The organism is Sphingomonas faeni (assembly GCF_040407495.1).
In the GTDB taxonomy this organism is placed as follows: Bacteria; Pseudomonadota; Alphaproteobacteria; order Sphingomonadales; family Sphingomonadaceae; genus Sphingomonas; species Sphingomonas faeni_D.
Genome location: NZ_JAPZPP010000007.1, coordinates 1 through 57,671 on the forward strand (window position 1 = coordinate 1; position 57,671 = coordinate 57,671).

Sequence of the window (57,671 nt, forward strand, 5' to 3'; positions counted from 1 at the left end):
TCTTCGCGGCCAGCATGGCCGCTGTTAGATCGGCAATCCACTTATCCCCGCTGTTCAGATTCCTAGAACCACCTCTGGCGGGGCCGACTGAACGACGCCCGCTATCCCACCGGCCCTTCGTTTAAGGGAAAGACCGTGTTCCGGCGGGGAGCCGGCTAGGCATGAATGATGCCGCGCTTAGACGCCACAAACATTAAATCGCTGACGTTCACCCAGCGACCGGAGGAACGACACTAGCGCCGCATCGAACGCATCGGGAGCCTCTAGCTGCGGCCAGTGCCCTACGCCGTCCAGCGCGACGAAACCGCGCAACCCCGGCAGGGTTGGCCGAAGCGACTCCTCGGTCGGGCTGCGTACCGCATTCAGGCCATCTGCGGCACCTGTCAGGAAGAAGCTCGGTTGCTTGATCACGCAGCCGGCAAACGCACGATTGGCGACCGCGAAGAAGGCGTCGATCGCCCGGTAGTAGTTCAGCGGCGCATGGAATCCCGTCCGGCCGAACACCCGCACCATCTCTTGGACATAGGCGGGGTCGATGGTCGTGGGCGCACTCGGCGCCAACCGCAGCATGTGCCGGTCGGGGTCAAACGGGTCCCACCGCAACTCCGCCGGAGCCTCGCCCGACAACCAGTAGAGGCTGGCCGGAATGCTGTGGGTCGCATTAGCCCATTTCACATCGGCCTCGGCAGTCATCTGATCGAACATGTAGAAGCCGTCTGCGCCTGCTGCCCGGAGCTGATCGAGGAAGCTCGGGCCACCGGGCTGGAGAAAGGGTACACTGACGCCGAACACCGCCGCGATCCGGTCCGGGCGCATCATCGCCGCGTTCCACGCGATGTTAGCCCCGAAATCATGCCCGACTAGGATCGTTTGGGCGATTTCGAAGTGGTCGAGAATGGCGATCACGTCGCCTACCGTCTGGAAGGGTGTGTAGAGGTTCGCGTCTCCCGGAGCGTCGCTCTCACCGTAGCCGCGCATGTCGAACGCGATGGCACGGAAACCCGCATCGGCCGTCGTCTGCATAGCATGAGCCCAACTCACCCATGTCGTCGGGAAGCCGTGACAGAAGACGACGGCCGGACCGCTGCCCTGCTCGACGACGTGGAGCCGGATGCCACGGGCATCAATGTGGTGGTGAGTGAGATTGGTCATGATCGGCAAAGCATTCCACGATCGACAGCGATGGTCAATACGATCGTATTGCGTTAAGTCTCCGGCATGTCGTCTCCCTCAGTCTCCTCGCAACGTGACCTTCTGGTCGAAACCGGCGCGCGTCTCTTCCACGAGCGTGGCTATTCCGCGACGGGGGTGCGGCAGGTCGCCGCTGCCGCGGACGTGCCGCTCGGCTCTTTCACCAACCACTTCCGGTCCAAGGAGCGCTTCGCGCTCGTCGTGCTGGATCATTATGTCGCCCGCCTAGACACAATCATGAGGGTGACATTGGGCGATACGTCGCGCCCGCCAGCGCGGCGCCTCGAAGCATATTTTGACGCTATCGAGAGCGCGCTTAACGAACGCGACTGGGGCGTCGGCTGCCTGATCCCCGACCTAGCGACCGAGGCGTCGATCCACACCGAGCCGCTACGCGGTGCGCTCGCTAAGGTGTTGGAGCAGCAGACCGCCGCGTTTGCCGCGGTGCTAAACGACATTGTAGAGACCGATGGCGTCGATGATGTCGCCGCAGTGGTGCTTGCGGCGTGGCACGGGACCCTGCTCCGCATGAAAGTAGAACGATCCGGCGAGCCTGTCGCCCGTTTCAGGCGGGTGCTTCGACGCCTTCTTTCGGCGTAGATCGCTTCGACTTTCCCGTTTTCCGATCGATTTCGAGAACGCGAATGCCTTCTTGCTGTCGTTCCTTGGCGGAAAGCGGGCGGTGGGGCGGGGTCCCGTAGGCGACACCAGCTATTGACTCCAAAATACGATCCATATACGGGACGTATATCCTCAGTATGGGCTTTATTAAGGGAATTGCTTCCGCAACTCAGTTGGTTGCCGCGTCATCGACGGTCTTATAATCAATATATCCAGACGTGCCCCCTTCGTAGAAGGTGTTCGGGTCTGGTTCGGTTAGAGGCACATTTTTCTTTAGCCGATAGACTAGATCCGGATTAGCGATAAAGTCCTTACCGAATGCGACGTAATCAGCGATCCCTTCGCGCAACGCGTACTCGGCAGCGTCGCGTGTCATTGCGCCATTGATAATCAAAGGGCCTGAAAAAAGCGGTCGAAAGCGCCGTGCCATTTCCAGCGTGCGATCTTCTGAATCCAGGCCGGGAACGAACATCAATGCGGTAAGATGAAGGAAAGCAACCTTCCTCGTACTCAATTCTCTTATCAAGTATTCGTAGGTCGCCTCGGCTTCCGGATCAAGGATTATCCCGACTGGCCCGTCCACGCACGGGTTCATCCTGACGCCGACTCTGTCGATACCGATCGCCTCCGCCACAGTATCTACAACCTTCAGTAGGAAGCGTGCCCGGTTCTCGATCGTACTGCCGTACTCGTCCGTTCGTTGATTGGCACTCGGCACCAAGAACTGGTGGAACAGGTAGGTGTTGGCGGCATGGAGCTCGACCCCGTCGAAGCCGGCCGCCATGGCATTGACTGCTGCCTTCCGGAAATCCTCGATCGTGCGATTTATATCCTCCGGCGTCATGGCGCGCGGGGTTACCGTGGGCACCCGGCCGTTTCGCGTATAAGCCTCGAATTCCGGATTGATCGCGGAAGGAGCCAGCGGCAGAGCGCCGTCAAGCAGATCGGGGTGTGACACCCGACCGACGTGCCAGAGCTGGGTGATGATATGGCCACCTTTGGCATGCACGGCGTCCGTTATCGGTCGCCACGAGGCCACCTGCTCAGGCGTGAACAGCCCAGGAACTTTGATATAGCCCGTAGCCTCGCCACTGACGATCGTCCCCTCCGAGATTATGAGCCCGGCGCTGGCGCGCTGTTCGTAATAGGTGACCATCATACCGCTGGGCACCGCATCTTCATTCGCTCGCGAACGCGTCATTGGTGCCATGACAATGCGATTGGACAGGGCCATTGGCCCGATGGCCCCAGGCTCAAACAGGTTTATGATAGAGCTCATTATACGTTATCCAGCCGAAAGGGTTTGGTTGTGCGGCGATTGGCCAGTGATCTTGACAGCCGATCCCGCAGCGGATCCGCCGCTGAATGAGCATCTCATCGTCACTTGCCTGCTACTTCCGGATCACCAAGGCAGCTTCTGATCCAGGTAGAAGAAACCTCCGGTTGGGCCGTCTCGCGGAAGCGTCGCGTACATTACGGCGGTCTTTGCACCGTCCTCAAGCGACAGGTCCGCGTGTTCGCTGCTCATCTGAGTCCGCACCCAGCCTGGATGGATGGCATTCACCTTGATCGGGGTGTCTCGGAGTTCGTCGGCAAGCTGAAGCGAGAAGGCGTTGAGCGCCGTTTTCGAAGCGTCGTAGGCGAGGGCCTTGTTCGGATAGACCGGCGAGGTGGGATCCGCCTGGAGGGTCAAGGAGCCACGGACGGACGACAGGTTCACAATCCGGCCAGCCTCGGAGCGGCGCATCAATGGCAGCACCTGCTGTGTGAGTTGGATCGGTGCAAAGAAGTTTGCATCGAATGTCGTACGCAACAGATGCTCGGGCGTCTCGCTGGCGAGCTTGAAGGCCGGGGTCGCTGCATCCGGGCTATCAAGGTAGACCGCCGCGTTGTTGACCAGGATGTCGAGCCGACCATAGGCGGCATCCAAGAAAGAAGCCGCATCACGACGATCGGCCTCGTTCACGACATCGAGCTTCAGTCCGACGGCGACACCACCTCTGCCGTCGATCCGGCCGGCGGCTTCATCGGCTTTCTCTTTGTCTCGCGCGCCAACGATCACTTCGGCACCCAACATTGCGAGCTGATGTGCGATCTCCCAACCGAGACCGCGGGCAGCGCCAGTAACAAGTGCCACCTGACCGACGAGGGACTGCGGCGAATGGGGGGGCGAGCCGGTCATTGTGCCGCCATTGAAAGCGGCTGTTCCCGGAAGCGATCATCCACGGACAGAAGCTGTCTGATCCCTTCGAGCGCCGCGGTAGGGTTTTCCTCTACGATAAAGTGACCATGGTCGACGCCGTTGCCGAAGGCTTCGGGAGCAAAAGTCTCGCGCCAGATGTCCAGTGGCGTTTTTGGGCTCGCGCCGAAAACGAGTCGGCTCCACAGAATAAGAGTCGGACAGGTGATCCTTTTTCCTGCTGCCATATCCGCGAGGTCGGTTTCTAAGTCCGGACCAGCCCCGGCGCGAAAGTCTTCGCAATAGGCATGCACGTGCGCTTGATCGCTCCAATCGAGCCTGAACTGCTCTAAAGCGGCAGGGTGGAAGCAATCCAGCGTGCCGCTCCCGCTGTAGGGCCGGCACATTTCCTCGATGTATTCAGCTGTCATGCGCTGCTCAGGCGTCGGATAAGGCTCGGCCATCCATGTCCAGTGATCGAGGGAACCCGGGACCGCTTTTATCATCTCCCACACCACGAAGACCGGCAGATTGTCCATGATGCCTAGTCGCTCGATGCGCTCAGGGAAATCCAATGCCAGCTTATAAGCGACCTGCGCACCTCGATCATGTCCGACGACGGTGAACCGCTGATGCCCAAGTTGCCTCATGATCTCCGCCGCCTCTGCAGCCCACGTCGCCTTGGAATAAACGAGATGAGCGGCATCACCTGCAGGAGCCGCAGATCGGCCATAACCCTTTAGGTCGATCACCACCACGCGATGCGTTGTGGCCAGGTCCAGCGCGACCGGATGCCATTCCAAGTGTGATTGGGGAAAACCGTGGATGAGCAGCAAGGGGGGGGCGTCGTCCGGACCACCCACGCGTGCGAACAGCCGATTGCCGTTCACATGGAAAAACTGCTCGGAAAAGCCGGGGAATAAGTCGATCTGCATGTTCTGTCCTCAGCGCGCCCCTTGCGGGGAAGGCGAACTTGGAAGCTTACGACCCGCGGAGCGTTCCGCTCTAACGGGCCGTTGCGCTCTTGGATTGATGGAATTGCTTAGAGGTCGCCGGGACGGGTCATACCCACAGCGTCCCACAGGAAGCGCTCCTCATGCGTGCTGTCGAAGTCGGGATCGACGTAAATGTGGAGTCGTTTGATCTTGAGGCCGTCGAACTGGAAGACGTTGCAATAACGTCCCTCGGACCGGCCCTCGACTGGCCACGGCGAACCGTCGGAACTCACGCCGCCCTCGAAACCTTCCACGATAACATGGTCGCCCGAGACGAGAACATTCATACGCTCGAAGTCATGCTCGATTTTCTGGAGTGTGCTCATCATACCCTGGGCGGCACGGCCCACGGCTTCCTTTCCGTATCCGACGCCGAACTTGGGAAAATACATCTGAATATCGTCGGTCAGGAGGTCCATCATGCTGGGATCTCCGGCGTCGAGCTTGCGAAAATAGTCCATGGTAATTGCGATACGTTGTTGGTCGAGGTCGTTAGCCATGATGGGTCCTTCGTGCGGTGAAACCGGACCGACACGGCTGAAGCTCTCAGCCGAAAGATTCGATACCGGTCGTTACTATATCGCTTGGTATCGAATGTAGACAAAGGACGTCAAGGTCTTTATAACGATCGGTATTGAATTTTTACGAGGCAGGCAAATGGGACGCCACAGAGAATTTAACGAAGAAACCGTCCTGGACGCAGCGCTTGAGGTGTTCTGGGACAAGGGTTTTGAGGGTACCTCCTTCGAGGACCTGACGCGCGCAACCCGCGTAGCGCGCCCAGGACTCTATTCGGCTTTTGGCAACAAGGAGGCCTTGTTTCGCAAGGCGCTCGATCGATACGAAGATCGCTATATGCGTTTTATGTCCGAGGCGCTGGAGGCACCGACGAGCCGGGAGGTCGTTCGTACGATCCTGGAGGGGGCAGTCGCGATCATGACACTGAATGGTGAGAGCCGTGGATGTCTTGGTATCAATGGCGCATTGGCCTGTTCAGGCGACGGCGCAGCCATTCAGCAAGAGTTGATAGCGCGTCGCAAGATGGCGGAATCGGCTCTCCGCGTGCGATTGGAGGTTGCCCGCGATCATGGTGACCTTCTTGGATCGGCGAATTGTGCCATGCTCGCGAGTTACATCATGACAGTGAATCATGGGATGGCAGTTCAGGCAAAAGCGGGCACGTCAAAAATGTCTTTGAACGCGTTAATCGATCATGTTCTTTCTACATGGCCGTCAGTGAATACAGAATCAGGTAATTAGGCTCTTAGAGAAAATATTAGAATACCGTGTCTGCCGCGTCGTCTGGTATACCTCGCCGGGATAAAACATTCCGTAATTAACTGTCTTCGGCTAAGTCCTTGAGCGCGCGCAACCACTCGCCGTGTGCTTTTAGTAGCCTTTTACGAGTGCGTCGGCCGATGATTGACAGTAGCAATCCTTGCTGTGCTTCCTCTGTAACCACATGGCAACCGTTTGGCGTCGGCTCAATGTACCATGCGTGTGCCCCCTTAGTGCCCGCCGGCCCCTTGGCTGACCACACCAACATACGGAATGGTTCGAAGACATCGATCTTCGGATTAAAGAAGAAGCCTAACGTCTTAAAGCGAAACCTAGTATCATATTGTAGTAGCGGCCCTCCACTAATAACGGACACGTCCGAACAATGAAAATACCAATCTGGCCAGCGCTTGCAGTCTAGTAGCAGTGACCAAACGGTTTCAGGAGCGGCAGCGATATCAATTTTGTTTTGGGCAAAGACACGCGCCAAGGCGGGCCCGTGTCCTTCGGGCCAATCAATTCTGGGGTCAGGAACTAAGCCGGCGAGCGAGTTTTCCTCAGATAACATGTCGACTTAACTCCGTTGGAGGGGAACCGCATCGATCAGATCTGGACACCGCCGGCGACCTCGACCCGCTGCGCGTTGACCCAGCCGAACTCGTGAGAGAGCAGGCCTACGATCACCGGACCGACATCCGCCGGGCCCCCGACACGGCCGAGCGCCGTATGCAAGGCCAACGCCTTGTTCACTTCCGGATTATCGCGCACCACCCCACCACTGAAATCCGTCGCGATCGCGCCAGGCGCGACCACGTTGACGGCGATGCCGCGCGGTCCTAATTCTAGCGCCATATAGCGGGTTAATGCTTCCACGGCAGCTTTCATCGGGCCGTAGATTGCACGACCCGAATAGGCGAAGCGGGCAAGTCCGGATGAGATGTTCACTATCCTTCCCCCGTCGTTCATCAAGGGCAGTAGCTTCTGGGTAAGTAGGAACGGCCCCTTGAAATGAACCGCAAATTGCTCGTCTAGTTCGGCTTCTGTCCCATCTACTAGATTTGCCGACGAAGAAATGCCAGCGTTGTTTACCAAATAGTCGAACCGTTCCGCCCCGAGTGCGGTTAGCGCATGGCGAACGTCTTCGACAAAGCGGTCAAAACCGGTTGCCTGGCCGACGTCGAGTTGCAGAGCAACGGCGTTGGCACCGGCCTGTTGTATAGCTGCGACGACGTTGTCTGCTTCGTCGCGCCGGCTGCGGTAGGTTATGATCGACGAAACGCCGCGTTCTGCCAGACGTAGTACCGTGTCCCGACCGATCCCGCGGCTGCTCCCCGTGACGATCGCAAAACGCCTGATTTCTGACATGCCCAGTCTCCTCTGGCAGGAGACATAATGCGGTGGGCTGTATATGATAATGCGGTAATCAACTTACACTGCGTGCGGATTTATGAACAATGGTAGCTGATCTTTCTGCGGCTCGGGCCTTTGTGTCTGTCGCGACCGCTGGTGGCTTTCGCGAAGCCGCAAAGGCAACAGGCATCAGCGCTTCGAGCCTCAGCGGCGCCGTAAGGCGATTGGAGGACAGACTGGGAATCCGTCTACTCAACCGAACAACACGGACCGTTACAACTACGGAGGCTGGCAGCCATGTGCTGGAGCGGTTGCAAGTCGCGATGGCTGATGTGGAAGCCGCACTCGACCGTGCCAACGATTTCCGAGGGATGCCGCGTGGGACGCTGCGTCTCAACGTACCAGTGAATGCGGCTCGGCTGGTGCTACCCCGCATCCTGCCAGGGTTCACACGCGCGTTTCCGGACATCTTAGTGGAGATCGTTGTTGAACACGGGTTTGTAGATATTCTGGCAGCAGGCTGTGATGCCGGCATTCGCTATGACGAGCGGCTGACCAAGAACATGGTCGCGCTACCCATTGGCCCTGCGAAGCAACGTTTCGCAACTGCGGCATCGCCTGCCTATCTGGAAAGGCATGGACGGCCCCAGCATCCCCACGACCTATTCGACCATGCCTGCCTCCCGGCAAGGTACGGCAGCGGGGCCGTCGCCCCTTGGACTTTCGAGCGGGACAATCGAATCGTCGAGATTGAGCCTGCCGGGCCTCTGGCAATCGATGTGAACGCCATGGACCTAGCCGTCTTGGCAGCGATTGATGAATGCGGAATTGTGCATCTTTTCGAAGATTGGCTACGGCCAGCTTTCGAAAATGGCACGCTGGAAGCTGTGCTTGAACCATGGTGGCAGAGCTTCAGCGGACCGCGCCTCTATTACCATGGGCGAGATCATGTACCGGGTCCGCTGAGAGCCTTCATAAATTATGTACAGCAGAACCAATGGTAAGCCCGATTGCGAAAGCCAAGGTACAATACGTACGCCTCCGCTTTGCCCGCTGCCACGCGTTTACCGGTCTGTTGTTGATACGGGGCCATTGGGTCGATAGTTTTGTTATCAGCTTCACACCAACTCGTATGAGTATATAACTACATCGAAAAGCGGGCGTCAAAACTCTGTTGATGCTGTTGGATTTCAGACATGCGCTGTGTAGTCCACGTCAGCAACGCCCCAAGCGGCTCATGCAAGGAGCGGCCAAGCGGGGTTAACGCGTATTCGACCCCTAAAACGCGACCGTCGATCACTGTTCGGGTTATCATACCGTTGCGTTCGAGCTTCCGCAGGGTGTGCGTCAGTACGCGTTGTGTCACGCCTTCGAGCCGTCGCTTGATCGCATTAAAGCGATGCGGCTCGCGAAGCAGGACCGCCACAACCATGATCGACCACTTGTCGGCAATCTGATCAAGGATAGCTCTGCTAGGGCAATCCGAGCGAAAGACAAAATAGGGGTCGGGAAGCGCAGTATCGTTGACCATACTAGGGATACTCTAAGTGCGTAATTGATGCTAGGTATGGAGTGGATACCTTAAGGTGAAGCTATGGGCAAATTGCCTGAAGCATGCCGATAAGGGATCCTATGACCGAACTTAGCTACAAGACCCTGCAGATCTCCCGACGAAAGCGGGTCGTTACCGTCTCCATCAACAATCCTCCGATCAACGTTCTCGATGTAACCCTGATGCGAGAGCTACGAAGCTTTCTTGCCTCTGTACGCGACGATCCAGAGACACGCGTGATCGTATTCGAAAGCGCCGATCGCGAATTCTTTGTTGCTCATGTCGACATGACGTTGGGGGAGCGGCCGGACGATTTGGCGGAGCTGCAGCGCGATGTTCCTACTGGTCTGAACCCGTTTCAGGCGTTCGCAGAGGCGGTACGTGGGCAGCCGCAGGTAACGATCGTCAAGCTGGCTGGTTTTGCTCGCGGTGGCGGTGCGGAGATCGTTGCAGCGGCGGACATGGCGTTTGCCGCGGAAGATATTGGCGGCCTTGCGCAATGCGAGGCTCTGATGGGCATCATACCTGGAGGGGGTGCTACGCAATATCTTAGTCAGCGAATGACACGTGGCAGGGCACTGGAGGTCATTCTTGGCGCGGACATGTTCGATGCGAAAACGGCTGAACGTTACGGCTGGATCAATCGTGCGTTACCTGCTGATGAGCTAGACGGCTTTGTCGCACGCTTGGCGGATAACATTGCAGCGCTCCCGGATGGCGTCATTGCTGCAGCGAAGCGAGCAGTGCCACCTGAGATCGAAGCAAATGGTTTTGCACGCGAAAGCGAGGGGTGGATGAGCCTTGTCTTCCAGCCGTCGGTCGGTCAGCTTATGGCAGGCCAGCTAAAGGCGGGTGCGCAGACTCGCGATGGCGAGCGCGATCTCGAAAGCCTGTTACGCAGTGTGATCGAACGCTCCGCTTGAGACAAACCTAAAAGCGGAGCCTACCCCTCCGCTCGATTATGACAAGCGGACGCGCCAGTTGGGAAGGCCGAGGCTTTCCCAACAGGACCAAGCTCGGGAACGGCTAGCGGCGATGCCCTACAGAGGGCCATGCGTTTGCTGCATTTAGACGTACTCTCCGTCATCCTCGAACGGGCGACTGTCGTTCCTCTGCAACAAAATCGAGCAACGCGCGAAGTGGCGCCGGCACGAAGCGCCGGGAGAAATACAGTCTTGGACCTTCGAACGAAGGCCACCACTCAGGAAGAACGGGATGGAGCGCGCCGTTGTCGATGAATGGATCAAGCCAATTCTTGAAGGTTCCAATGATACCGTGACCAGCACACGCGGCTGCGATTGCCGCCGGTGCGGCGTCGACGCCGATGATTAGCCGACCCGGTGGATCAATCGTCATCGATTCTCGTCCGCGCTCGAACTCCCATGCGACGAGCGCGCCGGTCGAAAAGCGAAGCCGGATCGCGTCCTGGACCAGAAGGTCGCGCGGGCCGACTGGTGCCGCATGTCGTGCCAGATAGGAGGGAGAGGCGGCATAGGCCAAACCCTGAACGGACGGCCCGATCGGCACGGCAATCATATCTTTGGCCAGATGCTCTCCGTAACGGATCCCGGCGTCGCAGCCGGCCTCTACGATATCCACGAGCCGATCTTCCACTTCGATCTCGACCCGGACGTGTGGGTGTGATGACAGAAATCGGTCAATCAGGGGCGGGAGAATATCTACCATGACCGCGCCGGTTACATTAAGTTTCAGGAGGCCGCGCACCTCCGCCTGCGAATTAGCAGCGTCCTGAAGCGCTGCCCGGGTCTCGGCAAAAAGTGGAGTGAGCCGCGAAGCCAGCGCGGTGCCTGCTTCGGTTGGCATGACGCTGCGCGTCGTCCGGGTAAGAAGAGGAACGCCAAGCTGTAACTCGATCTCGGCAATCTTCTCGCTCACCGTTGAGGGGGAAATACCTAATTGCTTCGATGCTGCCCGGAAGCCGCGTGCCTCAACGACCGCAAGAAATACTCTCAGGCTATCGAGGCTTGCCACTTCTGCATTGTTCGCCATACCGATCAGGGTATTCGAGATTGAGAGGATTATCAAACACCGCCGAACATCCGATTGTGCCCGTGAGTGGTGGGGCGCAGGTGACGGGACGTCGCTGGCCACTACTCAGGAGCATAGCATGACCGACAAAACTGTTCTTATCACGGGTGCCAACAAAAGCATCGGCTACGAAACGGCGCGACAATTGGGCGGCCAAGGCTTTCGTATCTGGCTTGGCAGCCGGGACGCGGATCGAGGGCAGGCAGCCGCTGCAAGTCTTGCCGCCGAGGGGATTGCCGTCCGAGCACTGACGCTTGACGTGACCAGTGACGAAAGTGTGCGATGTGCAGTTGCCCGCGTCGAACGTGAGGACGGCAAGCTCGACATCCTGATCAACAATGCCGGTATATCCGGGCTTCAGCCAATCCTCCCGAGCGAGCAGCCGCTCCATGACATCAAGGCCATCTACGAGACGAACGTCTTTGCGCCGATCCGTGTGACGCAGGCCTTCCTTCCACTTCTAAAGGCAACGATCGATGCCAGTGTGATCATGGTTAGTAGCGGGCTCGGTTCGCTGGGCTGGCTGTCGGACCCGAGCAACCAGTTCCACGGCGTCAACATCCTCGGGTATAATAGCTCGAAAACCGCGCTCAATGCGGTGACAGTGGCGTTTGCCAAAGAACTGGCCGGCAGCGGGATCACGGTGAACGCAGCGGATCCCGGCTACACTGCGACCGATTTCAACGGCCATAGCGGATACCGTACTGTGGAGCAGGCTGCGGCGGGCATCGTATGGCTAGCGACCCGGACCGCCAGAGATATGACCGGCGGCTTCTACTTCGAGCAAAACGAGGTACCTTGGTGAGGTAAGCAGGGCAATCGCCACCCTGAGCCTACTTATGACGTCAGCCAGCCGCACGTCCTCATTACCCGACGCTTTCCTGCACCATAGTGCCGATAGTAGCCGGCGTGTCGATACGACGAGTACCAAAGGATAACCCGTCGTATCGACCGCTGGCTCTCTCCTGGCAGCGGGGGCGAAACCCATGCTGCAATCCAAGCTTTCGGCATCAGCGGACGATACTGGTTTGGTTCGAGCGGAAAACAACGCGTTATGAGCCTGGTCGCTCGTTTATGGCCCCGCCATGTTGATGCTCGATGGGCAACCTCTCGCTGAAGACCGGCTTATCGATACGCTTATCCAAGGACGACTACGGCTCGCGGACATTCTCGAAACGCGATCGTTTGTGGGACAGTCGCCAGCTGTGAGCTGCAACGCGCCGACACGGCCGTGCGAGCGCACATAAGACAGAGCTTCAACCCTCAATGGAGCTTCTGCAGTGCCGTTTGGTAGGGTGCCGTTTGGTCTTCCTTTGTTAGGACTCCAGGCGGACCAAAGGGCCAATCCGAGCCAAATTTTTGATGTTCCTTTTTGGCGCAAATCGGACCGGCCAGAGTAGCAAAGCAAAGGGTATACCCTAAGAGCACCGGGCTGTCAGAGGTACGGTTCGCACCGGCTAGAATCTCGAGAAGTGGGCATGCCCGTGATATCGCGTTGGAGTTCGTGCTATCAATGACACCGCCGTCGCAAGGTTGGTCGTCGCGCTGGCGCCGGCGAGATGATCATGCCGTCCGATGCATATCCGTGATCGACGCCGTGACCGCCGTGGCGCTTTGGACTTCCGATGCCTGCGCCGCTGCCGCCATCAGATCGACGTCCGTCAGATCGCGGCGATCGATCCACCATTTGGCGTCAGTGACCTGAAGGCAAGCGTAACAATCGACGCCGCTATTGGAGTTGATTAGGACTGCGAGCCGCTTGGTCCTGATCGTAGACGCCCAACTGACTTGCCGGTCGGTGCCGGTCAGCGGTGGAAGATCAAGATGGGAGATAGCAGCGTTGCTCAACGCTGCTGCAGCGGCTTCCTCTGCTCGCTTTTCCGCAACGAAGCAGTCTCGACAGCTCGTCGTCTTCAGCCATTTGACCTTGCGTTCCTGCTGGCTGTCAAACCCGGTAAGATAATGACCCTGCTCATGACCGCAGGCGTGAATGATCCGCTGTTCCATGGCTAGGATGATGGCCGTTCGTGGTTTGTGCGCAACGGCAATGAGTCAGGTTGAATCAGAATTGCGGCCAGTGACTGACGACTCAGGCGAAGGCATTCCCGACCGGCTAAGCTGGCGCAACGCCGTCAGCGTTCACCAGATCTGGGCCAACCAATGTGCCGATAAGCCGGACGCGTTTTTCTACCAGATCTACGGGGGTGCGATGCAGTTCCAGCTCGTAGCGCCCGCCGACATCGCGGCGAAGATAGAAGGCCCCGCCATCGCGGATCAGCGTGCCTATCTCATCGATCCGGGTGCCAATCGCTACCATCGCTGCGTCGTCGCCTTATAATGATCGTTAAAGTTGCGGGAGATCCTTTGCGTAACCGATGTGCCTCGGTGGGGGCACGTGATTTTGCCACTCCGTTCCCGACGGGCGCTCAGAGACTGATATTCCGCCGCGCCATTTCCGCGAACGCCATATCCCCGATTGGCGGGCGGGGTTCGGCTTTAAAGATGTCAGCCAAATCGAGCAGATCCTCGTTGGAAAGGTTCGCGATCGAGGCTTCGATTTCGGCAAGGCGACGCACCGCGTGATTGCCGCGATCGGCGACCCGCTTCATTCTTGTCTTGAGCATGTGGCCTTCTATCATAAACGCCGTGGCGGAGGCAGGGGCATTAGCGGCCGGTTGGTTGAGGTTATTCGGCAAAGACACCCGCTACCCACAGGCGAAGAAGCTTCTCCAATGGAGGACCGCACCACGTTCTGGCAGCGGATCCTGAAGCGGCAGGAACGCACTGCTTCACAGTATACGGCGTAATAAGGTGCATGCGGACTGTCCGCATTTACAGTCAAACTGGTGGAAAGCGGCCAGGCCGTTATCAGTCTGCGATCGGCGTAAGCAGCCGTTCGTTCATTTGATGGGGCAGGGGCGCAATTGGCCGATCCTGGTGAAAGCGGAATGGCCGCTTTCGAACGCCGCAAGCGGAGCGGTGGACGTACGTTCATATTCAAGAGTAGAGACGGTTTAGGTTACGGGGGGTATCTCGGTAGAAAGGGTAATCTCTTCAACCAGATCATTTGAATTCATGATTATCGACATAATTATCAAGTAGATAAGATTCGGCTTCGTCCGGGAAGCAATAGGCTTCTATGATAGGCGGTAGGTGATCTACTTCGGCTTTGGTCGACGATTGCCAGCCAAGCCAATGCCTCTGCAACGCGAATGCCCGGTTCGAGGGGGATCCGGGCCAGTTCAATGTCGAACGGCGCAAAATAGGCGGGTTGACCTTGCCATTCGGTAAAGCGGTCACGGGCCTGACCGATCGACCAGCCGTGGAGGTGGATACCTAGATCGACGAGCGCACGGGTGACGCGGAACAGAAGCCAGTGGATATGGCCGAGCGCATCGTGGGGGTCGGTATAGGCGCCGGCTTTTTCGGCAAGTTGCTCGGCGTAGATGCCCCAGCCTTCGACGAAGGCCGACGCGTATTCGATGCGGAGCGGGTGGGGCGGGCTGGCACCCTCCAGACCCAACTGGATCATGTGGCCGGGGAGCAGTTCGTGTGCGACGACGCTCGGGAGCGTCCAGCGTGGACGGCGGCGGATGTCCTTGAGGTCGACGACATAGGCGCCGGCCCGGGTTGGAGTCGGGACCTCTCGATAGCCGCCGCGGCCGGCGGCGATCTCCTTTGCGGATAACGCGCGGGCGCTGGCGTTCAGGCACCAGGGAGGGAGCGCGCCGAACGCCGTCGGGATTTTGGCTCGCGCGGTGGCGAGAATACGGTTCATGTCGCCAATTGCTTCGGCGCGGCCAGCAGCGGTGTCGGGATAGAGAAAGCGCTCGTCCTGCCAGAGTTTGGCATAGCGTGCTGCGACCGTCCCGTTGGGTGCGCCGATCCGGTCGAACAGGTGCGCGGCGCGGGCGTGGAGGCGGTTCAGTTCTACGAGAAGCCGGCGTTCGGCATAGGCCGGCGTCATGGTGCCGAGCGAGCGTTGCAGTAGGAGAGCGTACCAGTCCGCGCCGCCCTTGAAGCGTCCGACTCCGGGAGCGGAGGGCGCGGTGTCGCGGAGACTTTCGAGCGCGGCGATCTGTCGATCGATCGCGGGATTTGGGAGCGCCGTCCGCAGAGCGTCGACCGTGCGATCGAGAGACAGGCGGGGGAGGACGATGCCGGTTTCGGCATCGGCGAGGATCGCGGTGGTGTCGGCGTCGATCCTGGCGCGATCGGGGCGTGCCGCCTTCCATGCGCCGGTCGTCGGGGTGACACGATAGGGGCTGCGTCCGGTGCGGCCGAACGCCGACCTTGCGATGGCGGCATCGATCGCGAGACCGGCGCGAGCGGTGATCAGATCGAGGCGGTCACTCGGTTGCAAGGCGTGCGGGTCGAAGGGGGCAAGCAGGAGGAGTGCTTCGTCTGGATCGGTCGCCGCGGCTGCATCTAGGGCCTGGCTTAAAGACGGGGTAGTCTGGGCGTGCGTATTAGCAGTGAAAAACACTGATGACGCCAGTCCAGCGAGTATCTTTCTGCGGTTCGGCATCATCCCATATACTCCCGTTCGCCCTGAGCGACGTCGAAGGGTGCGATGCAAGGTAGGTGTGCTTCGACTTCGCTCAGCACGAACGGGGTAGGGGCGGTCACGTTATCGACAGAGCAGGCGTCGGGACATCGGGGAAGCGTCATGGGGTGCGCGTCATTTGCGCAATGCCACGCGGTTGTTTGCCTGCGTGATTTCGGGCTCGTCTTCGGTAAGCGCGACGTGGACGGCCAGCCTCTCGGGATCGACGTGGGACGGGACCGCCAGGTTCACGATTGCGGTCCGGGGTTGGAGATCGAGTGGGGCGGCGAGCGGGGGAATGCTCGCGGAGGCGAACACTTTGCCCGCCGCGTCGACCAGATCCGCGTGGCCGCCTCTCGCGCCCTTCGCGCCGAGACTGTGGACGGTGACGGCTACGCTCCGACCCTTCACGACGACGTCGTCCGCGCCGATGCCGAGGTCTGCGCGCTGGTCCACCGGGGTGCCCGCCTCGACCAAGGCGAAGTCGAATACGGTCGTCCCCGGTGCGAACGTCACGTCCGTCGTCGCACTGCGTTCGAGCGTTATGGTCGTCGCGCCGCCGATCGGTGCGAGCGTCTTGCCGCCGTCGGTGCTGCCAGACGCCTGCATCGACCAGCGGCCAGCGGTGACGGTCCAGGTCGACATCGTCGCACGCTGGGCGTGATCGGTGGTGTTGTAGGCGATCACCCGGAACCTGGTCGGCGTCGCGTCGGGCAGCAGGAGCGCGACGCGTGTCGCCGCGCTCGGCTCGGCGAAGCGCCAGCTTACGGTATTGCCAGGCCAGCTCTGGTTGCGGCGCAGCGCGATCCCACCGAGGCGCTCCCGTTGCAGGATCTCGCTTGGCTGGTCGACGCGGTCGCTCCACCAATGACCTTCGGTGTACATGTCCATGTGTTGCGACTTGTCGGCGATCGCGTCGGCGTGGAGTGCTTCCAAGGGGGCGGTGTCGCCGGTCGCGGCCCAGGCAGTGTAGCGGGCGAACGGGTCTTCGGACTTGGCGGTGGCAAGTTTGGTGCGGGCCGCCGCGCCACCGGGGAGTGCGTCGAACGCGTTCTCGTTGAATTCGGCCAGCGCGCCGGGGCCGGCTTTCGCGAGCCGTGCTTCGATCGGGCGGAGGTATTTCGCGTCGCCGGTGTAGCGCCATGCGGCCCAGGTCGCCTGCAGCGAGGTGGTGATGCCGCCGCCGTCGCCGGTCCGCTCGGCGTCGGTGCGCCAGTTGATCTCGTTGGGATAGCTCCAGCTGCCGTCAGGCGCTTGTTTGCCGTGCGCCATCCAGCCGTCGATCACGCCGGTGACGAGCCCGCGCGCGAGCGGATTGGCGTTGTAGAGGCCGACGAGCATCGGGCCGTGCATGACGGTGAAGGCATAAGGTTTCTGCCATTCCCATGCGCCCTCGCGGTACATCTTCCGCCCGCCATACCAGTTGCTGGCGAAGTGCATATGGCCGGCGGGGTTCTTCAGGATCACGGTCTGGAGGGCCCGCGTATTGTCCATCAGGCGCTCGACCGCCTTGGGTTCGCCCCAGTTAAGGTACAGGCGTTCGGCGTTGCTGTTCAGGCCCTCCTCATACGCGTGGAGTTCGTCGGCGGTGATATAGCCGAGGCCGTTCACGATCATGCCGTTCTTGTAGACCGCATCCGACAGCGCGCGGAGCGAGGTGTTGATCTTGTCGGGCTCGACTCCCATCAGCGCCAAGCCAGGCCATTGCTGGGTCAGGTCGGTGTCGTCGGAAATGCCACCGCCGAAATCGCCGTAGGGGACTTGCCGCTCGTCGATCCACCAGGTGACGAACTGGCGGACGCGTTTGAGGTCTTCGAGCTGGCGGAAGGCCCATAGCGGGACGCCGGCGGGCGCGACCGGCTGGACGAAAGGTGGCAGGTTCTCAGGGCGATAATTGATGTCGGCCCAATAGGCGCGCGCGCGCGCATTGTCGGGGTCGACGCGGAGCAGGTCGGAGATATCGGCGAACAGGCGCTGGTAGAGGCCGGCGCGTTTCGACGCGGTATGCTCCTCGACGAGGAAGCCCCAATTGTCCTTCACCTGCGCCATGCGGTCGGCGATGTGTTCGGGCAGGCTTTCCGCACGAGGTTTGAACACGAGACGAATCTTGGCGCCGTTGATCGCGGTGGCATCGAAGTCCGGCGCGGCGCTCGCAATCGTCAGGTAGAGGCTGTCGTTCGGGAGAATGCGGTCGCGCAGGTCCAGCCACAGCGTGCGCGCTTCGTTCGGACGGACCGAGACGGAGAGGTCGATCATGTCGCGGCCGGGCCAGATCGGGTCCTTCACGCGGACGTTCAGCGCGATCAGACCGGCGGCGTCGGGCTTGGCGTTCAGCGCGGGGATGTCGAGGGCGATGCCGTCGAGTCCGTCGTTGAGGTTCTGCCAGCCGTAATCGAACGCGCGGGCGAGCGGGCGATCGGGGAGCGCGTCGCCGAAGCTTGCCGGGATCAGGATGTGGACGATCGGGGCGGCGTCATTGCGGCGGACGGGCGCGCCGGATGCGCCGCCGGTGCCTGCGCCGACCGCAGCTTTGAGTCCGGCCGAGGGCATCGCGACGACGGTGCTGCGTTCGTCATGGGCGAAGCGGCCGGCGATGTAGGCGTTGAGGGGGGCGAGGGCTGCGAGGTTGGGAGAGGCGGTTGCGTCTACGGTGTAGGAGAGCTTGAAGCTGCCGGCGGGTTCTGTGCCTGCGCCGATGTCATAGGCCCAGAGCTCCTGGATCGGCTGCTCCTGCATCGTGTTGGTGAAGCTCAGCTTGCCGCCGGTGCGGGGGGCGAACTGGTTTACGCTGCGGACAGTGCCTTGGGCGCGGGTGGCGATCTGGGTGGTCTTGCCGCCGTCGTTCCAGTCGAGCCGGCCGTACGCCGCGCCGCGGATCTCGACGCGGTTGACGCGTTCGCCCTGCGGGATGGTCAGGTCGTAGCGCTTGCCGCCTTCGACATAGGTGTTCCAGTCGGGCAGCTCGAAATAATCGTCGCGGCCGGGCAGGCGCGAGCGGTTGTAGATGCCGGGCCAGGTCGTCTCGGCAATGCCGTCGACGCCCTTCCACATCCATTCCTTGAGGTCCTTCGCGTCCGCGAATTCGACCTTCCGGACGCGGGTGACGGGGGCGTCGAGCACGGGTGGGGCGGTCTTGTCCCAGCCGTAGCGGTGTAGCCACGCGGTGCGCTTTGCGCCGGAGTCGCTCGCGGGGGCGGGGGACGGTTCGTGCTTGTCGGCGAGCGCTGCGACATTGGAGGCGGCGAGGATGCGGTCGTAGACGCGGATCTCGTCGAGGTCGGAGCCGCGCATGAAATTGTAGCGGCTCTGGACCTGGTGGGGGGATATGACGCGGCCGGCTAGGCCGAACTGGTCGAGGCCGCTGTCGAGGTCGGCCTTCTGGTCTTTGCTCGCGACCAGCTTGCCGTCGACGTAGAGTCGCACGCCGACGGTTTCGTCCCAGGCGAAGGCGATGTGCGACCAGGCTTCCGCGGCGGGAGCTTGCGGAATCGTCCAGGAGACGCGGATGCGTGAGAGGTTAGCGTCGGTGACGAAAGCGTCGAAGCCGTGCCCGTTCCAGTCGATCCGGAGGAACGCCATGTCCCAGCTCGAATGGTCGGCGAACCCGGTTCGGAAGATCACGAACGGCGCTTCGCCGACAGGGGTGCGGGCGCGCCAGAAGAAGGCGAGTGTACCGTGATCCGCGCGGATGTTGCCGGGGGCTTTCCACGCGACATAGCCGTCGTCGGCCCAGCGCGCGGCGCCACCGATCGCGCCCTTGGGGGTGATGTCGACGCCGCTGCGGAAATTGGGGACGGGATCGCCAGCGGCGTAGTCCGCGGTGAGGCTCTTGTCGGCGGAGACGTGGAAGAGGAGGCCGGTCGCATCCTGTGCTTGTGCCGGAGCGATGCTCGCAACGGCTAATGCTAGGACGGACGCCGTGGTGAAACGCTTCACTGCTCTCTCCCTGGGGCCAATCGGCATTGAGCGATTTGACCAAATGTTCGTCGTCAGAAGCTTGTTCTCCCGCGAAGGCGGGAGAACAAGAAACGACAACTTCAGCCCGCGTCCACTCTCGCCAACCTCGGCGAGAGTAGATGCACGACAGTGATCGCGATCAGGTATGTGCTGCCCGCGACCGCGAAGATCAGCGTGTAGCTTCCCGTCGTCTGCAAGACGTAGCCGGTGAACTTGGCCATCATCATGCCGCCGATCGCGCCGACCGTGCCGCCGATCCCGACCACCGACCCGACCGCGCCGCGCGGGAACATGTCCGACGGGATCGTGTACAAGTTCGCCGAGAATGCCTGATGTGCCGCCGTCGCCAAACCGACGATGCCGACCGCCAGCCAGAGATTGTCGACATATTGCGCGAAGAAGATCGGCATCACCAGGAACGCGCAAGCCAGCATCGTGACCTTTCGCGCGAAATTCGCGGAATGGCCTCGCTTCATCAGCTTCGACGACGACCAACCCCCTGCGACGCTGCCGAGATCGGACAGCAGGTAGATCGCGACCAGCGGCGGACCGAAGCTCTTGAGATCCAGATGGTATGTCTTCGCAAGAAAGTCCGGCGTCCAGAACAGGAACAGCCACCAGATCGGATCGATCAAGAATTTCCCGAGCGCATACGCCCAGGTCTCTCGGTAGCCGAGCAGCTTTAGCCAGCCGATCTTCTTCGCCGGATCGGCCGGATCGCTCTCGATATGCGCGAGTTCGGCCGGCGACAGCTTCGCCACTTCGCGCGGACGACGATAGATCGCGATCCACGCCACCAGCCAGATCAGGCTGATCGCGCCGGTGATGATGAACGCCATCCGCCAGCCGAACGCGATCGTGATGATCGGCACGATCAGCGGCGTGATCACCGCGCCGATGTTCGCGCCCGCATTGAACACACCGGTCGCGAACGCGCGCTCCTTGGCGGGAAACCACTCAGAGACCGCCTTGATGCCCGCGGGGAAGTTGCCCGCCTCGCCAAGGCCGAGCACGACGCGCGCCGCGGAGAACTGGAACGCATTGCCGGCGAACCCGCACAGCGTGTGGCCGAGCGTCCAGATCACGAACGCGACCGAATAACCAATCCGCGCGCCGAGCACGTCGACGATCCGGCCGAAGCTCAGATAGCCGATCGCGTAGGCTGCCTGGAACCAGAAGATGACGTCGGCATAGGTCGTCTCGTTCCAGCCGAGTTCGGCGGAAATGGTCGGCTTCAGCACGCCGATCATCTGCCGGTCGACGTAATTGATCGCGGTCGCGGCGAACAACAGGCTGCAGATCAGCCAGCGATAGCGGCCGATCTTGCCACCTCTTCCCTCGTCACCGATCGCGCCGTTCGCGCTGGCCGCGCCCACCTCCGGCATGTTCGTGCTCGCCATTGGCTTCTCTCCTAAAGACAGCCTCTAGCGGGCCTTGATGGTGCAGTGGACGGCGAACCGTCCGTCGAAGCGCGCCTCGACCCGGTCGCCGATCACCACCGGATGGACGCCGGTGACCGCGCCGGTCGAAACCCATTGTCCCGGTGACACCGCGATCCCGCGCGCCGTCAGATGTTCGAGCAGATAGCGCACCGCACCGAACGGCCCGTCGAGCATCGTCGCACTCGTCGCGGCACCGATCAAGGCGTCGTTGATCCGTAGTTCGACCGGCCAGTCGTTGACGTCGCCCTCGCGCCACCCCTCCGCATCGGCGCCGACGACGAGCCCGTTATTGTTGCCGAAATCGGACACGGTGACGGTTGGCCCGAGCGCGTTGATCCCGGGGAAGGGCGAACTCGCGATCTCGATCCCGACATGCACCGCGTCGATCATCGCGCGGGCTTCATCGATCGTATAGGTCGACTTGGCAGGGTCGGGCGCGGTGCCGATTCTGAGCAGGAATTCGGCCTCTGCCGCGGCAAACCCTTGCGCGAACACTGGCATAGCGACCGGACCGGCGCTGGCCATGACGATTTGATCGGCGAAGATGGGGCCGGTCAGGCGGTCGATCCCGTCGAGCGGCGGGTTGATCCGGCCGACCTTCCAGCCCGCCACGACGCCGTCCGCGAGCAGCAGCGCCGCGTCCTGCACGGCATAGCCCTCGTCGAGCGTGACCGGCACGTCGCCGGGAAATTCGGGAACGACGCCACCGTCGCGGCGCGCGTCCACGAAGGTCTGGGCGATTCGTGTCGTGTTGGTCGTGTTCGGCTGTGCCGCCAAGAACCCCTCCTGTGATGTCATTCTATTTTTTCGAAGCGTATGGGAAACCGGTGTCATTGACAAGCCGACTTGCTCAGCCTGCGAACAACGAGCCCCAGTCTTCGTCGTGAGCATCGGTAGCGGCGCGGCCGAGCGCGGCCATTAACGTAGCGTCCGCAAGCACTTCGCGAGGAATGCCGAGGCCTTCGTCCGTCAAGCGCGCGACGATATCCGCTGGGCTGCCCTCGGATGCGAGTATGGCCAGCCTGTCGCCGACGGGGTCGACGATCGGCTGTCCGCGGCGCGATCGGCGGATCAGGAACGCGGTCCAGGCACCGAACGCCGCGACGACGTGCGTCGGCATGCGTCCCGCGCGGCGATTGGCGATCAGCGTGTCGCCGAGGCGATAGGGGAGCTTTTGCGAACCGTCCTGCGCGATCTGGTCGAGCCGGTGGACAATCACCGGGTTGCGGAAGCGTTGCAGGACGGCTGCGCGATAGTCCTGAATTTCGAGCCCGTGGACGGGGGGCAGCATCGGGATGATGTCACGGGCGATCATCGCGTCGACGAACGCGGCCAGTTCCGGGTCGCGCATCGCGTCGGCGACGCTGCTCGATCCGCGCAACAGCCCGGCATAAGCAAGTGTGGAATGCGCGCCGTTGAGGATTCGCAGCTTGGCCTTTTCATAGCCGCCGACGTCGGTGGTTACGGTCGCGCCGACGCTGGCGAGGTCGGGGCCGAGAGGGCGACATGTGTCCTCGATGACCCATTGCGTGAATGATTCTCGCTGGACCGCGGCGCGATCCTCGACGCTCAGGGTTGCGGCGACATCGGCGTAGAACGCGGCGTCGCTTGCCGGGGTGATCGAATCGACCATCGTCGAGGGCACGCGGACCTCGCCCGCGATCCAGTCCGCCAGCGAGGAGTCGGTTCGGGCTGCAAAAGCAACAAGTGCTGCGTGCAGCTTGGCGCCGTTGCTCGCGAGGTTGTCGCACGGCATCGGCACAAACGGGGCGGTCCCGGCGGCCCGGCGCGCGGCGAGGCCGGCGACGATCCAGCCGACGACGCTGCGCGGAACCGTCGTTCCAGCGAGATCGTGGACGATATCGGGATGGCCCATGTCGAGCGTGCCATCGCCCGCAAGACAATAGCCCTTCTCGGTCACGGTCGTCGTCACCAGCGCGACGGCCGGATCGGCAAGCAGCGCGTGGGTCTGTGCCGCGTCCTCAGGCCCTAGGAAGCGGCGGTGGGTGCCGATCACGCGCAGCGACGGATCGGCGTCGCGGATCGCAAGGGTATAAAACCCGTCCTGCTCCGCCAGTGCGTCGATCGTACCGCGCGTCCGCATCGATACCGCGGCGATCCCCCAGCGAGGATCGTGCATCAGCAGGTCGTTGACATAGGCTGCCTGATGCGCGCGGTGAAATGCGCCGGGACCGAAATGGACGATGCCGACGCCGCCGGATGGACGCCCTTTCGGGCTTTGTACGGAGTCGGGCAGGGCGGACAGGTTTGCGAAAGACAGTCGGTTCACAGCGTTACGCCTCGTTTCCAGATCGCGATCTCGCGTTCGCCGTTGCGCTCGGCGGCGGTCTCAGCACCCGACGCGACCTGCATGATGCGCGCAAGCAGCGCCTCTTCGGTTGCCAGGAAACCGTCTTCCAGCACAGCGCCGGCGTCGAAATCAATCCAGCCGGGTTTGCGCGTGGCGAGATCGGTGTTGGACGCGATCTTGATCGTTGGCACGGGGAAGCCGAGCGGCGTGCCGCGTCCGGTGGTGAACAGGATCGCGGTCGCCCCCGCTGCCGCCAGCGCGGTCGAGGAGACCGCGTCGTTGCCCGGCGCCTCGAGCAACGTGAGGCCGTCGATCCGGACCCGCGCGCCGTACTCGATCACGTCGGCGACCGCGGCACGGCCCGCCTTCTGGACGGCGCCGAGCGACTTTTCCTCGAGCGTGGTGATGCCGCCGACGACGTTGCCGGGCGAGGGGTTCTCCGACACCGTCTCGCCGTGATCGAGGAAGTAGCGTTTGAAATCGTTCACGACTGCGACGATCCGGTCGAACACGGGCTCGCTCGCCGCGCGGTTCATCAGCATCTGTTCGGCGCCGAAGATCTCGGGGATTTCGGTCACGAGGACGCGGCCGCCAGCCGAGGTGACGCGGTCGCTCATCCGGCCGACCAATGGGTTGGCGGTGAGGCCCGACAGGCCATCCGACCCTCCGCATTTGACGCCGAGGACGAGCTTGTCGAGGCCGACGGTCTGTCGTCGAGCGCTCGCCAGTGCGGCGAGCTCGGCGACCAGCGCGCAGCCCTCCGCGATCTCGTTGCCGCTGACCTGCGTCGTCAAGGTGCGGATCATGCCGTGTCGCGACTCCGGGATCGTGGCGAGCAATGATTTGATCTGGTTCTCCTCGCAGCCGAGCCCGACGATCAGCACGCCGCCGGCATTGGGATGGCAGGCGAGGCTCGCCATGATCGTGCGCGTGCCCTCCAGGTCCTGGCCGAGCTGCGAGCAACCATGCGGGTGCGTGAAGGCGTGGACGCCGTCGACGCTATCGCCGACCAGCGCCGCGGCCTTGGCGGCGATCCGCTCGGCGGTGCGCGCGACGCAGCCGACGGTCGACAGGATCCAGATCTCGTTGCGCGTGCCGACGCTGCCATCGGCGCGGACATAGCCTTCAAACGTCGCGGCCGATGCGCCGGGGGCAGACGCGGTATCGACCGGGTCGAACCGATAGGCGAGCGTGCCTTCGAGGCCGGTCTTGAGATTGTGCGAATGGACGTGCGTGCCGGGGGCGATCGGCTGCGTCGCGGTGCCGATCGGGAAGCCGTATTTCAGCACGGGCTCACCCGCCTCGATCGGTGCCAGCGCGACCTTGTGACCGCGCCCGATATCGGCGCTCAGGACCCATGCGTCTTCGCCTACCGTCACGACTTCGCCCGCCAGCGCATCGTGCAGCAGCGTCGCCACGCCGTCGCGCGGATCGACTCTCAGAGCCTTGACCATCGCATCCTCTATATCGGTAACCGGTGTCAGCATTATGCGGCCGCGACAGCTTTTCCGCAAGACGGCTCGGTCGGGTCAAGCTATGTCGTTGTAATGCAGAAGACCGGTCAGCCGACGATCAACGACGTTGCCCGGATCGCCGGGGTCTCCAAGAAGACGGTGAGCCGGGTAATCAACCGGTCGCCGTTGCTCAACGACGATACCCGAAAGCGGGTCGAGGACGTGATCGGCGAGCTCGGCTATATCCCCAACCCGCAGGCGCGCGCGCTGGCGCTCCGCCGCAATTTCCTGATCGGGCTGGTCCACGACAACCCCAATGCGCAGACCGTGCTGAACGTGCAACAGGGCATGTTGGAGGCGTTGCAGGGGACGGAGTTCGAGATGGTGGTGCGGCCGCTCGATCGCGGCTCCGCGACGATGCTCGACGATCTCCGGCATTTCCTCGAGCGGCAGCGGTTGTTCGGCGTGCTGCTGATGCCGCCGGTCAGCGAGAATGATTCGGTTGCCAAATTGTGCGATTCGATCGGCTGTCGCTATGTCCGGATGGGCTCGGCGGTGATCGACGATACCGAGCACATGGTCGCGTCGAACGACCGCGAGGCGGTGCGGACGGCGACTGAATATCTGATCGAGCAGGGGCATCGCCGGATCGGACTGGTCGCAGGGCCGCACGGGTTCCGTTCGGCACGCGAACGGCGTCTGGGGTTCGAGGATGCGCTGGCCGCGGCCGGGATCGCCTTGCCCCGCAGCATGATCGCGGACGGCAATTACACGTTCGAATCGGGGCTAGTCGCGGCGGAGCGATTGCTCGACGTGATGCCGCGGCCGACCGCGATCTTCTCGTCCAATGACGAGATGGCGGCGGGGATCATTCACGCCGCGCGGCAACGCGGGCTCGACATCCCGCGCGACCTGTCGATCATCGGGTTCGATGACACGCCGATCGCCGCGCACGTCTGGCCACCGCTGACCACGGTGCGCTGGCCGATCGCATCGATGGCGCGCTCGGCCGCGTTGAAGTTGATCGCGGGCGCCGACGATGGCAGCGATCTGGTCGAGGAGCCGTCGCTGTTCCTGTCGACGCTGATCCGGCGTGCATCGGTTTCGCCACCGGCGGAAGGCGAGTCGTAGGCTGATCGGTGGAAATCGCAGTTGCACGATCTGCTGACACCGGTTACCAGAACCGCCGAGGATCGCGCGAAGCGGCAAGGAGGATGGACGATGGCAAGGGCTCTGGAACTGCATCCGGACCGCCTTTTCCCGGCGGAACCGGCGACGCGTTCGATTGCGCGAGCGCTGTACGCCGAGGTGGCGGCGTTGCCGATCGTCAGCCCGCATGGGCATACCGATCCGACCTGGTTCGCGGGCAACGCCAACTGGACCGACGCGACTTCGCTGCTGCTCGCACCCGATCACTATCTCTACCGGATGCTCTACAGTCAGGGCGTCGACCTCGATGCGCTGGCGATCCCGCGGCTGAACGGCACCCCCGCGACCGATCCGCGGACGGCGTGGAAGCTGTTCGCCGAGCATTACACGCTGTTCCGGGGAACGCCATCGCGGCTGTGGCTCGATCATGTGTTCGCCGACGTGTTCGGGATCGACGTCGCGCTCGAAGCGTCGACTGCGGACCGGTATTTCGACCTCATCAGCGAGAAGCTGGCTTCCGACTCGTTCCGTCCTCGTGCACTGTTCGACCGGTTTGGGATCGAGTTTCTCGCGACCACGGAAGGCGCGCACGACGATCTCGCCGCGCATCGCCGGATCCGCCAATCGGGCTGGAACGGGCGCGTCGTGACGACCTATCGCCCGGACGGCGTGATCGACGTCGAGCACGAGGTGTTCAAGCCAGCGATGGCGCGCTTCGCCGAACTGACCGGCGAGGACGTGTATGACTGGAAGGGGTATCTCGCTGCACACCGCAAGCGCCGCGCCGACTTCCGTGCGGCAGGGGCCACGGCGACCGACCACGGTCATCCGACCGCCGCGACCGCGAACCTGTCGAGCGTCGAGGCGGAGGCGCTGTTCGCCAAGGTGACGCGCGGCGACTGGACGCCAGCGGACGCCGAACTGTTCCGCGCGCAGATGCTGACCGAGATGGCGGCGATGTCGGTCGAGGACGGCATGGTGATGCAGATCCATCCGGGATCGTCGCGCAATCACAACGCCGGCCTGTTCGCGAGCCATGGCCGTGACAAGGGCGCCGACATCCCGACGCGGACCGATTACGTGCATGCGCTGAAGCCGTTGCTCGATCGGTTCGGAACCAGCACGGAGCTGTCGATCATTCTCTTCACGCTCGACGAAAGTTCGTATGCGCGCGAACTGGCTCCGCTTGCCGGGCATTATCCGTGCCTGAAGCTCGGGCCGTCCTGGTGGTTCCACGACAGTCCCGAAGGGATGCGCCGGTTCCGCGAAATGACGACCGAGACCGCGGGCTTCTACAACACCGTCGGCTTCAACGACGACACACGGGCGTTCCTCTCGATCCCGGCACGGCACGATGTCGCGCGGCGGATCGACTGCGGGTTCCTCGCGCTACTGGTGGCGGAACACCGGCTTGCCGACTGGGAAGCGGCCGATCTTGCCCACGAACTTACCAGCGGCCTCGTCCGCCGCGCCTACCGTATCGACGAACCCCATTTCGCCGCGCAAGCGGCCTGACCGGAGCTAATTATGTACGACCGCACGTATTACGCCACGCATCCCGACATGATGGAGTGCGTCTCCAACGACGAACTGCGCGACCGCTATCTGATTCAGGACCTGTTCCGCGACGGTGAGTGCGTTCTCAACTATACGCACGCCGAGCGCTTCGTGATCGGCGGCGTCGCCGTTGCTAGCGGAGCGGTGAAGCTGCCCGATCAGGCTGAGCCAGCGTCGGCGGCAGGGCATCCTTTCCTCGAACGCCGCGAGCTTGCGGTCGTCAATGTCGGCAAGGTCAGTGGCACCGTCTCGGTCGACGGCGAGACGTTCACGCTCGGCAACAAGGATTGCCTGTACGTGACGATGGGCGCGAAGGACGTGCAGTTCTCTGGCGACGGCGCGCGCTTCTATCTGGCGTCGTGCCCGGCGCACAAGGCGTTCACGACGCGCGTCATCTCGGTCGGCGATGCAACAACGCTTGAGCGCGGCAGCCTCGAGGAGTCGAACGAGCGGACCATCTACCAGATGGTCATCCCGGGCATCTGCGACAGCGCGCAGCTGGTCATGGGCCTGACGGTGTTGAAGCCGGGTTCGGTGTGGAACACGATGCCACCGCACATCCACGAGCGTCGCAGCGAGATCTATTTCTACTTCGAACTCGACGATCTCGAGAAGGACCGCGTGTTCCATTACATGGGCGAGGGCGAGGCGACCCGGCATATCGTGATGGCGAACGAGGAAGCGGTGATCAGCCCGCCCTGGTCGATCCACATGGGTTCGGGCACGAAGGCGTACGCATTCATCTGGGCGATGGCCGGCGAGAACCAGGATTATACCGACATGAACGTCCTGGATATCTGCCAGCTGGCGTAAATCTTCTCCCCTCCCGCATGCGGGAGGGGTCGGGGGAGGGGCGTGCCGCAAGGTTGGTCCGCGTTTCCCCTCCCCTAACCCCTCCCGCAAGCGGGAGGGGAATGAGAGAGAAAGCATGACAAATCCCTTCGACCTGACCGGCAACGTCGCCATCGTCACCGGCGCGAACACGGGTATCGGCCAGGCGATTGCCGTCGCGCTTGCGACCGCCGGCGCGGACGTCGCCTGCGTCGGCCGTACGCCTGCCGAAGACACCGTCGCGCAGATTCGTGCGCTTGGTCGCAAGGCGGAGATCGTATCCGCGGATCTGTCGACCATCGAGCCGGTTCAGCGCGTCGTCGATGAGACCGTCGCCAAGCTCGGCGGGCTCGACATCCTGATCAACAATGCCGGCATCATCCGCCGCGCCGACGCGGTCGACTTCACCGAAGCGGACTGGGACGCGGTGATCGACACCAACCTCAAGTCGGTGTTTTTCCTGTGCCAGGCGGCAGGGCGGCACATGATCGCGCAAGGTTCCGGCAAGATCGTCAACATTGCGTCGATGCTGACATTCCAAGGCGGGATTCGTGTGCCGAGCTATACCGCGTCCAAGTCGGGTATCGGCGGCCTGACCAAGCTGCTCGCCAACGAATGGGCGAGCAAGGGCATCAACGTCAACGCGATCGCACCGGGCTATATCGCGACCAACAATACCGCGGCGTTGCAGGCAGACGAAGTACGCAACAAATCGATCATGGACCGTATTCCGGCGGGCAAATGGGGCGATGCGAGCGATCTCGGCGGCGCGGCGGTGTTCCTGTCGTCGGCGGCGGCGAAGTATGTCCAGGGGCACATTCTCGCAGTCGATGGCGGCTGGCTGGCGCGATAACTCCTCCCCGGCATGGGGAGGTGGCAGCTGCAGGCTGACGGAGGGGGGCCACCACGGGCGTAACGGTCGTGGTGGCCCCCCTCCACCCCCGCCTTCGGCCGCGGTCCCCCTCCCCGGAATGGGGAGGATCAGATGAGGGGGCGATATGAGCAAATTCCTGGCGTTCGGTGAGATCATGTTGCGGCTTTCGCCACCGGGGCGCGAGTTGCTGTTGCAGACGCCAAAGCTTGACGTGTGGGTCGCCGGCGCGGAGGCGAACGTCGTGACGCAACTGGCACGGCTTGGCCACGACGTCGGCATGGCGACGATGGTGCCCGACAACGACCTCGGCCGCGCGGCGATCACGACGCTGCGCGGTCACGGTGTCGAAACGTCGACGATCGCGCTCGGCGGCGAGCGCATGGGGCTGTATTTCGTCACCTCGGGTGCGGGCCTGCGCGCGACCGAAGTGGTCTATGATCGCGCCTGGTCTTCGTTTGCCGAGGCACCGGCGAGTGCATGGGACTGGGATACGCTGCTCGGCGGCGTCGATCGCTTCCACCTTTCGGGCATCACGCCGGCGCTCGGCCCGGTTCCGGCGGCCAGTGCGCTCGCTGCCGTCGAAGCAGCGACGGAGCGCGGCATTCCCGTCTCGTTCGACGGCAATTGGCGTGGCAAACTATGGGAACGCTGGGACTCGAACCCGCGTGCGATCCTGACCGACCTCGTCGCGCATGCCGATCTGATGTTCGGCAACCACCGCGACATCGCACTGCTGCTGGACCGCGATTTTGCAGGCGGTGCGGAGGACCGGCGGCGCGAGGCGGCGGAGGCGGCGTTCGAAGAATTCCCGCGGCTGCAGACGATCGCGTCGACCGCGCGGCACGTCGAGCATGTCGATCTCCACCGGCTGTCGGCACGGATCGACACGCGGTCGGCGCATGTCCAGACGGACGAAGTGGTGCTGGCCGGGATCGTCGACCGGATCGGCGGCGGCGACGCCTTTGCAGCAGGCGTGCTGCACGGACTTCGCTCCGGTGAGGACATTGGCGACATCGCGCGGATTGGCCTCGCGCTTGCTGCTCTAAAGCATTCGTTGCCGGGCGATGCGAGCCTGTTCCGACAGGCCGATATCGATGCGTATCTGGCGGGTGGACTCGATGTCCGTCGCTGACGGCTGGACGCGACGTGGGGCGCTGGGTGGAGGCGCTGCGCTGATCCTGGCGTCCGGCGCCCGCGCGGCGACGTCGCTCACGGTCCGCGCGCCGGCTGGTAACTTCGTCGGAACGGTCGATCAAAGCGTCCATGCCTTCAAAGGGATACGCTATGGTCGCGCCGATCGGTTTCGTGCGCCGGTAGCCGTGGCGATGCCGGGCCAGATGCGCCCGGCACGCGATTTCGGACCGGTCTGTCCGCAGTCCAGCGCTTACGCTCCGCAATCCGAAGACTGCCTGTTCCTGAACGTCTGGACCGCAGACGCCGACCGCCGCGCGAAGAAACCGGTGATGGTCTACATCCACGGTGGCGCCTATTCGAACGGCAGCGTCACCGATCCGCTGAACGACGGGCAGGCGCTGGCGACGCGCGGCGATGTCGTGGTGGTGACGGTTAACCACCGGCTCAACGCGCTGGGCTATCTGTATCTCGCGCGGCTCGATTCCCGATTCCCCGACAGTGGCAATGCAGGGCAGCTCGACCTGATCCTCGCGTTGAAATGGGTCCGCGACAACATCGCGGCGTTCGGCGGGGACCCGTCGCGCGTCATGGTGTTTGGCCAGTCGGGCGGCGGCGCGAAGATCGCGACGATGATGGGGATGCCCGCCGCCGCCGGCCTGTTCCACCGCGCGGCGACGATGAGCGGGCAGCAGGTGACCGCATCCGGTCCACTCAACGCAACGACGCGGGCGCGCGCTTATCTGGCGAAGCTGGGGGTGGCCGAGGCCGACCTATCGCCTTTGCTGACGATGCCGGTCGAAAAGCTGGTCGCGGCGCTGTCGGCGAGCGATCCGATCATGGGTGGCGGGGTGTATTTCGGGCCGGTGCTCGACATGACGTGGCTGACGCGACACCCGTTCTGGCCGGATGCGAACCCGCTCGGTAACCGCATTCCGATGATGCTTGGCAACACCCATGACGAGACGCGGGCGTTCATCGGGCTGGACTCGCCAAAGGTGAGGGGGCTCGACTGGAGCAACGTTGCCGCGCGGATGGCGCCAGAGCTCAAGATCGACATCCTGCCGGAATGGGTCGTGGCGCAGTACCGCGCGCGCTATCCGGACTGGTCGCCGACCGACGTCTTCTACGGCGCGACGACGGCGGGGCGGAGCTGGCGCGGGCAGGTGATCGAGGCGGAAGCGCGCGCCGATGCGGGAACGCCGACCTGGGTTTATCAGGTCGATTTCACCTCGCGGACGGACCCACGGCGCGGCGCATTCCATACGATGGATATCCCGCTTGTGTTCGGCACGCTGGGGGCGACCGGATCGCAGACCGGTACGGCGGCGGACGCGCAGGCGGCGTCGAAGGCGATGCAGGACAGTTTCGTCGCATTCGCGATCGCGGGCGATCCCGATCATGCGGGCATGGCCCATTGGCCGCGGTACGACCGCGCTCTTCGAGCGACGATGATCTTCGACGCGCGATCCAGGGTCGAGGACGATCCGCGCAGGTGGGAGCGCGAATTGTTCGCGCGCGTCCCGTATATCCAGCCCGGAACCTAGCGCGGGATCGGATAGGCAATGATCAGCACGAGCGGGTCACGACCCGTCTGGCGGATGCCCACCGTTTCGCCGTCGAACAGATAGGCCGCGACCCCCGTTCGCACTGGCTGCGTCACGCCGCCGGACGAGACCGCGCCCGTACCCGAAATCACGTAATAGACCTCGTCATGCGCGATGCGGTGGAGGCCGATCGCGCTGCCGGGGTGCAAGATGCGCTTGCGGAACTCCATCGTACGGCCGGGGACGCCGTCACTGATCCGATATGCGGTACTCAAGCCGATCGCGCCGTGGGGAGTGGGCTCCTGGCGCATCGTATCGGCCTCGTCGACGATGACCATCGGGCGCGAGGCGGGCTGTTGTGCCGGTGCCGTCGTGGAAAGCATGATGGCGAGCGCGGGGGCGATAATTCCCAACAATTTCATCAATGCATCTCCTGCTTTATATGATGTGTGACGCGGCATGTTGACACGCCAAAGATCCTGCGACATTGTTGTGACACCGGTTACCTAGGCAGGCAAGGGACGGGTGGGGAGACCAGCAAGAGCTGGCTTTTCGGGAGAGGATCGGGCGCCACCGTGGTCAGTAACGGGTCGAACTCTCCAAGATAGTCAGGTCGGAAGCGCAACGGCGGGCCGTCGATAGCGCAACCGGTGTCATCGGCGATTGCCGAACGGGGAGTGGATGCAATGGAAGTTCAAGCAACGGTTGCGGTTCGACGGATGGGCTGGCTGGGCGGCGTGTCCGCAGGCAGTCTGGTTCTCGCGCTCGCGATGCCTTCGATCGCAGCGGCGCAGGCGGCACAGATTCCCAACAGCGCGTCGCCGGGAACGCCGGCCCAGGTCGATCCGTCGCCTGCACAGACCGCCGTCGTGCCGCAGGGGCAGACTGTAGATCAGGCCGCGACCATCGCACCGCAGACCGCACCCGGGACGGTGCAGGCGGAAGGCGAGACCGCCGAGATCATCGTCACTGGCTTTCGCAAGTCGCTGGACGCCGCGCTCAACGTCAAGCGGCAGTCGGTTGCCGCGGTCGACGCGATCGTCGCGGAAGATATCGCCAAGTTTCCCGATCAGAACCTAGCCGAATCGCTCCAGCGCATTCCGGGTATCTCGATCCAGCGCGACGCCGGTGAAGGCCGTGCGATCACGGTGCGTGGCCTCGGTGCGCAGTTCACGCGCGTCCGCGTCAATGGCATGGAGACAGTCGCCACCTCGACCGACGGCGCCAGCTCGAACCGCGATCGCGCGTTCGACTTCAATGTCTTCGCCTCCGAACTGTTCAACTCGATCGTCGTCCACAAGACCGCGGAGGCCTCGCTCGACGAAGGCTCGCTCGGTGCGGTCGTCGATCTCAACACGGGCAACCCGCTCGGTGGCAAGATCGGCTTTACCGCGGTCGGTTCGGCACAGGCGAGCTATAACGACCTGAGCAAGAATACCGGGCCACGCCTCGCCGGGTTGCTGTCGTGGAAGTCGGCGGACGGCAGCTTCGGCGTCGCGGCGTCGGCAGCCTATTCGAAGACGAACAACTTCGAGCTCGGCAACAACACCGTGCGCTGGGCACAGGGGCCGTTCGATTCGGTGGACGGCACGCGCTGCTACACCACGCAGAACCGTGGCGGGGTGTATGTGCCAAGCACGGCCTGCACCGCGGCTGCGCTCGCTTTCCATCCACGCATCCCGCGCTACGGCTCGGTCCGGCACGAGCGCGAGCGGTTGGGTATCACGGGCAGCGTCCAGTGGTCGCCAAGCGAGGCGACCAAGGTCTCGATCGACGGGCTGTATTCGCGGTTCAAGGAAACCCGCGAGGAGAAATGGGGCGAGGTCCTGCTGCGGTCGAACGAGCGGTCGATCGATATCAGCAACTACACGATCGATTCGAACAACAACCTCATCAAGGCGACGCTCAACGACGCCTGGGTCCGTACCGAGCATTATCTGCGCAAGTCGCAGACCGAATTCTACCAGATCGGCGGCAGCTGGGATCAGGATGTCACAGACAAGCTGCGCTTCACGTTGATGGGCGGCATCTCGAAGTCCGATGCGACGATCCCGGTCGAGACGACCTTCGTGTTCGACGACCGCGACGCGCAGGGGTATAGCTACGACTATACCGACATGAAGAGCCCGAAGCTGACCTTCGGCACCAGCGTCACCGATCCCGCGAACTTCCAGTTGGCGGAAATTCGCGATCGGCCGTCGGAAACGGTCAACAAGTTCCGCACCGCGCAGTTGCGGACCGAGTGGGACGTCGCGGAAGGCTTCCAGATCAAGGCGGGCGGGCTGTACCGCAAGTTCACCTTCGATACGCAGGGCTTCTCGCGCGATGCCGTCGTCTGCCCCAACGCCGGCGGTCGCGATGTCGTGCTGGGGACGCTGACCTGCTCGCCGAACACGCTGTTCGGACCGACCGCGGTGTACGGGTTCCCAGCCGGAAACCTTGGCGAGATCTTCAATCTCGGAAAGGCCGGCCAGCCTGCGGGGACGACGACCAGCTTCCTGATCCCGAACATCGATGCGTCGGCGGCGTATACCGGGCTCTACAACCGGCCCGCGACCGTGTTGGTCGGTGACACCCGCAGCGTCTCCGAGCAGGTGACCGGCGGCTACACGGAGTTCGACGTTAAGGGTGATATCCTCGGGCTGCGGTATGCCGCCAATGCCGGCATCCGTTACGTCCACACCAAGCAGCGCTCGACCGGGCTGTCCTCGGCGACCGTCGGTGGTGTAACCGTCAATACCCCCGCGACGGTCGAGCGCACCTATGACGATTGGTTGCCCGCGATCAACGTCGCGCTTTTCCCGGCCGAAGACGTCATCATCCGCGGTGCGATCGCCAAGGTGCTGACCCGGCCGAGCCTCGGCAGCCTGACGCCGGGCGGTTCGGTCGATGGCTTCAACTACCGCGTGACGTTCGGCAATCCGCAGCTCGATCCGTTCCGCGCGACCGCGTTCGATATCTCGGCGGAATGGTATTTCGCACCGCAGTCGATCTTCTCGGTCGCGCTGTTCAAGAAGAATGTTGAGAGCTTCCCGGTCTCGGCGACGCGCAGCGGGACGTTCGCGTCGACCGGCCTGCCGCTTTCGGTGATCCCGGCAAGCTCGCCTGCCGCGGGGGCTCCGGAGGGCCAGTTGTGGCAGATCACCTCGCCGATCAACGGCACGGGCGCGTCGTTGAAGGGGGCGGAAATCTCGCTCCAGACGACCTTCCGCTTCCTGCCCGGTTTCCTGCGCAACTTCGGCGCCTTGGCCAACGCGACCTTCGTCGACTCCAGCGCCGGTTATTCGCAAGGTGGTCCGGCGACGACGATCGTCACGCCTGCGGGCACGCTCGGCGCGCTGCCGAACACGACCCGCTCGGCGACGCTCTACGGCCTGTCGAAGCGCGCCTATAACGGCACGCTGTATTACGAGGATGCGAAATTCAGCGCGCGCGGATCGATCAGCTATCGCAGCCCGTATATCGACGGTGCGTCGGCGACCGGCAATCTGTTCGAGGGTTATGGCGCGACGACCAACGTCGATGCGTCGATGCGCTACAAGCTGACGCCGGCACTTGAGGTATCGCTCGAAGGGACCAACCTGACCGACAATTATCGCAGCCGCTACGTCGATCTCGACGCCAATCGGAACTACGAGAACAACCACTTCGGCCGCACCTTCCTCGTCGGCGCGCGCTTCAAGATGTAGGCGCACCGGGCATAGTCTCTCCTCTCCTCGGGCGCATTCCTCACGGAGTGCGCCCATTTTTTTGATGGGCCGAAGCGCATGATCGATCGTCGGAGTGCAATCCTGGGGACGCTGGCCGTCGGTCTGTCGACCGGCGTCGATGCGCAGACTCCACCGCCCGCGCGGACCGGTGGGCGCGTGCCGAGATTGCCCGACCCGACCGAGACGATCGATCTCTGGCCGGCCGGCGCACCCGGCGCGCCACGCACCTTGCCGGTAGAAATCGTCGAGGATCGGGCGACGGATGTCGGCATGACCGATCGCGCCGTCCACGGCATCGCGCGCCCGCGCATGGTCGTGTTCCGCCCCGCCAAGCCCAACGGGTCGGCGATACTGGTGATGCCGGGCGGGGGCTATGTCCGGATCGTCGTCGACCGCGAGGGATACGAGATCGCACGCCGGCTGGCGGATCATGGCTGGACGGTGTTCGTGCTGTTCTACCGGTTGCCCGGCGATGGCTGGGCGGCCGGGCCCGACGTCCCCTTGTCCGATGCGCAACGGGCGATGCGGCTAATCCGTGCACGCGCTGGCACATACGGAATCAAGCCCGACCGCGTTGCTGCGATGGGCTTCTCGGCGGGTGGCCATGTCTGTGGCGATTTGGCGACCCGGTTCGCGCAGAATACCTACCCGCCGGTCGATAGCGCAGATCGAGGCAGCGCACGGCCCGACATCGCTGCGCTGATGTACGCCGTGCAATCGATGACCTTGCCGCTCGCGCATCCCGGGTCACGTACGCTGCTGCTCGGACCGTCGCCGACGCCCGCCCTGGAGTACGCGCATTCGACCGCTTCGAACGTCACGTCGGCGACGCCGCCCTGCTTCCTCGTCCACGCCGAAGACGATCGGAGCGTCGTCGTCGACAATACGCTGGCGTTTCGAGCGGCTGCGATCAAGGCCGGCGTGGCGGTGGAAACGCATCTGTTCGCGACCGGGGGACATGGTTTCGGCCTGAGCAAAGCGGTCGGCAAGCCGGCAGCTTTTTGGCCGACGCTGTTCGAGGAATGGGCGCGCGCGCAAGGCCTTGGGTAGCCAAGCGCGCCGCGGTCAGAGCGCCTGGTACCGGAAGTGGCGAAAACGGGCCTCGCCGCTGCCGGCCGAATACAGGCCGGGGCGCAGCATCAGGAACCCGCCGCGGACATTGTGATGATAGCCCGAAACCTCCATGCCGCGGTCGAAGCGGTGCCAGCTCTTGCCCGCATCGCCGCTGGTATGGATCGCAACGATGTGACGCGTGTTCGTGATCCGGATCCGCATGCGGCGTCCGTGCGGATTGGCGGGACGCCCACGCTCGTTGCCATATTGGTGCGTGACGAACCGGCGCTCGTCGAAGCCGAGCCCACAATACAGCTTGTCGTCGTAGAACAGCACGAGTCCTGCGGTACCGCCGGGGGCGATCTCGACATCGCATTCGAACCGGTAGGCCTGGTCGCCGGCGATCAGCATCAGCGGCGACGAATCCACCGGCGCGGTGCCGGTGGCTTTCAGGATCAACGCACCGCCTTCGGCCCGTGCCCGGTTGCGTTCGTCAGGCCCTGGTCGAAAGAAATTCCATTTGCTGCCGATTTGTAGCGTGGGAAAGTCGTCGGAGAGCGGTTGGCCGTGGGGTAGCGCGGCGCCGCCTTTCGGCTTCGCAAGCGGCTTCGACAGATCGCCACCGGTCATCGCGAACCAGCCATCCGCGGTCCAGCGGATCGGATCGAGCAGCGCCTGCCGACCGAGTGTCCAATAGCCGTTCTCGAAGCCGTGATAGATCGACCACCAGCTGCCGTCGGGCGCCTCGACAAGGCTGGCATGACCGCGCGACCACCATTTCTCGTCGGTGCTCACGGTTCGCACCACCGGGTTGGCGGGATCGTTCGTCCAGGGGCCGTGGATCGAGCGCGAGCGGGCGACGATCACCATGTGCCCGGTCGGTGGCCCGGCGGTGCCGCCGACCGCGGTGATCATGTAGAACCAGCCGCCGTGGCGGACGATCTTCGGTCCTTCGGGACTGAAGCCCTCGACGTCCCAAGTGTCGGGATAGCGCCACGGATCGTAGACATGCTCGACCTTGCCGACCGTCGACAGGCCGTCGGCGGCGAGCCGGATCCGGTCGCCGCCCGACAGGAACAGCCAGCGCGATCCGTCTTCGCCGACCGCGTGGCAGGGATCGATATGGTCGGGCAGCCCGAGGTCGATCGGGTCGGACCACGGGCCGTCGATATGATCGGCCCAGATCACGTGGATCGCGTTCGGCTTGGCCTTGACCGGGATATACAGGAAGTAGCGGCCGTCGTGTTTCTCGAGGCTGACCGCCCAGACCGAGCCGATGTTCTTCGTCAATGCGGCCTTGCGCGGTTGCCAGTTCGCCAGGTCGCGGCTGTGCCAGATCGTCAGCCCCGGATAGGAATCGAAGCTGGAGAAGGTCATGTAATAGTCCGCGCCGTCCTTCAGGATGGCGGGATCGGGATGGTCTCCGGCGATCAGCGGATTGAGAAAGCGACCGTCGCCAAGATCGGCCACCCGCTGGCCGTCGAAGCCACGCCGCCAGTCGTCCTCGAACCGCTGTACGCACGTATCGGGCTTGGGAGGCTCCGCGACCGCGGGGGTGGGCGGCACGAGTGCGACCGCACCGCCCGCCAATGCCAGTCCGAAGGTCTCGCGGCGGTTATAGGTCATGCGCATGTCCTGTTCTGATTTGGCGTCGTGACCGGAATGTCGAGCCCTGTCGTACCAGCATGATGCTCCCGAGGTCGATGATTGCCGAGGTGCAGCGGAGATCGCTGAACCGTCAGAACGAGAACCGCATTCCCGCCGTGAACTGGCGACCGCTATGCGTCAGCACGTTCAGGCGGTTGGACTCGTCGACGAACTGGTCGTTGACCTGATCCGTAAGGTTGATCGCCTCGATGCTGAACTTCAGATTATCGGTGAGGTTGTAGGACATCTGCGCATCGACGTTGGTCGTGCCGCTCGTGCCGTTATACGAATTTCCCTCGGTCCCGGGTACGGCGGTGAGATAGCGCGAGCGATAGGCGATCGACCCGCGGATCTGGAACTTGGCCGTTTCGAAATACAGCGTGCCGTTGGCGGCATGCTTCGACAGCCCAATCAACGGCGCGGTCACCGACGCACCACCGGTCGCGGACGTCAGATATTGGATGTTCGACGTCACGTGCGTGTAGTTCGCCAGCACGCCGAAATTGGACAGGAACCCCGGCAGGAAGCTGAAGGGCTGTTGCACGTTCACCTCGAAGCCCTTCAGCCGGCCGCCGCTCGAATTGACCGGTTGGCTGACGATGAACAGATCGGTCGGCGATGCGCTCGTGCCGGCAAGAAGCGAATCAGGCAGTCCCAGGCTGCTGAACGGAACGGTGGTGCTGAGCGACTGGACGAACGTGCCGATGTCCTTCTGGAACGCCGACACCGCATAGATCGCGCCGCGCGTCGGATACCATTCGACCGAGACGTCGAGATTGTCCGATTCCGTCGGCTTCAGATCGGGGTTGCCGCTGCTGAAGGAGCGATTGCCACCCGAAACGCTGAGATTGCCGCCCGGCGCGATCGCCGAAATGCCGGCACGCGCGAGCGTCTTGGCGGCGGCGAACCGGACCAGCAGCGTATCGGTAACGTCCATCACCAGGTTCCCCGACGGCAGCCAGCGATGATAGCTGCGGTCTGCAACGACCAGGTTGGTCGCGACGCCTTGTCCCGCATAGCCGGTCGAGCGCTGGTCGGTATTGGCGTAGCGCACGCCGACATCGCCGCGGATCGGCAGGCCTCGATCGGCGAAGTTGAACTCCGCCATGCCCCAGCCGCCGATATCGTCCTCACGCACGGTGATGTACGATCCGCGCGCACTCGCGTTGGTCACGCCACCGGTCGCGTAGAGCGGGTTCGAATAGATGCCGTAGAGTTCGGCGAACTTGGCGAGATCGGGGACGACCCATGCCGTTGGCGTACCGGCCGGCGTGTCGAGCCCCTTGCCGAAGCCCGAGAACAGCGTCGTCGCGGCGGCGAGCTGCGCGGGCGTCAGGGTCTGCACGACGGACTCCCCGGACAGACGCCGCTGCTCGGTCGAGCTGTAATCGAACCGGCGCCAGTCGACGCCGACCTTCAGCTTCAGCAACGGATTGACCGTCCATTCCGCAAACGTTTTCGCGTTGGTGAAGCTGTTGTTGACGGTCTGCGGGCGGATGCGGACTTCCGACGTGCCGCTGGTGAAGGCGAAGCTGTTCGGGTTGGTCAGGTCGACGCCCGGCTTGATCGTCGGAAACCGGGTGCTGAAATCGTAGAAGAAATTGGGCGTGTTGGCGGCATCGATCGTGACGGTCGACTGGATCGGGTTGCTGAACGCCGAATCCGCGTAGCCGACGACCGCACCGACCTTGAAGTTCTCGCCGAACTTCTGGTCGAGCGTGCCGGTCACCTGATAGAAATCGGTGACCAGCTTGTCGTAGCGCGACTGGGTGCGCAGATCGACATTGTCGAACGTGCCGCTGATGATGTTGTTGTCGCCGTCGACCACGCCGTCGCGGATGATCGTCTGCGGCTTGCCCGTCCCCGACCGACTGAAGCTGATCGCCTGCAACTGCGATTCCTTGCGCGTGCCGTCGAGCCGCGAATACAGCGCGTCGAGCGAGATCAAGGTCTTGGGCGTCGGCTGGAACTGGACCGATCCAGCAGCGCCCAGCCGCTTCTGGAAGATGTCGTAGCTGACGAGCCCGGGAATGCGCGGATGGTACAGCCCGGTCGCGGGGTTGGGATCGTTGATCTGGCCGAGCGTCTTGCCCGGCAAGGTCGAGGCCGCGTTGAACCCGGCGTTGAACCCGCCATAAGTCCAGCGCGTAATGTTCGCGCCCTCTTCCTTGATCGCACGCTCTTCGTACGCGACCGACAGCAGCACGCCGAACCGGCCGTCATCCGTGGTTTTGGTGATCAACCCCGAGATCTTCGGCGTCACCTTCTCGCGCAGATCGTTGTAGCTGGCGCTCGCCGAGACGACCGCGGTCGCCTTCTTGTAGTCGAACGGGCGCGACGACTGCAGGTCGACGGTGCCGCCCAGCGAGCCCTCCTCGACGTCGGCGGTGGCGGTCTTGCGGACCGCGATGCTGTTGAACAGGTCGGATGAGAAGATGTTGAAATCGAAGCCGCGGCCACGATTCACGCCACCCGAATTGTCGGTGCCGCCGGTAGTCCCGATCGCCTCCATCCCGTTGATCCGCACGCGCGTGTAATCGGGGCCTAGGCCGCGGACCGAGATGTTGCGGCCTTCGCCGTTGACGCGGCTGATCGAGACGCCGGGGATGCGCTGCAGCGATTCCGCGAGGTTCAGGTCGGGGAATTCGGCGATGTCCTCGGCCTTGATGACATCGACGGTCGCGGTCTGCGTGCGCTTGATGTTGATCGCGCTGTTGAGGCTTGCGCGAAACCCGGTGACGACGATATCCGGCGCATCCGCGGCCAGCGGCGCATCGGTCACGCTTTGCTCGGGCGGCAGGGCAGGGGAGGCGGGAGGCGCGTCGGTATCGGTGGTGCTGCCGGCGGCACGCGCCTCTTTCTGCGCGGTCGTTTCCGGTACGCTCTGGGCATAGGCCATCGTTGCCAGCGAGCAGGCGACGATCGCACTCGACACGGCCAGCACGGATTTGAAGCTGCGGATCCCGGTCATACTCACTCCCCTAACTCCGGCACGATGTGCCTGCTGCCGGCTTCGTTGGAGCCGGTCTGTCGCAATCTGTGTTAGGCCGGGTGCGGCCGCCTAAGCCAATCTCATTCCGACATCGATCGATGCGAACGGTGCACTGATCCGGCACCGGCATCTTCCGCAGTCATCCGATCAAGTCGTGGCTTGGCTGGATCAACCCGTTTTAGGACTTGGACCGCCCCCGTTCTGCTCGATACACCGGACTGGAACACTCGCGTAGATCGAGTGCCGGACAGGAGAGCGAAGCATGACGATCGCCGCAGCAGCCCCCGCCGAAGAAGCGGTTGCAGGAGGCGTGGCCGGGCGCCCGACTGCGGTGCGCTACCGTGTGATCGCGCTGATCTTCCTCATCACCTCGATCAATTACGCCGACCGTGCGACCTTCTCGATAGCGGGATCCGCGGCATCGACCGAACTCGGGCTGTCGTCGGTGCAGACCGGCTTCATCCTGTCCGCGTTCGCCTGGGCCTATGTCCTTGCGCAGATCCCCGGCGGGCTGCTGCTGGACAAGTTCGGTACGAAGCGCGTCTATGCCGGCGCGATCCTGGCCTGGTCGCTGTTCACGGCCACACAGGGGCTGACCGGGTTGATCGCGGGGGTGTCCGCGGTGGCCATGTTGTTCGCGCTGCGCTTCCTCGTCGGTCTCGCCGAGGCACCGTCGTTCCCCGGCAATGCCCGCCTCGTCGCCGCCTGGTTCCCCGGCGCCGAGCGCGGCACCGCGTCGGCGATCTTCAATTCGGCGCAATATTTCTCGCTCGTCGCCTTCGCCCCGCTGATGGGCTGGCTGGTGCACAGCTATGGCTGGCGCGCGGTGTTCTGGGTGATGGGCGCGATCGGTCTCGCCGCGACCGCGCTGTTCGTCCGCTACATCCACAGCCCGGTCCGCCATCCGAAGATCAACGCCGCCGAACTCGCGCATATCGAGGCTGGCGGCGGGCTGATCCGGATGGAGGATGCCGCCAACCGTCCGCAGGCCTTTTCGTGGACGAACCTGCGCCAGTTGCTCGCGAACCGGATGCTGCTCGGCATCTATCTCGGCCAATATTGCATCAACGTGCTGACCTATTTCTTCGTTACCTGGTTTCCGATCTACCTCGTGAAAGAGCGCGGGCTGAACATCATGGAGGCTGGGTTCGCTGCCGCCGCGCCAGCGCTGTGCGGCTTCGTCGGCGGACTGGTCGGCGGCTACACGTCCGACCTGCTGCTCAAGCGCACCGGCTCGATCGACATCGCGCGGAAAGTGCCGCTGGTGTTCGGGATGCTGCTGGCGACGCTGATCATTGCCTGCGTGTTCGTCGAGGCCGAGTGGCTGGTCGTCACGCTGATGGCGGTCGCGTTCTTCGGCAAGGGTGTCGCGTCGCTCGGCTGGGCGGTGATGTCGGACGTCGCGCCAAAGCGGCTCGCCGGCCTGACCAGCGGCGTGTTCAACATGTTCGGCAACGTCGCCGGGATCGTCACGCCGATCGTGATCGGTTTCATCGTCGGCGCCACGGGCTCGTTCGACTGGGCGCTGGTGTTCGTCGGCGCGCACTGCCTGCTGACAATTTTTTCGTTCCTGGTAATCGTCGGCCCGATCCGCCGCGTCGAGCTGGCCGCATGACGGTCGATCGCCGCACGCTGCTCGGTGGTGCCGCGGCTGCGCTCGCCACCTTGCCCGCCGTCGTCCGAGCAGCGCCTGCGACGTTGCGGGTCACGACACCGATGGCTGCGCCTGAATGGGCGGTCCTGCAACGCCGATTGCTCGCCGCCAATGCCGAAGCCTGCGAAGCGTTCTACGCAAAGTATGTCGACAGTCGCGGCTGGCTGCGCGTGTTCGAGCGCTGGGGGGCGAACGACGGCCCCGACGATGCGGCGGAAGCGACGAACGACTGGGCGATCCTGCACGCGCTAGGCGGTCCCGATCGTATCGGCGACCTGTACGCACGGGCGTGGGAGGGTCACCTCAAACAGTTCACCGCTGCGCGCACGGTCGACGTGCCGATCGCACGCAAGGGGATGTATTTTCGCGATTTTCCCGTCCAGATGGACTGGCAGCACAATGCGGAAGGGCTGACGACCTTCAACATGATGGGGCTGTCTGGCCCGCGCGACCTGAAGCTGATCGAACGCACGCGCCGCTACGCCGATTTCTACACCGGCCGCGATCCGACGACGGGCAACTACGATCCGAAGCTGCGGATGATGCGTAGCCTGATGAACGGAAGTCGTGGCCCGATGCTGCGCCGCGCGACCGAGCTCGACTGGGCGGGCGATCCGTTCGCTGCCGGCGAACGCTTCCACATGGAGCATGGCGAGGCGACTTATGCGCAGACGCTCGCGCATTATGCCGAGTACGGCGACGTTGTCGGCGACAATCCGCTCAACCTGCAGGCGACGACGCTCGGACTGAACGCCTATGCGCTCGGGGCAGGGGACCGATACCGGACCTGGGCGCTCGACTATCTCGACGCGTGGGTTGGCCGGGCAAAAGCGAACGGCGACATCATCCCCAGCCGCGTCGGTCTGGATGGCATCGTCCCGCGCGACTGGTGGAGTGGCGTCTATGGCTGGGGCTTCTCGCCGATCGTGCCGCAGACCGGCAAGCGCGAGAACCGCAACCGCGTGCCGCGTTCGATCACGGCGTTCATGACTGGCACGCTGCTGACCAGCGACCAGGGGTATATCGACGTCTGGCGCCGCCAGACCGCGCGGATCAACGCGCAAGCCAAGACGATCGGCGGCGTGCTGTCTACGCCGACGATGCACGGTGCGGACGGCTGGTATGGCTGGCAACCTGGTCCGTTCAAGACCAACGGCTTCGAGATCTGGTACATGTCGCAGGCGCCCGCCGACCGCGCGGCTGCCGGCGATCATCCGTGGGTGAGCTTCCTCGAAGGCAAGAACCCGAGCTACGCCGTAACTGCGTTGCGCGCCGACCTGAAAAACGTCGCCGACCGCGTCGCCGCGAGGCTCGCCGATCCGACGACACCGGAAACCCGGCTTGCCGACTGGCCGATCGACATCAACCCCGCCAATGTCACCAGCCTCGTCCAGCTCATGACCGGCGGCCTGCACATCGCCCGTCCGCCCTGGTCGAAGACCTCGCCCTCGCAGGGCGGCGTGCCGCTCCACTGCCGGCTCCGCTATTTCGACGCGGACCGCAAACGCGCGGGTGTGCCGGAAGACGTCGCGGCACTGGTTCATATGTTGGGCGACACGACGACGGAGGTGACGTTATTGAACCTGAGCACTACGCATCCGCGGACCGTCGTGGTGCAAGGTGGTGCCTATGCCGAGCACCGGATCGACGCCGTGGCCATCGAGGGCCGCTTGAGCGATATCGCCGGCGCGGCGTTCACGGTGAGGCTCGAACCCGGTTGTGGCGCGCGACTTGCGTTGCGCATGCGACGTTATGCCAACCGCCCGACGCTCGCGTTTCCGTGGGATCGGTAATAATCGTCGCATTCTACAATCCTCCCCCGCCAGGGGAGGTGTCTGGCCCTCGCCAGACGGAGGGGGAGGTAAGGGGGGAACGACGGTTCCGTGTCCTCCCCCTCCGTCACTTTCGGTGCCACCTCCCCCTTGTGGGGGAGGATTGGAGGATTATCCGCCGGGCTTGATATACGGCGCGACCGCGAACAGCAGCCGCTCCTCACGCCGGGGATCGTCCTCGGTCCGCACCGTCCGGTCAAAGATCATCGTCGAGCGCCGCGCCAGGTCATAGCGCCGCCAAGCCGGCACGCTTGCGCAGTTTGGATCACCTGTGCGTGCCATCGCAATGAACGCATCCGCCATCCGCCCGGCAAGCCGCCGCGCCTCCGGGGCATCACCCGTACGAGCGCTCGGCTCGCGCGTATTGTCGAATACCAGCCCGATATCGAGCGTATGGAACGCGCCGAGCACGCCGCCCGCTTCCGGCGAGGGAAAGTCGAGCTGATACATCCAGGTCGGCGCACCGATCTTCGCGCGTTCCTCCGCCTGGATCAGATGCCCGGGCCACGACCTACCCGCAGTCGATGCCGCCAGCAGGATCTGCCCCGGCGTCCGATCGGGATAGAGTTCGCGGTAACGGCGGATGACGTGATCGGGCGCGAGGTCCTTGGTCATCTCGCGCACGAGCCGCTCGGGAAGATTATCCCAATTCGTGTCGCCACGCTTCAGGATCGCGCCGATCCATAGCCCGGTTTCGTCATGCGTATTGCCGACGATCAGCGGGATATGCGCCGCCTCGCCAGGGGCGTCGGGATAGAAGGGATGCCGCGTCAGGACATGATGATCGAGCGTCGAAGTGAAGCTGAGTTCGCCCTTGCCCTCGATCGGGTCGGTCATCGCCATCGCCTCGACGAGCCGCTCGACCGGCAGTGCCTTGAGCGCCGCAAAATCGCCAGCGCCGGCCTTCGACATTAGCGCACGCGAGCGGATCGTCGCGTGGTTCGGCCCGGCGGCCGTGACGTGCTGGCCGCTCATCGTCGCGGCGGCGTGGAACAGCGGCCGCGCCTCCGCCATCGCCATCAGTGTGACGATCTTGGCGCCGCCGCCCGACTGGCCGAACAGCATCACCCGCCCCGGATCGCCACCGAACGCCGCGATATTGTCGCGCACCCATTGTAGCGCGAGGATGATGTCGAGATTGCCGACATTGCCCGATTCCGCCGGCCCGTCGAGCTGCGCGAGATACGCATAGCCTAGCGCCGCCAGCCGGTGGTTCAGCGTGACGACCACCACGTCGCCGCGCCGCACCAGAGCGCCGCCGTCATACAGCGGATCGGATCCCGACCCATGCGCGTGCGCGCCACCGTGGATATAGACCATGACCGGCCGTCGCGCCGCGTCGAGGGCGGGCGTCCAGACGTTGAGGAACAGGCAATCCTCGCTGGGCGGCTCGGTCGCCTTGGTCTGCGGGGAGGCGGCGCCGTAGCGCGTGGCATCCGCGATCTCGGTCCACGGCGTCGGCGGCACCGCACGCGCAAACCGGCGCGCGCGCGTATCCGCGCCGTAGCGCACGCCACGAAACACCAGCACGTCGTGCTCGACCGTCCCGCGCACCCGGCCGTATCGCGTCTTCGCCACCGGATCGCCCGGTGCGCGCGCCGCAACGAGCGTCGGCGTCGCCGCGATACCGGCGAGCACCGCGCGCCGATCGATCACGCCGCAGTTTCGGCGCACAGCCGCCGCATCGGCTCCAGCGCCGGGTTACTGTTGTCGCGCCGCCACGCCATGTGCAGCTCGACCGGCTTCTCGGGCTCGGTCGCAAGCCGACGGAACTGCACGTCGTTCATGTGCAGCCCCGATGCGGATTCCGGCACGATCGCTGCGGCCAGCCCCGCATGCACGAGCCCCAGCATAGAATGGATCTGCGTCACGTGCTGGACATAGTGCGGCGACACGCCCGCACCGTCGAACAGCCCGATAAGCATCTGGTGAAAATACCCCGCGCCCTGCCGCGCATACATGATCAGCGGCAGGCCATCGAAATCACTCAGTTCGAGTACCGCCTTCGCCTGTCGCGGATCCCCCGCGGGCAGCGCGACGACAAGTGGCTCGACCTGTACGCAGACGGTGTCGAACTCGTGACGATCGAGCGGCGGTCGTACGAAGCCGATGTCGATCAACCCGGTCAGCAACGCATCGACCTGATCGGTCGTCACCATCTCGCGCAGTTCGAGGTCGATATTGGGCAGGCTCGCTCTCGCTTGCGCGACGATCTGCGGCACCAGATTATACCCCGACACCGCGGTGAAGCCGATCGCGACGCGTCCCGCATCGCCCTTCGCCACGCGCCGCGCCGATAGCGCTGCACTCTCCGACAGCCGGACGATCCGCCGCGCTTCGATCAGGAACACGCGGCCGGCAGGCGTCAGGCTCACCTGCCGGCTGGTGCGTTCGAGCAGCGTCACGTCGAGGATTCGCTCGAGCAGCTGGATCTGCCGGCTGAGCGGCGATTGCGTCATGTTCAGGCGCTGTGCCGCGCGCCCGAAATGGAGTTCCTCGGCGGCGGCGACGAAGCAGCGAAGCTGGCTCAGTTCGAACATCATCGCCGCACTATCCGTCGGTTTTCGCCCGCTGTCACGCCGCCTTGGCAAGAGCGGTGGGGGCGACCTTCTCGATCAGCACGCGCAACCGCTCGTCCTCCGCCGCCGACAGATCGGTCAGCGGCGAGCGCACCGGCCCGGCATCGCGCCCGACGACGCGCATGCCCGCCTTGACGATCGACACCGCATAACCTCGGCCCTGGTTGCGCAGTGTGATGTAGGGCAGCACGAAATCGCGGAGCTGGTTCAGCACCTCGACCCGGTCGTCAGCGCGCACCGCCTTGTAGAAGGCCAGCGCCCATTCGGGAAGGAAGTTGAAGATCGCCGACGAATAGGTCGTGACGCCCATCGTCAGATACGGCGTTGCGAACGTCTCGGCGGTCGGCAGGCCACCGATATAGGTCAGCCGGTCGCCCATCCGCGCATAGACGCGCGTCATCAGCTCGATGTCGCCGACACCGTCCTTGAAGCCGACCAGATTGGGGTTGCGATCGCACAAGCCCGCCAGCGTATCGTCGTCGAGGATCGCATTGTCGCGGTTGTAGACGATCACGCCTAGCCCGGTCGCCTTGCAGACCGCCTCTACATGCGCGGCGAGCCCTTCCTGCTTCGATCCGACCAGATAGGGGGGGAGCAACAACAGGCCGTCTGCGCCAGCCTTCTCCGCGTCGCGCGCAATTCCCGTTGCGATCGCGGTCCCGTAGCCGCAGCCCGAGATTACCGGCAGTCGCCCGCCGGCTTCGGCCACCGCGGCGCCGACGACCTGGGCGACTTCGGCTGGCGTCAGCGAGAAGAACTCGCCCGTGCCGCCTGCCGCGAACAGGCCGGACAGTTCGTGCTCAAGCATCCATGCGCAATGCTTGCGATATTCGTCCTCGACGAACGCACCGTCCGCATCGAAATGGGTGACAGGGAACGACAGCAATCCGCCGCCAAGGCGCTGCGCCATCTCGGTCGGGCTCATGGTCGTCATAACGTGCATCCCCTCGATCGCCTGGTCCGCCCTCATGTCGCGGCCAATCCGGGGATCTAGGTAGGTCGCACGGCCGCGCGGGTCCAAACCAAAGGCGCGCTCGATCGTTGCGTATACTAGCTCGATCTCGTTGGGGCATGATCTTCCTACCGCACGGGCCTTGGTAGTATGTGGATTAGATCGCAATCTTGACACTATCTATCGGTGGAATCGAGATCGGACGACAACCCACGGATGGTCGGGCAATCGGCGTTCCAAATATGTCACTCCACGACTGCCATGGCTGTTTGCCTTCCATGTGTACCGTACAGAAAGCGGAGCGAGTTGACGTCCAACCAAATGAACGAATGGCCAACGTAGGAAAGCGGGAAAGACCGCGCGAATGTCGTGGTAATCTTGTTCTTGAGGACCGCTGCCGCCTTTCGTGCAAATATGAACCAGCGTCCGAAGTTGGGAAGCGAGGGGCGGGACGTGAGCGTCCAATTGTGGGTCCTTTGGGCATCTGAGAGACGGAAAACGCCATCATCCTGACAGTTTCTACAAACAATCTCGGCCCAGCGACTTCGGCGCTGCTCTCGCGTATAACTCGGCAACGGCTCCATTCGCGGAGTAGTTTAGAGATAGCGGAGAGCCAGAATTCAGGCGCGGTGACGTAGTGCGCGGGCGGGCGCGACGTCACCCGCCCGGGCGGTAGCTGCGCTCGACGTGGCCCTTGAGGTCATCGGGATAGAAATAGACCGGGCGCAGTCTGCCCTCCGCATAGCGCTGCGTCTGATCGGCGAAGTGCGGTGATGCCGGATCGCCGCTCTGGCCGCCAGCCATCACCGCCATCGCCTTCACGCGCGGGCCGAACTCGACAACCGCGACGAAGCTGTTGCCGCTGGTGCCGTAATAACGCTTCGTGCCGGGCCAGGGCTTGGCGCCGAACGACGCCAGGCTGCCCCATTGTGCTGAGGTGAACGGCACCGGGATCGATGCGTGCGCGTCGTTGAAATGCGGCTGGATCGCATCATCGAGCCGTTGGAAGCGGTTGATCTGCTGCCACGGTGTGCGCCAGTCGCCGAAGTCGCGCGTCAGGCGATCGACCGCGGCGGACAGCGCGGTAAGCTTGGCCTCGGGCGACACGCGTGCGGCGATGTAGTCGGGCACGTTCAACCGCTCGGCCTGTGCGAAGCTGCCGACCTCGCGCCACAACTGGTCGCCCCAAAACACCGCCAGGCTGGTCGCGACCGAGTCATAGCTCCAGCGGTGACCCCATTTCTTCAACAGCGCGATCGGCTTCGCGAGCGACGCCCGCCGTGGGTCACGGGCAGGCAGCGCGTGCCAGGCCTCGACCAGTCCGGGGAGCAATCGCGCAAAGGCGGGCAGATAGGAATCGTACGCCGCGGCACGCAGCGTGTCCGGCGTCCAATCGCGTTTGCCGGTCAGCAGCAGGTCGGCATGGACGCCGCGCGCATTGCCGCCGACCTGGTCCATGTACTTCGGATAGTCCGCCGCCTTGGGGCTGTCCGGCCCCGCCGCGCTCCAGGGCCAGTCGTTGGTGTTGTGCGCCCAGCCGGTCCGCGGGTTGGCGACGCTCGGCAGGCTGGCGAGCGTGTGGAGCCCGTGCCAGTCGGTCGCGGGATCGCTGCCGTCGACGGGACGGGTGTAGTCGAACCGGTTGCTGCGGATCGGCATGAACTGCGGCATCAGGAACGCGATTTCGCCCTTGTCGTCGGCGAACAGCGTGTCGTTGGACGAATTCGCCTTCCGCTCGGCAACGGCAATGTAGTTCGCGAGGTCGGTCGCCTTGGTCCGCAGATAGCTTTGTTCGAGCGCGGGGACGGGTTTCCACATCAGCGCGGTCGCGATCCAGCGTCCGGCCTTGATCGCGACGATCGGCCCGTGATGCGTCGCGTAGGTGGTGAAGCGGCGCTCGCCCATCGCGCCGTCGGCCCGGCGATAGCGCAGGACGACGGTGCGTGTGGTGACTGGGCGCACTTCGCTGCCGTAGCGATAGGCATAGCGGTCACCGGTCCGTGCGATCCATTCGGCGAACTCGTCGATATTGTCGACCGTCGCGGAGGTGTGCATCCAGCCGGCCTTCGCGTTGAAGCCTTGGTACACGAAAAACTGCCCCCAGGTGCTAGCGCCATACGCGTTCAGCCCTTCGTCGCTCGTCATCTGCGCCTCGGAGCGAAAATAGAAGCTGGTGTGCGGGTTGATCAGCAGCAGTGCGCGGCCGTTCGCGGTGATGCGGGGTGCGATCGCGATGCCGTTAGACCCCGACGGCTCGCGCGGGATCATGCCGCGTTCCTCGGGCGAGGGCGGGGTGGCCTTGCCGTAGAACGTCTTCAGATCGCCGAGCGAGATCCGCTCGATATCGCCGCCGATGCTCCCTTCCGTGAAGCTGAGCGCCATCCACGGTTCGAACCGGGTGAGGACCTTCGGCTTGGTCTGCGGATGCGTCGCGAGATAATAATTTAGCCCGTCCGCCCAGGCCTGCATCAGCGCACGCAACCAGGTCGGGCTGGCGGCATATTGGCTCTTCAGATCCGCGGGATTTACGAACAGCCGCTGGCGAAGGTCCGCCCATACCGCGTCTTCGCCGTCTGCTTCAGCGCTACGCCCGAGCGCGGTCAGGTAATTCGCCTCGATCCGCGCGAAATCGTCCTCCGCCTGCGCGTAGATCAGTCCGAATACCGCATCCGCGTCTGATCGCCCACGGATATGCGGGATGCCCCAGTCGTCGCGCGTGATCGTGACGCGCGCGGCCTGCGCTTGCCACCGCGCCATGTCGGTCGGTGGCGCACTGGGCGCAGCCGTCAGCAGGGCCAACAGGATCACCGGATTGCGCGCACGCCGAAGGAGCTTATCCATGGTGGCAGCGTAAGGCGGGAACGAGGGAAAGACCATGCGGTGGCTGACGACGATAGTGCTGACGTCCGTGGCGGTTCTGCTCGGACCCGCAACCGCGGTACCGGCGTCCAATCCCCGATCGACGCTGCTGAAACCCGCGGGTGTTTTCGATGGTGCGGACGGGATCGTCCATGCCGGCTGGCAGGTGCTCGTCTCGGGCGACCGGATCGTCGCAGTCGGCCCCAATCTGCCGGTTCCCAACGATACGCAGACTGTCGAGCTTGCCGGCGATACGCTGATGCCCGGCATGATTGAGGGGCACGGGCATCTGTTCCTGCATCCGTATAACGAGACGAGCTGGGACGAGCAGGTCCTGCACGAGCCGCTGGCGCTGCGCACCGCGCGCGCCGTCGCAAACGCAAAGGCGACGTTGCTCGCAGGCTTCACCAGCGAACGCGATCTCGGCACGGAGGGCGCCGGCTATGCGGATGTCGGGCTGAAGGCGGCGATCGACCAGGGTATCGTGCCGGGCCCGCGGTTGTCGGTCGCGACGCGCGCCATCGTCGCGCTCGGCGCCTATGGTCCGAAGGGTTTCGAACCAGGCGTCGCGGTGCCGCAGGGTGCCGAGGAGGTGTCGGGCGTCGACCAGATGGTGGCCGCGGTGCGCCGCCAGATCGCGGCGGGTGCGGATTGGGTCAAGCTGTATGCCGACTATCGCTGGCGACCCGGCGAGGAGAGCCGTACTACGCTGAGCCTCGATGAGATGACGGCTGCCGTGACGGCGGCGCACGACGCGGGGCGGCCGGTCGCCGTCCACGCCGCGACCGCCGAGGGTATGCGCCGTGCGGTCTCAGCCGGTGTCGACACCATCGAGCATGGCTATGGCGGTACCCCCGCGATCTTCGCGGCGATGGCCGCCAAGCGCATCGCGCTCTGCCCGACGCTTGCGGCGTCGGATGCGACCTCGCACTATCGCGGATGGAACGGGAGCGAACCGGCGCCGCCCGCGGTCGAACTGAGCCGTTCGAGCCTCAAGCTCGCGCTAAAGGCTGGCGTGCCGATCTGCGTGGGCGGTGACGTCGGGGTGTTCGCGCATGGGCAGAACGTGCGCGAGATGGTATTGTTGGTCGATGCCGGGATGCGCCGTGCAGACGTTTTGTTAGCCGCGACCTCGGGCAACGCGCGGTCGCTCCATCTTGGCGACACGCGGGGCACGGTCAAACCTGGCCTGCTGGCCGATCTGATTGCGGTATCGGGCGACCCGACTACCGATATCGGCGCCCTTCGCCGCATTCGAATGGTTATGAAGGGCGGCACCATCGTCCCGGACTCGTCCTCGAGCCATTCACCACCGTCCCCTATCCGACAGTCAGAAGATGAATGAGCCTCGGGTTTAAGAGACGGGCAACTGGACGACGAATGTCGCATTTTGGGTCGTCGCAAATATGCGGGGGAGGGCGGCTCATCTAACCTTTGCCTAGCAGCTGTCGACAGTTCGTCGTCTTTCGTTTGCTGCATGCTTATAGGTTAGCCTGGTCTTCCTCGCTTAGTTCAGCCTCGGGACCGTAATAGAGTTCCGCGCAGGCTTCGCGAAGGCAGCCGCCCTCAATTTTGATATCGTCCCGATAGGCGTTGCCGATAAACCCAAGCGTATCTACGTGTTTGGCTTCGAAATACATCGGATGCACATCGCTGCGGCCGGCGCCGTAAACGACGCGGCCGACTTTCGACCAGATCGTTGCCATCGTGCACATGCCGCACGGCTGAAGCGTTGAGTATAGCGTTGCCCCGCGCAGCTCCAGTTCTCCGGTTTGCTCACAAGCCCGACGGATCGCCATCATCTCGGCATGAGCGGTCGCGTCAGGCAACTCCTTGGTCTGATTGCGTTCGGCGGCAATCACCTTCCCGTCTAGCACGATGACGCATCCAAGCGGCGAGGTTGAGGGATCGGATCCTTTGGAGCGCGCGACGTCTATCGCCATTTGCATCCAGTGTTCGTCCGTATCGGTCTGCATTGCGTATCCACCTAATTGCAGTTGCTGTCAGATTTGGCGTGGTGATCCGGTTGCTGCGTCAACTCTGAACCACCCTGACGGTCGCTTCTGTGGGATCGACCGGATCCATCACGAAAGCCCCAGCATTACGGTTCGCAACAAGCCATGCGACGTGCGCAGCAGTGATGCGCTGGCCCGGCACCAGCCGAGGGACGCCAGGCGGCGCAGGTGCGATCATCTCGGCTGCGACCCTTCCCGCAGACGCCTCGTATGCGACCATCTCGGCAGGGCCGTATAGTGCCGTCGGCCCGGGCATCGCCATGTCGACGGACAGGGTGCCGATCCCGGGCACAGGCGAGATTGCCGGCAGGATGGAGGGATCGGAACCGAGCTGCTTCACGAGATCCTGCAGGCCACGGACGAGTTTGCGGAGATCGGACCTGGTTGTGCCCAAGGACAGAACAGCCAGAATATGCCGGGCGTCGGACAGCCCCATGCTGATCCGGTGATGCTTGTAGAGCCAGTCATCGATAGCATACCCCGATACGCTCAGCGCCGAAACGTCGATCAGCACTTTCGTGACGTCCAGACTGGCATCTGGCGGCAAATGATCATGACCGAACACGCGCAGGGGGGCGATACCGGCAATCGTCTTGCGGACCTTCTCCGCCAGCGCAATGACGCCGTTCCACATCTGCTCCCCGTTCAACGCGTGATCTCGCCGGGTCGCGTCAAGCGTTGCTAGGATCGGTACTGATGGGCTGGTGGTCTCGAACAGCTCATAGGCCATCCACAATCGCTGGCGATCGATCAGGTCGCCCTTGGCGACGATTACCGATCCCTGCGCGAGGGCCCCCATCGTCTTATGGGCGCTATAGACGGCGGCATCCGCCCCCTTGGTCAGCGGATCGTCAGGCAGTCCCTCACAAAATGCGAACGCACCACCCCAAGCGGCATCGACGATCATGGGAATACCGTGATCGTGACAGACAGTGGCGAGTGCCGCGATATCGCTCGTCACGCCGTAATAGGTTGGGCTGACGACGATGAACGCCTTGGCGGTTGGATTGGCCGCCAAGGCGGCGTTCAGCGCCTGCGGCTCAACACCCTGCTCAATGTCCCATTCCCCGTCGATCTGGACCGGCACGATGGCGGCATTGAGCCCCGTCGCGAGCGCAAAGGTACGCTCGGCCTTGTGGGCATTCGCCGCGACCAAAATGGTGTCACCTGGTCCGGCGACCGAGGCCATAACCGTGTGAAGACTCTGGGTGGATCCGCCGGTTACAAACCGACAAAAGTCTGCATTCCAGGCCTCCGCCGCTATCTCATGCGCACGTTGAAGGGCCAGCTTGCCTTCGGTACGGTCGTCGAGCCCCTTCGGCGTCAGCACGTCGGCTTGGAAAATGCGCTTGCCGAGCAACGCCTTCATCCCGCCAGGAATGGCTGAACCCTGATTGTGGCCCGGCGCTCCAAATCCGATGATCGGCCTCTTCTCGATGGCCGCCAGCGCATCGGCCAACGGCGCACTCTTCTGATCCATGCCGAACCCTCTCCTGATCGAGTGGGTGAAACGCACGGATACTGGAAAGCCCCTCCACGATGGTTGATCTGCTTTATCAAACAAGCAGATATCCGCCAAAGGCGGATATGAATCAAACCTTCCGCCTAGCGACCAAGGGTGCGACCTGTTCAGCGGGCACCGCGACGATCGCCGCGTTGAATTGTTCGTTGCCGATACGCCACTGGCCGTCATGGGACCCGTCATCAGTCAGGGCGTCGATGGCCGTGTTCCAGCGGACGTCGCCGTCGCATGCCATCGCGCGGATCGGCGCGTTCATCGCCAGCGTCCCGATCCACGCCTGAGCGCCGGCGGGCGACCAGCGTGCGACGTGGCCGTCTCGCGCTTAGTGGCTGAAGGATGTTCAGGAATGGATCGTGATCTTTGGTCCGGTCTTGCGGTGTTCGAAACGATCGTCGAGGCTGGCAGCTTCGCGCGAGCGGCGACGCGGCTTAGATTGTCCGCCTCCGCTTTGAGCCATGCGATGCGGTCGCTTGAGACGAAACTAGGTGTCCGGCTGCTCTACCGTACCACCCGGTCGCTGGCGCCGACGCCCGCAGGCGAGGAACTGCTGGCGCGGCTGAGGCCGGCGATCGCCTCGGTCGCGGGCGCACTGGCCGATCTCGACAATGCTCGCGAACGGCCGGCGGGGCGGATCCGGGTCAGCGCGCACCGGGTTGCGGCGATCTACGCCATCCTGCCGCGGCTGGCTGACTTTGCGCGTGCCTATCCCGACATAGCCGTCGAACTGGTGGTCGACGACGGGTTCGTCGACATCGTCGCGGACCGCTTTGATTGCGGGGTCCGGCATGCTCAGACCCTGCAGGCCGACATGATATCGGTCCGTATCAGCGCGCCGGTGCCGCTCGTCTTCGTCGCCGCGCCGGCCTACCTCGCCGATCATCCCGCTCCCGTCGATCCCGATGATATCGCCGCCTATCGTTGTCTGTGTTACCTATATACGTCCTCTGGCGTCGTACACCGCTGGAGATTCGAGCGGGACGGCCGGACGGTGGAACGGTCAGTCCGCGGCGACTTCATCACCAACGATATCGACTTGATGCGCGACGCTGCAGTGGCAGGGCTAGGGGTGACTTGCCTGACACTGCCACATGCCGCGCTGAAACGGGCCGCCGGTACTCTGGTCGAAGTGCTGGCCGACTGGGCACCCACCTTCCCCCGAACCACCTCTATTATCCGAGCCGACGTCAACCGACTGCCGCCTTTCAGGCCCTCGTGACGGCAATGCGCGTGTGATTGCAAATGTGCTTTGACAAGATTGAGAGCAGTTGATGATCTGGATGACCACGAAGCGCTTTGGTGAGCGACGTCGCCGTCAACTTTCAAAGACCTAAGGGCATGAACGAGTGTCTGAAGCTGGGAAACGGGAAGGCCGGTCCGAATGTCTGGAATTCAGCGCCGGGGGGCGGCGTGGTGCCGTCGAAAGCACGAAGTTGCGGATGGGAATGGTAGTCATCTGACTGTTGGCGGAGGCCATCGAGATTGTGCGGCCGGCTCGCGCAGGGCATTGTTGCGGATGGATCGCTCAGGGAGTGTAACGCTATGAACCGACTGCTCGCCGCCTTGACCTGTGTCGTCGCGTTTGGCGCTACGGGGGTGGGGGCACAATCCGTTGCTCCCTCGAAGGATATCGTTGCCGCGCTCGCATCGCCAACGCGGACGCCAGCGAACCGCGCGCGTGATCACTACCGTCACCCGGCACAGACATTGGCCTTTTTCGGCATTAAGCCGACGCAGACGATCATCGAATTTCTGCCGGCGGGCGGCTGGTATACCGAGATCCTCGCACCGCTGGTGAAAGGCCGGGGGCATTATGTTGCGCTGGTGCCGACCGCGCAGGCAGAGCGCACCCGCAGCGCTTTTGCCGGTAAGACTGCGGAGTATGGCGTGACGCAGGTCGCGACGATCGACTTTACGACCGGAGCGTATTCGATCCCGGCGGGAAGTGCGGATGTACTGCTAACGTTCCGGAACGTCCACAACCTCCTGATGCAGGACGACCCCGCCGTAGCAGGCCGCGTGTTCAAGGCGTTCTACGCGGCGCTCAAGCCGGGTGGCGTACTCGGTGTCGTCGATCATTGCTTGCCGGAGGAAATGGAAACGGCGCGTGAAAAGACGAGCGGCTACATCAAAAGATCGACTGTCGTTCGGCTGGCGCAGGAGGCGGGCTTTGCACTAGCCGCAGAATCGCGGATCAACGCCAACCCCAAGGATACCCACGACCATCCGGAAGGCGTCTGGACGCTGCCACCGAGCTATCGATTGAAGGACGTTGATCGCGCGAAATATGCTGCGATCGGCGAGAGCGACCGGTTCACGCTACGGTTCGTAAAGGCGCAATAATCGCACTGGTTTGCAGACCTGCACACAGCGTACCGAAGGCGGTTTGATCTAGAGGGCAGCGGCGAAGACTACGTAGATCGCGATAAAATCGCGGCGGGGCAGAGGAATAGCTTGGGTCGCGGCCGCGTCCTGGCATGACAGCCGTCGAAATCGCTATCGCCCTGCGTCGCCCTCGGACAGGACATGCCGGGCGAAGTCTCGTCGGATCGCATCCAGCTTGGGGTCGATATAGCGTTGGCAGAACGGTCGGGTCGGGTCGGTATGGTAATAGTTGCGGTAGCGCTCTTCCGATGATCGGAACCCGACGAGCGGCAACACCTTCGTCCGAACAGCGCTGTCAACTTTCTGCCTGAGCCGGGTGATCACCGTATCTGCCCGATGTCGCTGGTCGGCAACCCTAAAATAGACAGCGCTGCGGTAACGCCCGTTCGGCGAATAGCCGCTGTTCGCCGAATGGGTGCGCAGATGGACCTCGATCAAAATGTCGAGCGAAATGATCTCA

47 protein-coding genes (1 of these 47 running past the window's edge) are annotated in these 57,671 nt (G+C 63.5%); 20 read left to right on the plus strand and 27 right to left on the minus strand.

Annotated elements, in window-relative coordinates:
• Window positions 1–177: 177 nt before the first annotated feature.
• Entirely contained in the window at window positions 178–1,152 is a 975-nt protein-coding gene (locus tag O6W96_RS18170; protein ID WP_353470834.1) for an alpha/beta fold hydrolase, read from the minus strand.
• A 66-nt stretch (window positions 1,153–1,218) separates the two neighbouring features.
• Between O6W96_RS18170 and O6W96_RS18175 the strand changes: the two genes are divergently transcribed.
• Complete coding sequence (locus tag O6W96_RS18175) at window positions 1,219–1,791, plus strand: TetR/AcrR family transcriptional regulator (RefSeq protein WP_353470835.1); 573 nt, start codon at window positions 1,219–1,221, stop codon at window positions 1,789–1,791.
• 190 nt (window positions 1,792–1,981) lie between these two features.
• Here the strand turns inward: O6W96_RS18175 and O6W96_RS18180 are convergent, their stop codons facing one another.
• The 4 genes from O6W96_RS18180 to O6W96_RS18195 all read right to left on the minus strand — a co-directional run bounded on the left by O6W96_RS18180 (window position 1,982) and on the right by O6W96_RS18195 (window position 5,486).
• A complete protein-coding gene (locus O6W96_RS18180) occupies window positions 1,982–3,091 on the minus strand; it encodes an alkene reductase (RefSeq protein WP_353470836.1) in 1,110 nt (369 codons plus the stop codon).
• Window positions 3,092–3,214: 123 nt separating this feature from the next.
• Window positions 3,215–3,994: an SDR family NAD(P)-dependent oxidoreductase gene (locus tag O6W96_RS18185; RefSeq protein WP_353470837.1), complete on the minus strand. Its 780-nt coding sequence runs from the start codon at window positions 3,992–3,994 to the stop codon at window positions 3,215–3,217.
• Window positions 3,991–4,926, minus strand: coding sequence for an alpha/beta fold hydrolase (locus tag O6W96_RS18190; RefSeq protein WP_353470838.1), 936 nt, complete (start codon window positions 4,924–4,926; stop codon window positions 3,991–3,993). The genes O6W96_RS18185 and O6W96_RS18190 overlap by 4 nt, the downstream gene beginning before the upstream one ends.
• 107 nt (window positions 4,927–5,033) lie before the next feature.
• Complete coding sequence (locus O6W96_RS18195; protein WP_353470839.1) at window positions 5,034–5,486, minus strand: nuclear transport factor 2 family protein; 453 nt, start codon at window positions 5,484–5,486, stop codon at window positions 5,034–5,036.
• 157 nt (window positions 5,487–5,643) lie between these two features.
• Here O6W96_RS18195 and O6W96_RS18200 point away from each other — a divergent pair, with 157 nt between their 5' ends.
• On the plus strand, window positions 5,644–6,246 hold the full coding sequence (locus O6W96_RS18200) for a TetR/AcrR family transcriptional regulator (protein WP_353470840.1): 603 nt from the start codon (window positions 5,644–5,646) through the stop codon (window positions 6,244–6,246).
• Between the two features lie 76 nt (window positions 6,247–6,322).
• Here the strand turns inward: O6W96_RS18200 and O6W96_RS18205 are convergent, their stop codons facing one another.
• Window positions 6,323–6,832 carry an SRPBCC domain-containing protein gene (locus O6W96_RS18205; protein WP_353470841.1) on the minus strand — a complete coding sequence of 170 codons (510 nt, stop codon included), beginning with the start codon at window positions 6,830–6,832 and terminating at the stop codon, window positions 6,323–6,325.
• 35 nt (window positions 6,833–6,867) lie between these two features.
• Complete coding sequence (locus O6W96_RS18210) at window positions 6,868–7,629, minus strand: SDR family NAD(P)-dependent oxidoreductase (RefSeq protein WP_353470842.1); 762 nt, start codon at window positions 7,627–7,629, stop codon at window positions 6,868–6,870.
• Between the two features lie 89 nt (window positions 7,630–7,718).
• On the opposite strand from O6W96_RS18210, the gene O6W96_RS18215 reads away from it, so the two are divergent.
• Window positions 7,719–8,618, plus strand: coding sequence for a LysR family transcriptional regulator (locus tag O6W96_RS18215; protein ID WP_353470843.1), 900 nt, complete (start codon window positions 7,719–7,721; stop codon window positions 8,616–8,618).
• A gap of 140 nt (window positions 8,619–8,758) precedes the next feature.
• On the opposite strand, the gene O6W96_RS18220 is transcribed toward O6W96_RS18215, so the two are convergent.
• Complete coding sequence (locus O6W96_RS18220; RefSeq protein ID WP_353470844.1) at window positions 8,759–9,145, minus strand: winged helix-turn-helix transcriptional regulator; 387 nt, start codon at window positions 9,143–9,145, stop codon at window positions 8,759–8,761.
• 101 nt (window positions 9,146–9,246) lie between these two features.
• Here O6W96_RS18220 and O6W96_RS18225 point away from each other — a divergent pair, with 101 nt between their 5' ends.
• Window positions 9,247–10,089, plus strand: a complete 843-nt coding sequence (locus O6W96_RS18225) for an enoyl-CoA hydratase/isomerase family protein (RefSeq protein ID WP_353470845.1) — start codon at window positions 9,247–9,249, stop codon at window positions 10,087–10,089.
• A 160-nt stretch (window positions 10,090–10,249) separates the two neighbouring features.
• On the opposite strand, the gene O6W96_RS18230 is transcribed toward O6W96_RS18225, so the two are convergent.
• The gene (locus O6W96_RS18230) at window positions 10,250–11,176 is read right to left on the minus strand and encodes a LysR family transcriptional regulator (RefSeq protein WP_176787215.1); all 927 of its coding nucleotides are present in this window, start codon (window positions 11,174–11,176) and stop codon (window positions 10,250–10,252) included.
• A 118-nt stretch (window positions 11,177–11,294) separates the two neighbouring features.
• Between O6W96_RS18230 and O6W96_RS18235 the strand changes: the two genes are divergently transcribed.
• Window positions 11,295–12,020: an SDR family oxidoreductase gene (locus tag O6W96_RS18235; protein ID WP_353470846.1), complete on the plus strand. Its 726-nt coding sequence runs from the start codon at window positions 11,295–11,297 to the stop codon at window positions 12,018–12,020.
• Window positions 12,021–12,778: 758 nt separating this feature from the next.
• On the opposite strand, the gene O6W96_RS18240 is transcribed toward O6W96_RS18235, so the two are convergent.
• Window positions 12,779–13,222 carry a hypothetical protein gene (locus O6W96_RS18240; RefSeq protein WP_107959433.1) on the minus strand — a complete coding sequence of 148 codons (444 nt, stop codon included), beginning with the start codon at window positions 13,220–13,222 and terminating at the stop codon, window positions 12,779–12,781.
• Between the two features lie 70 nt (window positions 13,223–13,292).
• Between O6W96_RS18240 and O6W96_RS19700 the strand changes: the two genes are divergently transcribed.
• A complete protein-coding gene (locus O6W96_RS19700; protein WP_435372244.1) occupies window positions 13,293–13,553 on the plus strand; it encodes a hypothetical protein in 261 nt (86 codons plus the stop codon).
• Between the two features lie 88 nt (window positions 13,554–13,641).
• Here O6W96_RS19700 and O6W96_RS18250 read toward each other — a convergent pair whose 3' ends face one another.
• The 7 genes from O6W96_RS18250 to O6W96_RS18280 form a co-directional block, all read right to left on the minus strand.
• Window positions 13,642–13,824: a hypothetical protein gene (locus tag O6W96_RS18250; RefSeq protein ID WP_353470848.1), complete on the minus strand. Its 183-nt coding sequence runs from the start codon at window positions 13,822–13,824 to the stop codon at window positions 13,642–13,644.
• 485 nt (window positions 13,825–14,309) lie between these two features.
• Window positions 14,310–15,578, minus strand: coding sequence for a DUF885 family protein (locus O6W96_RS18255; RefSeq protein ID WP_353470849.1), 1,269 nt, complete (start codon window positions 15,576–15,578; stop codon window positions 14,310–14,312).
• Between the two features lie 318 nt (window positions 15,579–15,896).
• Entirely contained in the window at window positions 15,897–19,697 is a 3,801-nt protein-coding gene (locus tag O6W96_RS18260) for a LamG-like jellyroll fold domain-containing protein (protein WP_353470850.1), read from the minus strand.
• Between the two features lie 101 nt (window positions 19,698–19,798).
• Window positions 19,799–21,118 carry an MFS transporter gene (locus tag O6W96_RS18265; RefSeq protein ID WP_353470851.1) on the minus strand — a complete coding sequence of 440 codons (1,320 nt, stop codon included), beginning with the start codon at window positions 21,116–21,118 and terminating at the stop codon, window positions 19,799–19,801.
• Window positions 21,119–21,142: 24 nt separating this feature from the next.
• Window positions 21,143–21,937 carry a 2-keto-4-pentenoate hydratase gene (locus O6W96_RS18270; protein ID WP_353470852.1) on the minus strand — a complete coding sequence of 265 codons (795 nt, stop codon included), beginning with the start codon at window positions 21,935–21,937 and terminating at the stop codon, window positions 21,143–21,145.
• Window positions 21,938–22,010: 73 nt separating this feature from the next.
• Window positions 22,011–23,450: a mannitol dehydrogenase family protein gene (locus O6W96_RS18275; RefSeq protein WP_353470853.1), complete on the minus strand. Its 1,440-nt coding sequence runs from the start codon at window positions 23,448–23,450 to the stop codon at window positions 22,011–22,013.
• Window positions 23,447–24,958, minus strand: coding sequence for a UxaA family hydrolase (locus O6W96_RS18280; RefSeq protein WP_353470854.1), 1,512 nt, complete (start codon window positions 24,956–24,958; stop codon window positions 23,447–23,449). Before O6W96_RS18280 ends, O6W96_RS18275 begins: the two co-directional genes overlap by 4 nt.
• A 60-nt stretch (window positions 24,959–25,018) precedes the next feature.
• On the opposite strand from O6W96_RS18280, the gene O6W96_RS18285 reads away from it, so the two are divergent.
• The 6 genes from O6W96_RS18285 to O6W96_RS18310 all read left to right on the plus strand — a co-directional run bounded on the left by O6W96_RS18285 (window position 25,019) and on the right by O6W96_RS18310 (window position 32,014).
• Window positions 25,019–26,056, plus strand: coding sequence for a LacI family DNA-binding transcriptional regulator (locus O6W96_RS18285; RefSeq protein WP_353470855.1), 1,038 nt, complete (start codon window positions 25,019–25,021; stop codon window positions 26,054–26,056).
• 90 nt (window positions 26,057–26,146) lie between these two features.
• On the plus strand, window positions 26,147–27,589 hold the full coding sequence (gene uxaC / locus O6W96_RS18290; protein WP_353470856.1) for a glucuronate isomerase: 1,443 nt from the start codon (window positions 26,147–26,149) through the stop codon (window positions 27,587–27,589).
• Window positions 27,590–27,601: 12 nt separating this feature from the next.
• The gene (kduI, locus tag O6W96_RS18295; protein WP_353470857.1) at window positions 27,602–28,444 is read left to right on the plus strand and encodes a 5-dehydro-4-deoxy-D-glucuronate isomerase; all 843 of its coding nucleotides are present in this window, start codon (window positions 27,602–27,604) and stop codon (window positions 28,442–28,444) included.
• A gap of 115 nt (window positions 28,445–28,559) precedes the next feature.
• Entirely contained in the window at window positions 28,560–29,315 is a 756-nt protein-coding gene (gene kduD, locus O6W96_RS18300) for a 2-dehydro-3-deoxy-D-gluconate 5-dehydrogenase KduD (protein WP_353470858.1), read from the plus strand.
• 145 nt (window positions 29,316–29,460) lie between these two features.
• Window positions 29,461–30,468: a sugar kinase gene (locus O6W96_RS18305; RefSeq protein WP_353470859.1), complete on the plus strand. Its 1,008-nt coding sequence runs from the start codon at window positions 29,461–29,463 to the stop codon at window positions 30,466–30,468.
• On the plus strand, window positions 30,455–32,014 hold the full coding sequence (locus O6W96_RS18310) for a carboxylesterase/lipase family protein (RefSeq protein WP_353470860.1): 1,560 nt from the start codon (window positions 30,455–30,457) through the stop codon (window positions 32,012–32,014). Before O6W96_RS18305 ends, O6W96_RS18310 begins: the two co-directional genes overlap by 14 nt.
• On the opposite strand, the gene O6W96_RS18315 is transcribed toward O6W96_RS18310, so the two are convergent.
• Window positions 32,011–32,397: a cupin domain-containing protein gene (locus O6W96_RS18315; protein WP_353470945.1), complete on the minus strand. Its 387-nt coding sequence runs from the start codon at window positions 32,395–32,397 to the stop codon at window positions 32,011–32,013. The two genes, O6W96_RS18310 and O6W96_RS18315, sit on opposite strands and share 4 nt — an antisense overlap.
• Before the next feature lie 303 nt (window positions 32,398–32,700).
• On the opposite strand from O6W96_RS18315, the gene O6W96_RS18320 reads away from it, so the two are divergent.
• Window positions 32,701–35,703, plus strand: coding sequence for a TonB-dependent receptor (locus O6W96_RS18320; protein WP_353470861.1), 3,003 nt, complete (start codon window positions 32,701–32,703; stop codon window positions 35,701–35,703).
• A gap of 78 nt (window positions 35,704–35,781) precedes the next feature.
• Entirely contained in the window at window positions 35,782–36,774 is a 993-nt protein-coding gene (locus O6W96_RS18325; protein ID WP_353470862.1) for an alpha/beta hydrolase, read from the plus strand.
• A gap of 15 nt (window positions 36,775–36,789) precedes the next feature.
• Here O6W96_RS18325 and O6W96_RS18330 read toward each other — a convergent pair whose 3' ends face one another.
• A complete protein-coding gene (locus O6W96_RS18330) occupies window positions 36,790–38,403 on the minus strand; it encodes a family 43 glycosylhydrolase (protein ID WP_353470863.1) in 1,614 nt (537 codons plus the stop codon).
• A 112-nt stretch (window positions 38,404–38,515) separates the two neighbouring features.
• A complete protein-coding gene (locus O6W96_RS18335; protein WP_353470864.1) occupies window positions 38,516–41,395 on the minus strand; it encodes a TonB-dependent receptor in 2,880 nt (959 codons plus the stop codon).
• 283 nt (window positions 41,396–41,678) lie between these two features.
• Between O6W96_RS18335 and O6W96_RS18340 the strand changes: the two genes are divergently transcribed.
• Window positions 41,679–43,031, plus strand: coding sequence for an MFS transporter (locus O6W96_RS18340; RefSeq protein ID WP_353470865.1), 1,353 nt, complete (start codon window positions 41,679–41,681; stop codon window positions 43,029–43,031).
• On the plus strand, window positions 43,028–44,863 hold the full coding sequence (locus O6W96_RS18345) for a hypothetical protein (RefSeq protein WP_353470866.1): 1,836 nt from the start codon (window positions 43,028–43,030) through the stop codon (window positions 44,861–44,863). Before O6W96_RS18340 ends, O6W96_RS18345 begins: the two co-directional genes overlap by 4 nt.
• A 150-nt stretch (window positions 44,864–45,013) precedes the next feature.
• Here O6W96_RS18345 and O6W96_RS18350 read toward each other — a convergent pair whose 3' ends face one another.
• From O6W96_RS18350 to O6W96_RS18365, 4 genes are all read right to left on the minus strand, one after another.
• Entirely contained in the window at window positions 45,014–46,576 is a 1,563-nt protein-coding gene (locus O6W96_RS18350) for a carboxylesterase/lipase family protein (protein ID WP_353470867.1), read from the minus strand.
• Window positions 46,555–47,445, minus strand: a complete 891-nt coding sequence (locus O6W96_RS18355; RefSeq protein ID WP_353470868.1) for a LysR substrate-binding domain-containing protein — start codon at window positions 47,443–47,445, stop codon at window positions 46,555–46,557. Before O6W96_RS18355 ends, O6W96_RS18350 begins: the two co-directional genes overlap by 22 nt.
• A gap of 31 nt (window positions 47,446–47,476) precedes the next feature.
• The gene (gene kdgD / locus O6W96_RS18360; RefSeq protein ID WP_353470869.1) at window positions 47,477–48,415 is read right to left on the minus strand and encodes a 5-dehydro-4-deoxyglucarate dehydratase; all 939 of its coding nucleotides are present in this window, start codon (window positions 48,413–48,415) and stop codon (window positions 47,477–47,479) included.
• Window positions 48,416–49,090: 675 nt separating this feature from the next.
• Complete coding sequence (locus tag O6W96_RS18365) at window positions 49,091–51,274, minus strand: penicillin acylase family protein (protein WP_353470870.1); 2,184 nt, start codon at window positions 51,272–51,274, stop codon at window positions 49,091–49,093.
• Window positions 51,275–51,308: 34 nt separating this feature from the next.
• Between O6W96_RS18365 and O6W96_RS18370 the strand changes: the two genes are divergently transcribed.
• Entirely contained in the window at window positions 51,309–52,637 is a 1,329-nt protein-coding gene (locus tag O6W96_RS18370; protein WP_435372245.1) for an amidohydrolase family protein, read from the plus strand.
• Window positions 52,638–52,773: 136 nt separating this feature from the next.
• Here the strand turns inward: O6W96_RS18370 and O6W96_RS18375 are convergent, their stop codons facing one another.
• Together O6W96_RS18375 and O6W96_RS18380 are read right to left on the minus strand one after the other, a co-directional pair.
• The gene (locus tag O6W96_RS18375; protein WP_353470871.1) at window positions 52,774–53,268 is read right to left on the minus strand and encodes a nucleoside deaminase; all 495 of its coding nucleotides are present in this window, start codon (window positions 53,266–53,268) and stop codon (window positions 52,774–52,776) included.
• A gap of 58 nt (window positions 53,269–53,326) precedes the next feature.
• Window positions 53,327–54,766 (minus strand): aminotransferase class I/II-fold pyridoxal phosphate-dependent enzyme, encoded by a 1,440-nt coding sequence (locus O6W96_RS18380; protein ID WP_353470872.1) that lies wholly within the window; start codon window positions 54,764–54,766, stop codon window positions 53,327–53,329.
• 128 nt (window positions 54,767–54,894) lie between these two features.
• Between O6W96_RS18380 and O6W96_RS18385 the strand changes: the two genes are divergently transcribed.
• The 3 genes from O6W96_RS18385 to O6W96_RS18395 all read left to right on the plus strand — a co-directional run bounded on the left by O6W96_RS18385 (window position 54,895) and on the right by O6W96_RS18395 (window position 57,169).
• Window positions 54,895–55,110, plus strand: coding sequence for a hypothetical protein (locus O6W96_RS18385; protein ID WP_353470873.1), 216 nt, complete (start codon window positions 54,895–54,897; stop codon window positions 55,108–55,110).
• A gap of 65 nt (window positions 55,111–55,175) precedes the next feature.
• The gene (locus tag O6W96_RS18390; protein ID WP_353470874.1) at window positions 55,176–56,045 is read left to right on the plus strand and encodes a LysR family transcriptional regulator; all 870 of its coding nucleotides are present in this window, start codon (window positions 55,176–55,178) and stop codon (window positions 56,043–56,045) included.
• Between the two features lie 323 nt (window positions 56,046–56,368).
• Window positions 56,369–57,169: a class I SAM-dependent methyltransferase gene (locus O6W96_RS18395; RefSeq protein ID WP_353470875.1), complete on the plus strand. Its 801-nt coding sequence runs from the start codon at window positions 56,369–56,371 to the stop codon at window positions 57,167–57,169.
• Between the two features lie 153 nt (window positions 57,170–57,322).
• On the opposite strand, the gene O6W96_RS18400 is transcribed toward O6W96_RS18395, so the two are convergent.
• On the minus strand, window positions 57,323–57,671 hold the 3' portion of the coding sequence (locus tag O6W96_RS18400) for a peptide-methionine (S)-S-oxide reductase (protein WP_353470876.1). It continues 152 nt past the right edge of the window; the window shows 349 of its 501 coding nt (coding positions 153–501); its start codon lies off the right edge, out of view; the stop codon is at window positions 57,323–57,325.

Excerpts from the sequence above, each read along its gene's own strand:
- O6W96_RS18170 (WP_353470834.1), bottom strand. The coding sequence starts at position 1,152 with ATGACCAATCTCACTCACCACCACATTGATGCCCGTGGCATCCGGCTC.
- O6W96_RS18175 (WP_353470835.1), top strand. The coding sequence starts at position 1,219 with ATGTCGTCTCCCTCAGTCTCCTCGCAACGTGACCTTCTGGTCGAAACC.
- O6W96_RS18180 (WP_353470836.1), bottom strand. The coding sequence starts at position 3,091 with ATGAGCTCTATCATAAACCTGTTTGAGCCTGGGGCCATCGGGCCAATG.
- O6W96_RS18185 (WP_353470837.1), bottom strand. The coding sequence starts at position 3,994 with ATGACCGGCTCGCCCCCCCATTCGCCGCAGTCCCTCGTCGGTCAGGTG.
- O6W96_RS18190 (WP_353470838.1), bottom strand. The coding sequence starts at position 4,926 with ATGCAGATCGACTTATTCCCCGGCTTTTCCGAGCAGTTTTTCCATGTG.
- O6W96_RS18195 (WP_353470839.1), bottom strand. The coding sequence starts at position 5,486 with ATGGCTAACGACCTCGACCAACAACGTATCGCAATTACCATGGACTAT.
- O6W96_RS18200 (WP_353470840.1), top strand. The coding sequence starts at position 5,644 with ATGGGACGCCACAGAGAATTTAACGAAGAAACCGTCCTGGACGCAGCG.
- O6W96_RS18205 (WP_353470841.1), bottom strand. The coding sequence starts at position 6,832 with ATGTTATCTGAGGAAAACTCGCTCGCCGGCTTAGTTCCTGACCCCAGA.
- O6W96_RS18210 (WP_353470842.1), bottom strand. The coding sequence starts at position 7,629 with ATGTCAGAAATCAGGCGTTTTGCGATCGTCACGGGGAGCAGCCGCGGG.
- O6W96_RS18215 (WP_353470843.1), top strand. The coding sequence starts at position 7,719 with ATGGTAGCTGATCTTTCTGCGGCTCGGGCCTTTGTGTCTGTCGCGACC.
- O6W96_RS18220 (WP_353470844.1), bottom strand. The coding sequence starts at position 9,145 with ATGGTCAACGATACTGCGCTTCCCGACCCCTATTTTGTCTTTCGCTCG.
- O6W96_RS18225 (WP_353470845.1), top strand. The coding sequence starts at position 9,247 with ATGACCGAACTTAGCTACAAGACCCTGCAGATCTCCCGACGAAAGCGG.
- O6W96_RS18230 (WP_176787215.1), bottom strand. The coding sequence starts at position 11,176 with ATGGCGAACAATGCAGAAGTGGCAAGCCTCGATAGCCTGAGAGTATTT.
- O6W96_RS18235 (WP_353470846.1), top strand. The coding sequence starts at position 11,295 with ATGACCGACAAAACTGTTCTTATCACGGGTGCCAACAAAAGCATCGGC.
- O6W96_RS18240 (WP_107959433.1), bottom strand. The coding sequence starts at position 13,222 with ATGGAACAGCGGATCATTCACGCCTGCGGTCATGAGCAGGGTCATTAT.
- O6W96_RS18250 (WP_353470848.1), bottom strand. The coding sequence starts at position 13,824 with ATGAAGCGGGTCGCCGATCGCGGCAATCACGCGGTGCGTCGCCTTGCC.
- O6W96_RS18265 (WP_353470851.1), bottom strand. The coding sequence starts at position 21,118 with ATGGCGAGCACGAACATGCCGGAGGTGGGCGCGGCCAGCGCGAACGGC.
- O6W96_RS18280 (WP_353470854.1), bottom strand. The coding sequence starts at position 24,958 with ATGCTGACACCGGTTACCGATATAGAGGATGCGATGGTCAAGGCTCTG.
- O6W96_RS18285 (WP_353470855.1), top strand. The coding sequence starts at position 25,019 with ATGCAGAAGACCGGTCAGCCGACGATCAACGACGTTGCCCGGATCGCC.
- uxaC (WP_353470856.1), top strand. The coding sequence starts at position 26,147 with ATGGCAAGGGCTCTGGAACTGCATCCGGACCGCCTTTTCCCGGCGGAA.
- kduI (WP_353470857.1), top strand. The coding sequence starts at position 27,602 with ATGTACGACCGCACGTATTACGCCACGCATCCCGACATGATGGAGTGC.
- kduD (WP_353470858.1), top strand. The coding sequence starts at position 28,560 with ATGACAAATCCCTTCGACCTGACCGGCAACGTCGCCATCGTCACCGGC.
- O6W96_RS18305 (WP_353470859.1), top strand. The coding sequence starts at position 29,461 with ATGAGCAAATTCCTGGCGTTCGGTGAGATCATGTTGCGGCTTTCGCCA.
- O6W96_RS18310 (WP_353470860.1), top strand. The coding sequence starts at position 30,455 with ATGTCCGTCGCTGACGGCTGGACGCGACGTGGGGCGCTGGGTGGAGGC.
- O6W96_RS18315 (WP_353470945.1), bottom strand. The coding sequence starts at position 32,397 with ATGCTTTCCACGACGGCACCGGCACAACAGCCCGCCTCGCGCCCGATG.
- O6W96_RS18320 (WP_353470861.1), top strand. The coding sequence starts at position 32,701 with ATGGAAGTTCAAGCAACGGTTGCGGTTCGACGGATGGGCTGGCTGGGC.
- O6W96_RS18325 (WP_353470862.1), top strand. The coding sequence starts at position 35,782 with ATGATCGATCGTCGGAGTGCAATCCTGGGGACGCTGGCCGTCGGTCTG.
- O6W96_RS18330 (WP_353470863.1), bottom strand. The coding sequence starts at position 38,403 with ATGACCTATAACCGCCGCGAGACCTTCGGACTGGCATTGGCGGGCGGT.
- O6W96_RS18335 (WP_353470864.1), bottom strand. The coding sequence starts at position 41,395 with ATGACCGGGATCCGCAGCTTCAAATCCGTGCTGGCCGTGTCGAGTGCG.
- O6W96_RS18340 (WP_353470865.1), top strand. The coding sequence starts at position 41,679 with ATGACGATCGCCGCAGCAGCCCCCGCCGAAGAAGCGGTTGCAGGAGGC.
- O6W96_RS18345 (WP_353470866.1), top strand. The coding sequence starts at position 43,028 with ATGACGGTCGATCGCCGCACGCTGCTCGGTGGTGCCGCGGCTGCGCTC.
- O6W96_RS18355 (WP_353470868.1), bottom strand. The coding sequence starts at position 47,445 with ATGATGTTCGAACTGAGCCAGCTTCGCTGCTTCGTCGCCGCCGCCGAG.
- kdgD (WP_353470869.1), bottom strand. The coding sequence starts at position 48,415 with ATGACGACCATGAGCCCGACCGAGATGGCGCAGCGCCTTGGCGGCGGA.
- O6W96_RS18365 (WP_353470870.1), bottom strand. The coding sequence starts at position 51,274 with ATGGATAAGCTCCTTCGGCGTGCGCGCAATCCGGTGATCCTGTTGGCC.
- O6W96_RS18370 (WP_435372245.1), top strand. The coding sequence starts at position 51,309 with ATGCGGTGGCTGACGACGATAGTGCTGACGTCCGTGGCGGTTCTGCTC.
- O6W96_RS18375 (WP_353470871.1), bottom strand. The coding sequence starts at position 53,268 with ATGCAGACCGATACGGACGAACACTGGATGCAAATGGCGATAGACGTC.
- O6W96_RS18385 (WP_353470873.1), top strand. The coding sequence starts at position 54,895 with ATGAATCAAACCTTCCGCCTAGCGACCAAGGGTGCGACCTGTTCAGCG.
- O6W96_RS18390 (WP_353470874.1), top strand. The coding sequence starts at position 55,176 with ATGGATCGTGATCTTTGGTCCGGTCTTGCGGTGTTCGAAACGATCGTC.
- O6W96_RS18395 (WP_353470875.1), top strand. The coding sequence starts at position 56,369 with ATGAACCGACTGCTCGCCGCCTTGACCTGTGTCGTCGCGTTTGGCGCT.